The organism is Peptacetobacter sp. AB800, assembly GCF_047807365.1.
Lineage (GTDB): Bacteria > Bacillota > Clostridia > Peptostreptococcales > Peptostreptococcaceae > Peptacetobacter.
Genome location: NZ_JBLOUI010000020.1, coordinates 1 through 43,663 on the forward strand (window position 1 = coordinate 1; position 43,663 = coordinate 43,663).

Consider the following 43,663-nt stretch of genomic DNA (forward strand, 5'->3'; position numbering starts at 1 on the left):
AAAGCGACCACACATTTTTTAATTCTTGTCAACATTTTTATAAAATAAAAAGACCCCATATTATTTCTAATATTGAGGTCTTTATGTTTTTCTACTAACTTAATGACATTGGATTTTCTGGGGCATTTTTTTTTATAATTTTGAATAGTTTTTAAAATCTTAGTTCTTATTGTAAAAGTAAAGAATGAAAGTATGCCTGAAATAAAAGCGATATTAAAAATTGATTAAAATGATTTGAAAGAACGGTTAGTCTTTGAAGATTAGCCGTTTTTTGTTGTAATTTATAGAAAAAAAGGTTAGATTGATAGTTTTTTAATATAGATTTAAATAATCTGTGGTAATTTAAAATAGAAATGAATAAAAGTTAATTTTTAAATAGTCAAAGTAAAGTATTTATTAATATTGAAAATTCTAAAATCAAATGTTATACTAAAAATGAAATCGAACTGACGGTGAGGGTGTTGTTCCCAAGTTGAAAGGCGATGTTTGCACATAAAAATATCCCCATATTATTTGGATTTTGTTCCAGACTATACAGGGATTTTTATATACGATTATTGAAAATAGACAGAATTTTGATTTAAATTTATATATTAAATATATTTTTGTTGATAGTCTATTTTTTAGAATACTGAACTTTTACATTCAGTCCTTTTATCATACCAAGCTTTCCAGATAGTGAGCTAATCACATCTGCAGGAGCATCAATGATTACACTAATGATACTTACTTCCTTTTTAGGATATGGTACACCCATTCTTCCAACGATATAGGGAGCAAAGTCGTGTAGTGTCTTATTTAGTGCATCAGACGCTTTTAAATCTTCAACAATTATCCCTATAAGTGCTATTCTTGTTTCCATAAAGGCACCTCCTCAGATTTCATTAATTAGATTTTATATTTTAAAAAGTTTATAGTCAATAGCGAAAGGAATTCAAATGAAAAACCTAATAGATAAACTAGAGAAGAATCAAATTCTTTCAAAAGAAGAGTTTGTAAGGCTTTTGGCAATTTCTGAAAAAGATGATATAGATTACCTTACAGAAAGGGCAAAGTGTATCAGAGATGATATCTACGGAAAGAGAGTTTTTATAAGAGGTCTGATAGAGATTTCAAATTATTGTAAAAACGACTGTTATTACTGTGGTATTAGAAGAAGTAATAAAAATGCCCAGAGATACAGACTTTCAAAAGAGCAGATTTTAAGTTGCTGCGAAAATGGATATGAACTAGGATTCAGAACATTTGTTATGCAAGGCGGAGAAGATGCATTTTTCAAAGACGAGGTTGTATGTGATATTGTTTCTAGTATAAAAGAAAAATATCCAGATTGTGCAGTTACTCTTTCATTGGGTGAAAGAAGTACAGAGAGCTATAGAAAAATGAAGGAAGCTGGAGCAGATAGGTATCTTTTAAGACATGAAACATTTGACAACACACATTACAACAAGTTGCATCCAGTTGAACTAGATCCTGAAAATAGAAAGAGATGTTTGAGAGATTTAAAGGCTCTTGGATATCAGACAGGAACAGGGATAATGGTTGGATCTCCATATCAGACGCTTGAAAATATAGCAGAGGATTTACTCTTTATAAAGGAATTAAATCCTGAAATGATTGGAATAGGGCCATTTATACCACATAAGGATACTCCATTTAAAGACTTTGAAAGTGGAACAATGGAGATGACTTTAAGACTGATTTCTATTTTAAGATTACTATGTCCAAAAGCTCTAATACCTGCAACGACTGCACTTGGGACAATAAGTCCACAGGGTAGAGAAAAGGGAATATTAGCAGGTGCAAATGTAATAATGCCAAATCTATCTCCAAAAGAGGATAGAAAAAAATACATGCTTTACAACGATAAATTAAGTGATGGAGAAGAGGCAGCAGAAGGATTAAATAAGCTAAAGGAATCTATGAGAAAAATAGGCTACGAAATAGTAGAAGATAGAGGAGATTGCATAGCTTTAAAGGATAAAAATTAAGATTAAATAAGAAATTATAAACTACAAGAAAACGATTATTAACTGAGGATAAGAATCTTTGGTTTAATATAATAAATTAAAAAATAGGAAATTAATTTTGCAATTATAATTATGAATGGGGGACTTAAAAATGTACAAATATGATCCAAAATCACTAAAAGCAGAAGAATTTATAAACCACGAAGAAATTCTTGCAAGTATAGAATACGCAAAGGCTAACAAAGACAACAGAGAATTAATAGACTCTATAATAGAAAGAGCTAAAGACTGCAAAGGGTTAACTCATAGAGAAGCAGCACTTCTTTTAGAATGTGACCAGCAGGATTTAAATGAAAAAATGTTTGGCCTAGCAAAAGAAATAAAACAGAAAATATATGGAAACAGAATAGTAATGTTTGCTCCTTTATATTTATCTAACTACTGTGTAAATGGATGCGTATACTGTCCATATCACCTAAAAAATAAACACATAGCTAGAAAAAAATTAACTCAGGAAGAAATTAAAAAAGAAGTTATAGCGCTTCAGGATATGGGACACAAACGTTTAGCACTTGAAACAGGTGAAGATCCAGTAAACAACCCAATAGAATATGTATTAGAAAGTATAAAAACTATTTACGGAATAAAACATAAAAATGGAGATATAAGAAGAGTAAATGTAAATATAGCAGCTACAACTGTTGAAAACTACAGAAAATTAAAAGAAGCTGGTATAGGAACTTATATATTATTCCAGGAAACTTACAATAAAGCAAACTACGAACTACTTCATCCAACTGGTCCAAAACACGACTACTGCTACCACACAGAAGCAATGGATAGAGCAATGGAAGGTGGAATAGATGATGTTGGTATAGGTGTACTATTTGGACTTGAAATGTACAGATACGACTTTGTAGGTCTTTTAATGCATGCAGAACATCTTGAAGCAGCTCAGGGAGTTGGCCCACATACAATAAGTGTTCCAAGAATCTGTCCAGCAGATGACATAGACACTGATGATTTCTCAAATGCTATATCTGATGAAATATTCCACAAAATAGTTGCTGTAATAAGAATAGCTGTTCCTTACACAGGTATGATAATATCTACAAGAGAATCTCAGAAATCAAGAGAAAAAGTTCTTGAATTAGGTGTTTCTCAGATAAGTGGAGGATCTAAAACAAGTGTTGGTGGATATGCAGAGCCAGAACCAGAAGAAGATAACTCAGCTCAGTTTGATGTAAGCGATACTAGAACATTAGACCAGGTTGTTAATTGGTTATTAGATGGTGGTTTCATACCAAGTTTCTGTACTGCTTGCTATAGAGAAGGAAGAACAGGGGACAGATTTATGTCACTTGCAAAAACTGGTCAGATAGCAAACTGCTGCCAGCCAAATGCACTTCTAACTCTTAACGAATACTTAGATGACTATGCTTCAGAAGATACTAGAAAGAAAGGTAAAGCCCTTATAGAAAGAGAATTAGAAAATATAACTAATCCAAAAGCTAAAGAAACTTGTATAAAATACTTAAATGCAATAGATGAAGGAAAAAGAGATTTTAGATTTTAATAAATTTTAATTATAAAAATATGGTGTGTCGGTATTTTTCTGACACACCATTAATCTATAAAAACATATAACAAGGAGAGAAAAATGGCTGGACTTAATGAAACTCCAAGAGCAGAAAGACTACATATAGGAATATATGGAAGAAGAAATAACGGAAAATCTTCATTAATAAATGCTATAACTGGTCAAAATATATCACTGGTATCTGATTTTGCTGGAACTACTACAGATCCTGTCTACAAATCTATGGAGCTTCATGGAATAGGACCTGTTGTGTTTATAGATACAGCAGGATTTGATGATGAGGGTGAATTAGGACAGATGAGAGTAGAGAGAACTCTTGATGCTGTGAATAAGACAGATATAGCAATTGTAGTGATTTCTGATGAAAATATAATTGGTGATAAAAATAATGATGTTAAACTAGATATTGAAATTGAAAAAGAATGGATATCTAAACTTAAAAAGGCTAAAGTTCCATATTTAGTTGTAATAAATAAAATAGACAAAATATCAAATGAAAATCTTCAATCATCTGTAGAAAAAATATCAGATGAATTAAAAATAAAACCTATATTAACCAGTGCAGTTGATAAAAAAGGTGTAGCGTTAATAAGAGAAGAGTTAATAAGACTTTTACCAGAAGAATATTCTATGAGAAGTATAACAGGTAAAATTGTAAAAGATGGGGATACTGTACTGCTAGTAATGCCACAGGATATTCAAGCACCAAAAGGAAGATTAATACTTCCTCAGGTTCAGACAATAAGGGATTTACTAGATAACAAATGTCTAGTTCTTTGCTCTACTGCAGATACTATGGAGGCGATGATATCAAAACTTGTATCTCCTCCAGATTTAATCATTACAGATTCACAGATTTTTGGAGAAGTATACAATAAAAAGCCTAAAGAAAGTAGACTGACTTCATTCTCAGTGCTATTTGCAGACTTTAAAGGCGATATAGAATATTATAGAGAGAGTGTTAAAGCTATAGAAAATTTAACAGAAAACTCTAGAGTATTAATAGCAGAGGCTTGTACTCATGCTCCACTTGAAGAAGACATAGGAAGAGTGAAAATTCCAAACAGACTTAGAAAAAAAATCGGTGAAGGACTTACTTTTGATATAGTTGCAGGAAGAGATTTTCCAAAGGACTTAAGTAAATACGATTTAATAATTCACTGCGGTGGCTGTATGTTTAACAGAAAGTATGTATTATCTAGAATTGAAGCTGCAAAAGAACAAAAAATACCTATGACTAACTACGGTGTTGTTATGGCGTATTTGGCTGGTATAATAGATAAAATAGATTTCTAGTTAAAAAAAGAAAGAGATTAAAAAATATTTAAAAAATAAATTTAATTATTAAATGTTAAAATGAATATATTTTATTAAAATATATTGAAAATATTAGAGCTTTTGGTCTATAATCATAGACAAGAAGCTCTTTTTTTATTTATAAATATTAAATTTTTCTCAAATTAAAAAAATATAGGTTTAATTAAGCTTCGAAGAGTAAAATTTAGAAAATTACTCGAAATTATAATGAAGTTAAAAAGAGGAAAGTGTGATATAATATAATGGAGTATGAATTTATAAGGAGGGATAAAATGAATTCTTCTATATTAGTAATTGAAGACGATGCTAGCATACAGGATTTAATAACAGAATTCCTAAGCGCAGAGGGATATAATGTTGATGCAGCAAATGATGGAATAGAAGGTATGCAGAAATTTAAGGAAAATAACTATGACCTTATAATCTTAGATATAATGATGCCTAACCTAGATGGATATGGGGTATGTAAGATGATCAGAAAGACATCTAGTGTACCTATAATATTCCTTACAGCTCTTAATCAGGAGAGCGACCAGTTAAAAGGATTTGAAATAGAGTGTGATGACTATATAACAAAACCATTCTCATTTAACTTACTTGTTAAAAGAGTAGAGGCTATATTGAGAAGAAGTAATAAAACAATAAATGATAACTTTATAACTTTTGAAAAACTAAAATTAAACCTAGATACATATTCAACAGAAATAGATGGAGATGTAATAGAGTTAACGCTTAAAGAATTTAATATACTAAAAGAGCTTATAGAAAAATACCCACAGGTAATAACAAGAGAAAGCCTATTAGATAGCATATGGGGATACGACTACTACGGAGATACAAGAATAGTAGATGCACATATTAAAAATATAAGAAAGAAAATAACTCTTCCTTATATAAAAACTGTAAAAGGAATAGGATACACACTTGACAAGAATATATAAGCGTTGGCAAAACATGAACATCAAGTATAAGCTGTTTTCTATAACAACAGCATTACTTGTTGCTATTGCGCTTTTAATTTACGGTATGTTGTATTTTCTATTGCCTAAGTATTATCACAGATATAAGATAGAAGCCCTTCAGGATTCTGTAAAGCAAGCTGTTGCAGCTGCAGAGAATGAGGATATAAGTCGGTTTGAAGAGGATTTGTACAGAATGTCTAAGGAGCAAAATTTAGCAATACTTCTAAGAGACCAAGAAGGTAATATAATTTATGGTAAAAATGAAGTAGTCTTTCTAAAATACAGTAAATATTTAATGAATAGCCTAAACAGCGAGTATAGATTATCTACAGAGGTAAATATTAAAGAGATGGATGAAAGCTGTGTTCTGGATATAATTATGCCTTTACAGCCCATTAATGAGGCAAATAAGGTACTTAGAAATTTAGTTCCATTTACGATATTTGCCGCAATATTGATTGGTATTTTGGGTGCATATATATATTCAAATACAATTACTAAGCCACTTATAGAGATAATTGAAAAAGAGAGACGAGAGGAAGAGAATAGGCGAGAGTTTATCGCAACTATATCTCATGAGCTAAAGACTCCTATAACGATAATAAGTGGGCAGCTTGAAGGTATGATATACAATATTGGTAAATACAAGGATAGGGATAAATATCTGAAGGAATCATATACATCTACTCAAGAGCTTAAAGATCTGGTAAATGAAATGATTGAAATTTCTAAGACAGATATAATGTCTGCATCCTTTAAACCAACAACACTTAGTGTTAAAGAACTTGTAGAGGTTATCCTAAAAAGACAGGAATTTCTTATAGACGAGAAAAATTTAAAGACTAGAGTTGCAATTAGTAGTGATGCAAAAATAAATGCTGATAAGGATAAATTCTCAAAGGCATTGTATAACATCATAAATAACGCTATAAAATATACTCCAGAAGGAGAGAATATAAATATTAGATTTATAGAAAGAGGATTTAGACCTTCTATATTAGAAGTTGAAAATACTGGAATAACAATTTCTGATGAATCTCTTAAAAATATATTTAATCCATTCTTTAGAGTTGAGAAATCTCGCTCTAGAAAAACTGGAGGAAGTGGACTAGGTCTTTACTTAACAAGTCAGATTCTTGCTAAGCATGGATTTGAGTACAAAATGACAAACAGAGGAAATGCGGTATTATTCACTATAGAATTTACAAGTAGGGACTCTTAAATCGATACAAAAGGATTGTAGCTAAATAAATGCTACAATCTTTTTTTATGCTTCCAATATAAAATAAATAACAAAAGAATAATTGTATGCTTACAAAATTAATGTAATCATACAATTATAGAGATTAAAGAAATTTACACAAACATATTTCAAAATTGTATGATATAAGTTATTATATAAGCATAGAAGAAAACAGTTTATACTGTTTTAGGAATAATTGTTTTACCGAGGGGGATAAAAAAATGAGCAATGAAGAAATAAACAAAAAAACGAGATTAATTGTACTGGCAGCATTATTGGCATCATTAGTATTTTTAGCAACAGCCTATATCCTTCATATACCAGTTGGAGGAAATGGAGGATATGTACATGTAGGGGATGCGTTTATTTACTTAGCAGCAGTATTACTTCCAACACCATATGCAATGGCAGCAGCTGCAATAGGAGCAGGACTTGCTGATATAGCAACAGGGGCAGCTATATGGGCTATACCAACAATGATAATAAAACCAATATTAGTACTTTTCTTTACAAATAAAACAGACAAAATAATAAACACAAGAAACGTTGTAGCTACTTTAGTAGCTGGTATAGTAGGAACTGTGCTTTATATGTTTGCAGAAGGAATAATGATTGGTAGTATGCAGGCGGCATTTGTAATGAGTCTTGTAGGACTTGTACAGCCTTTAGGAAGTGCAATAGTATTCATAGTAGTAGGGCTTGCATTTGACAAGGCAAAAATAAAAACAAAATATCATTTATCAGCAGCATAAATGAAGAAATAAAAAACCCTGAACAAAAGTTCAGGGTAATTTTATATACTAATTAATTTGTAATTCCATATTTTTTCTTACATACTTCTAATGCTTCAAATAAACCAGAAACGATTCTCTTTAACTGATCTTCATTGAAGTCTATGTATTTAGACATATCAAATCCTTCACTCATACCTCTGTATAGATAGTACATCTTATCAGCTGAGAACTCTGGATTTGCGTAAACAGAAACGTCTAATTTTTCAGCAAGACCTTTTCTTATTTCTCTCATCTGCTGGAAATCAAAAGCAGTATTTGCAAGAAGTGTAACATCAGAACCTTCTTTTATAGCCTGTCTTATTTCGTACATCTGATGCATGTTGAACTCTGGAGTAGCATAAGGTGCAACATCAAGGTTTATTCTAAGACCTTTTCTTATTTCACACATCTGTTCTGCATCAAAATCAGTAGTTGCGTAAACAGAAACATCGCAGTTTTCCATTAAACCATGTCTTATTTCATACATCTGTTCTTTAGAGAATTTAGGTTTTGCAAATACATCTACATCAACGTGTTTTTCAAGACCTTTTACTATCTGCTCTAATCTATCTCTATCAAATTTGTAGTTTTCCCAAGCTGTAGTATCTAGTCCATCATTTTTGTAATGAGCTATTATATTAAGCTGCTGCTGAGTTACATTTTCTCCTGATGCAAGTGCATTTCCAACACATTCTCTAACTAATTTAACTCTATCTTCAAACATATTCTCATTTGAAGGGTCAGCATAAGAAGAAACATCTATACCAGCTCTAAGTCCAAGTATAACCTGCTGTAACTGATATTCTGATAAAGCATCTATATCAAATGGAGATAAATCAAGTCCTGATTTTAAAGCTCCAAATATTTCTGCCATTTTATATCCGTCGAATTTTTTCTTTGCGTAAATAGAAACATCAAAACCTTCTTTTAAACCTTTTGATATCCAGTAAAGTTCCTGAGAAGAAAATCCTTCTTCTACATATTTAGATATATCGTTTCCGTTTTCTAACGCTTCTCTTATAGTCTGCATATCTTTGCTATCAAAGCTAGGTTTTGCATAAATAGAAACGTCCAGATTAGCTTTTAACCCAAGTCTTATTTCTCTCATCTGTTCGCTGTCAAAACATTCATCTCTGTAAACAGAAACATCAAGACCTGAACTAAGACCTTTATTTATTTCTCTAATCTGGTTTGCATTGAATTTGTTAAATTTCATTGTAATCAACTCCCAAAATTATTTTACTTATACATATTTTATAAATTGTTTAAGACTTATTATAATAATTATAATATAAAAAGTAAACGATTTCTATACATTTTGAAATTTGAAAAAATAAGAAAAAGAAAAGATATTTATTTTGTATGAGTACAATCTTAATAATGAGTGTAATATTGTACTATTATCTGAATGCTTTGAAGAAGTTATAGTATAATAGAATTATAAAAAATAACTGATAAAAATTAATTCTATAATTAATAATTTTAAGATAATGAAATAGGAGTGATAAATTATGATGACAATATTCTACCCAATAGGAGAAAGTCTTTATGTGAATCTTACAAATAAATGTCCTTGTAGATGCGTGTTCTGCGTGAGAGAAGAACATGAAACAGTAGGAAACAATAACAGCTTATGGCTAGACCATGATCCATCTATGGAAGAGATAAAAGCAGACCTAGAAAGATTTAATCTAGCTGACTATAAAGAAGTAGTGTTCTGTGGATTTGGTGAACCTATGATGAGAATGGATGACCTTATAGAAACAGCAAAATATATAAAATCTAAAGCTGATATAAAAACAAGAATAAATACAAATGGACTTGGAGATCTTATTCATGAAAAAAATACAGCTGAGTGCATAAAAGATTGTATAGATTCTGTATCAATAAGTTTAAATGCTCCAGATAAGGAAAGTTATTGCAGAGTAACTAGACCTAAGTTTGGAGAACAGTCTTTTGAGGCTATGCTTAAATTTGCCGAAGAATGCAGAGATTGTGGAATAAATATAGCATTCTCTGTAGTTGATGAGATTACTCCAGAAGAAATAGAAAAATCTAGAGAATTGGCTGAATCTTTAGGAGTAAAATTAAGAGTAAGACATAAACGGTAATAAACATAGAAAGTATAATATTTTGGAGGGAATAAATTTGAGCGAACTAAAATATGTATTTGGGCCAGTACCTTCTCGCAGAATGGGACGTTCCCTAGGGATAAGTCCTATTCCTAAAAAGACATGTAATTATTCTTGTGTGTATTGCCAGCTTGGACGTACAAACAAGATGACAAATAAAAGAGAAGAGTATTTTTCATTAGAAGATATATTATCTGAATTTGATTTTCATCATAATGAGGATAGCTATGATGTTATAACAATTGTAGGTGAAGGAGAGCCTACATTGTATTCTCGTTTGGGAGAGCTTATAAAAGAGATTAAAAAAAGATCTAACAAACCAGTTGCAGTTATAACAAATGGTGCATTATTATACGATGAAAGCGTTCGTAAAGAACTTATGAATGCTGATATTGTACTACCTTCACTTGATAGCTACAATGAGGAAATGTTTAAAAAGGTTGATAGACCTTATGGAAGGATAAAGTTTGAAGAAGTATGGCAAGGACTTTTAGATTTTACTAAAGAATATAAAGGTCAAATTTATATGGAAATAATGCTTATGAATGGCATAAATGACGATGAAAAATCTTTATTTGAATTTAAAAATCTATTAAATCAGATTAGATACGATAGACTTTATATAAATACACCTGTGCGTCCACCAGCAGAGAGTTATATAGAAGAATCTAGTAAAGAAAGCATACAAAAGGCAGTTGAGATATTAAAAGGTGTTTCGATAGATATGCTTTCATCTGTTGGATTTTCAAGTGATATAGAAGATGATTATCAGGCTGTATTAAGTATAATTGGACGTCATCCTATGAATCAGTTTGAAATAAGAAGTTTTCTTGAGTCAAGAGAAAATGAAGATATAGATAAAGTTATGCAGCAACTAAATCAAGACGATAATGTTTGTAAAATGGAGTATAAAGGTTACTGCACATATCGTTTAAAATAAACAAATAAAGGAGTATTTATAATGCATAATACAGTTAAGAAAGTAGCAGCTATTCATGATTTATCTGGATATGGAAGAGCATCTCTTACTGCAATTATTCCTACATTGTCAGCAATGGGAATACAAGTATGTCCTCTTCCAACAGCGATACTATCAAATCATACAGGGGGATTTGAAACTTTTAGTTATCTTGATTTAACAGATAATATGGAGGAATATATAAAACATTGGAAGAATATAGGAATTGATTTTGATTGCATATATTCAGGATTTCTTGGCTCTGGTAGACAGATAGATATAGTATCAGTATTTATAGATGATTTTCGCAGAGAGGAAACTCTTGTTGTTATAGATCCTGTAATGGGGGATGGAGGTAAGTTATATAAATCATTTGATTGGAATTTTGTACCTCTTATGAAAGAACTTGTTGCAAAAGCCGATATTATAACTCCCAATTTTACAGAAGCTGCATTTTTACTTGGATATAAAGAATGTCCTAAAGAAATAAGTAGGGAAGAGTTAAAAGATTGGTTAAAACGTCTTAGCGAAATGGGTCCAGAAACAGTTGTAATAACAAGTGTACCTGATGCGAATAATTCTGAATATACTAATGTTGTGACATACAGCAAAAAGGATAACCACTATTGGAAGCTTAACTGCAGATACATACCAGCTTATTATCCTGGAACAGGAGATACTTTTACAAGTGTAATGATTGGAAGCTTGTTACAAGGTGAAAATTTACCTGTATCATTGGATAAAGCAATGCAGTTTATATCTCAGTGTATAAAATCAAGCTATGGTTATGACTATCCCAATAGAAATGGTGTACTGCTTGAAAGGGAGTTACCATTTTTAAGAACAAGACCGCTTATATCAGATTATGAAACGTTATAGAAAAAAAGAATCTGTAATACTACACATCTGTTTAGTATTACAGATTTTTTATGCATTTTTTTACTTATGGCATGTTACAAAATTGTAAGGTTAGATATATAAACTGTAAGGTTAATCGATTTTTCTAATAAATATTAAACAATATAATTAAATCAAAGAAAATAATAAAAGAGAGGTCGATTTTTATGAAATACATAATAAAAACTAACAACCTAGATAAAAAATATAAAAACTTTTACAGTGTAAAGGGAGCTAACCTAAACATAAAAGAAAAAAGGATTTATGGACTTATTGGTCCAAATGGAGCTGGAAAAAGTACTACTATGAAGATGTTACTAGGACTTATAAAGCCTAGTGGAGGAAGTATAGAGATTATGGGAATGGAGATGAACGAAAAAAATAGAAGTAAAATCCTGTCAAATATAGGATCTCTTATAGAAAATCCAGCATACTACGAACATCTTACAGGCATGGAAAATATGAAAATAATGCGGAATTTGATGAACGTATCAGATGAAAATATTCCAGATATTTTGAATACAGTAAATATTTACGATAGCAGAAATAAAAAAGTAAAAGATTATTCTCTTGGAATGAAGCAGCGTCTAGGAATTGCAATGGCTCTAATCTCATATCCAAGTATATTGATACTAGATGAGCCTATAAATGGGCTAGATCCAGCTGGGATAATAGAAATAAGGAACTTAATAAAGACATTACCAGAAAAATACGGAATGACAGTAATAATTTCTAGTCATATACTATCTGAAATAGAGCATATATGCGATGATATTGCAGTGATAGAAGATGGAAAGATAATATTTGAAGATGAAATATCCGTATTAAAAGAAAAGGGAAGAGAGCAGATAGGAATAGATATTTCTGATTTAGCTTTGGCAAAGAAAATATTAAACGATAGAAAAATAGCTTCAAAAATAGAAAATAATAGATTAATGTTAGAAAAATTAAGTGATGATAAAATTGCAGAGATAAATAGAATATTTGTAGAAAATGGGCTAAAGGTTTATAGAATAGAGTTAATTAAAAAGAGCTTAGAAGAAATATTCCTTGATTTAACAGGTAAGAAGGTGAGGATATAATGAAGGTCAATATATTAAAGGGGACATATCTTGAGTTTGAAAAGATGAAAAAGAAAAAGATATTTATGATAGCATTATTATTTACTTTGGTAACAGTAGTGTGGACTATGGCTGTATCAAATAACTTTTATTCAAGAGGAGAAACATCTCCTAGCGATATGTGGCTATATGGTTTAACTTCAATAGCGCAGATAAACGCACTACTTTTACCAATTTTCTTATCAATAACAGCATCTAAAGTATCTGAAATAGAGCATAGAGGAGCAACGTTGAAGATTTTACTTACTAGACAGAGTAGGGCAAATTTATACGTATCAAAATTTGTGTACTGCGAAATAGTAGCTACTTTATGTACATTAGTACAGTTTTTAGGGTTTATTGCAGCTACATATTTCTCTGACTTCTTTGAAGCTGTACCAGTTTCATTAATGATACAATCAGTATTTGCTGTGGTAGTAGTAAATACAATGCTTATAGCGATATTTTTATTAGTTTGTATTTCTATAAAAAATCAGGTATATGGTGTTGGTTCTGGATTACTTTTAGGATTATTGGGAATAATATCTATGCTATTTCCAAGAAATATAGCAGGATTTATTCCAAGCTATTATTATATGGATTTAATTCCTGCGAGAATGATTATGGGTGCTAAAAGAATAATAGGATTTGAAGTATTACCATTTGATTTGGGTACAATAGGAATTGTCATGGTATTTAGCCTATTCTTAATAGTTGTCGGATTAATGTTTTTCAATAGAAAAGAGGTGTAGAATATGCTTTTTAGATGTATAAAATCAGAAATTATAAAGTTAAAAAGAAGTGGTATAGTCCCTGTTTTGATAATAATTCCATTGATTGCTGTTTTCATGGGTACTGGAAATTATTATATGAATATAGGTGTACTTCAAAATAAATGGTACAGTCTTTGGACTCAGGTATCTTTGTTTTATAGTTACTTTTTCTTTCCGGCATCAATTGCATTAATCTGCTCTTATTTGTGTAAGTTAGAACATGAAAATTCAAATTGGAATAAAATTTTAGCAGCTCCGATAAAAAGAAGAAATATAATTATATCAAAACTTGTATCAGCGACAATTTTAATATGTTTTTCACAGATTATGGTTGCAATATTTTATATAATCGGTGGGAAAATAGTGGGATTAGATTTAAATATACCTAAAGAATTGATACAGTGGATTTCTCTTGGAGCCGTTGCTGGAATATCTGTAGCAGCGGTACAGTTATTTATATCTATGAATGTGAAGAATTTTGCAGTACCTGTTGGAATTTCAGTATGTTTATCCATATTAGGACTTAGATTTGTTATGGCAGAAAAAGCATTTACCATTCCATATTCGTTAGTAATATACAGCATGAGTGCATTGAAACCTGGTGGGTTTGGTGGAGATGTAATTGCAAAAATATTAATAACATCGATTTTATTTACTATAATATTTGTATCGATAGAAAATATTATTTTAAAAAGAAAAGATATATAGATAATAAGTAGATAGATATAAAAATATAAATAACAAAAAGTAATTAACAAATAACTAAAATTTATTAAGAACAAAATTGTAAATATTAATTATACAATAAAAAATAAAATTAAAAAATTCTGAAGGAATTTAATATAATTTATAGAATATCTTAAATACAGATATTATATAAAGGAACTTGATAGCTATGGAAAAGATAAAGGTATGGACAAAGCAAAACAAAGACGTTCTTGAGCAGCTAGAGAGAGATGGAAGATATATAGCTAGGAAAGAATATATAATAAAAGATCTTCAAGAACACGCAGATTTAGTTCTCGATGTGTATGGATGGCTTTCGAGAAGTGGTCCACTTTCAAAAGACAAGCCAAAAGATGTAAGTTATCCTATTTGGGTATCTTTCAAAAAAGATGCGACAATGATGAACGACGAAAATTCTGTGATACTAGAACTAGAGTTAGATCCGAGTACTATAACTCATGTAAATATAGAAAAATGGGGAATGATTTTAAACTATTCATATATTCCAGCAGATGAAGCTGATGCTAAAAGACATAGACAGCTTTTAGCGGACTATGGTGTAAGTGATGCACAGGCGTATATGAGTAGATTCTATCCACAGATAAAAATGGAAATTATGAGTAGTTGGTCTAGGCTATTTGACGATAATGTAAAGGCAAATAGCGATGCATGCTACGGAAATATTTGGGAGGTGAAGGAAGAATGGATTACTCAAATAATAAAATAACTTTGTATGCACTTCAGGCAGATCCTGTTATAGAAGCGATAAAGAAAGATGGTGTGTGTTTTTCTAAGAAAAAATACGTTGAAAAGAAGTATGTAGAAAGTGCAGCTGTATTTACAACTGTGTATTCTTGGTTTGTAAATGAAGCTGGCAGGTTTGCTAAAAAGCCAGAAGGAGCTGAGTATCCGTATTGGGCCTTTAAAGACCTATACAACGTAGACCAAGCAAATGGAGGAAATGTATTGAAATTAGAAGTTCCACTAGATGAGGTAGTTCTTTTCGATGTTAGAGATTGGAATAGGATTATGTGCTTGAAGTATTTGGGAAAAGATGAAAAAGAAGAAGCTACTTTTAGGGAAAAAATTGCTCCTTATGGTGTGTTAGAAACTAAGATAATGTTGACTAATTTTTATCCTGATTTAAAGAGGGAAGTAATGGATAGTTGGCAAAATCTTTTTAGAAATGAAGATAAGCTAAAAAATGGTGAGGATGTCACTAAAAACGGCATACAAGCTGGACTTTGGCAAATAAAAAAAGAATGGATAGTAGAGGGATTATAATAAAAAGGACAATAGAATAACTGCTCTGTGCTCCAGTCCTCAGCGCCCCATCCTATTATGTAACACATTTATAGGATGGGACGCTTGCGGAATTGTCGACATAGAGCAGTTATTTCTATTGTCCTTATTTTATTTACTTGTTACAAGATGTATCGGAAAATTATCTGGTACATCTTTTTTATTGGAAAAATTATATATAAATATAAGTAAAGGAAAAAAATAAACGTAAACTATGCATAAATAGAAGATATAGGTTGCATAAAATCGATTTCAAATGTGGCACTTTTATGTTTTCTTTGCCACAATGAAGGAAAAATTTTATAATTGCGGCAAATTAATGTGGTAATTATAATAAAGTTATAATAATCCTAGGAGATGAAGTAAAGTGATCACATTAAACGAAAGACAAAATAGTATTTTAAAATACTTATATAATAAAAAAGATTATACAACGATAAATGAAATATCAAAAGAATTTAAAGTTAGTGTAAGAACAATTAGATACGATTTGGATAATATAGAATATACGCTGAAGGATAATGAAAAAATTTCCTTAGTTAGAACGCCAAGATACGGTATCAAGTTGGAATTCAAAGGAAAAAGAGATATATTGACATTTTCATCGATTTTCGATTGCGTGGAAATCAATTCGCCAGAGGATAGGGTAATTTTCATAGCGATAAATCTTTTGATAGGAAATAGTAAAGTTGAAGAATTGTCAAATATGCTTTCAATAAGTAAGAATACAGTTGTATCAGATTTAAAGAAAGCTAAGAAGATATTGAATAACCTAAGAATAAATGTAATTTCTAAGGCATACGTTGGAACTTGTATAGAAGGAGATGAAGAAGATATAAGATATGCTTTCATCAATCTATACTATAAAATTTCAAACTCAGACAATTACAAACTTCTAAAAATGATTATAGATGATTTTGATTCGATAAAAGCAGATATAGAAGAAAGAATACATAAGATAGAAAGTAGACTTTCTCTTGAGTACTCAGATACATCATTTAAAGAATTAATTATCATTATAATGTACTGCTTTATGAGAATGGGAGAGTATTCAAACTTTAATTATAGTGAAGAATATATACATGAAAAAGAGCAGGAAGAAGAATTCGAGGCCATACAATACGCATTTGCTGATAAAACAGAGGATAAGAAAGAGATTTGCTACTTAATGAAGTGGTTTAAAAGTGCAAAGGTCATGAGTTTTATAAATGATAAATCTGATGTAAAAATGGATGGTAATAAATATCTAGCAATGAGAATAATCGAAGACATGGAAAAATACACCGGAATAGACTATTCAAATGATTTTGATTTTGTAAATTCGGTTGTAATGCACTTCAGTGTGGCAATGTACAGAATGCAAAACAACTTTAAGATTGAAAACCCATTAAAAGAAGATATAAAAATGAGGTTGGGGATAATTTACCAAATAACAGAAGATGTTATGAAAAAATACGAAAGTGAAATCGGGGTAGAATTTCCTGACGACGAGGTTTCTTACATGGCTATGCACTTTGGAGCAGCCTTTGAGAGAAAAACTCAAGAAATATTTGATACAAAAGCACTGATAGTTTGCAACAGTGGACTAGCTACAGCAGGACTTCTAAGTGCGAGAATGGAAGTAATGCTTCCTCAGATACAGGTTGAAGGTGTCTGTAGATTAAATAACTTAGAAGATGAGTTAAAAAACAAGGATGTTGATATTATAATTTCCACTGTTCCTATAAGAAATACAGATATTGAATATGTTGAAGTTAACCCTATGCTTAATATAGATGACGTTTTAAAGCTTAAAAAACTAGCATTTAATAACGTATACGAAAAAAGTAGTGAATATCTTGTTTCTAAGTACAAGGGAGATAAAGTATCATCAGTTGCAGAAATTATTAAAAAGAGCAATGCAGCCTTTTTATACGATGCAGATAACTGGAGAGATGCAATAGCAGAAGCGTCAAAACCACTTATAAAATCTGGAGATATAAAGGAAGAATACGTAGACGATATGATAAAGGCAATAGAAGATCTTGGTACATATATGGTATTCATACCAGAAATAGCATTTGTACATGCATCTAATAAGAATGTTGTAAACAATGCTGTATCGATGCTAACTCTAAAAAACGAGATTTATTTCGGTGACAACTCAGAGGTGAGAATTAAGTCCATAGTTGTTTTAGCAAACAAGGATGAAAATAAAAATCTAATTGAGTTAATCAATATACTAACTAAAAATAATAATGCAGATAAATTTAAAAATGCAGAAAAATATTTTGACCTAAAAATTATGGTTTAGACAATTTAGTCAGGAGATAGAAAGATGATAGTAAAGGTAATAGATGAAGTTAAAAACTATGAAGAAGCGATAAAACTATCTTGTGATGAATTAGTTAAAAATGGCTCTATAGAGGATAGATATTATGACGCAATATTAGCTAAAATAGAGGAGTTTGGGGCATATTTTTGCATAGCAGACCATATAGCAATGCCTCATGCAAGACCAGAAGATGGAGCATTAAAAACTGATTTATGTGTATTAAAGCTTAACAAAGAAGTAGATTTTTTAGGAAAACCTATAAAAATATTCTTCACAATAACAGCTGTAGATAGTTCTTCTCATATAGAAACGATAAAAAAATTAGCTGAAATATGTATGAACAAAGAAAAAGTAGAAAAAATATTAAATTCAAACAATGAAAAAGAAATTATGGAGGTAATGTAATATGAAAACAATAATGGCAGTATGTGGATCAGGATTAGGATCAAGCTTTATGGTGGAAATGAACATAACAGATATATTAAATGAATTAGGTGCTTCTTCAGAATATCAGGCATCTCACAACTCTTTAGCAGATGCTACAGCAGATCAGGCTGAAATATTCGTAACAGGAAAAGACTTAGAAGCAAGTGCTTCTCATCTTCCAAATCTTATAGTTTTAGATTCTCTTTTAGATAGAGATGAATTAAAAGCTAAAATAAAAGAAAAAATAGGGTACTAAAAAAATAAATAAAGGAATTGGTTATTAAAAGGATTGGTTATTAAAAAGTAATAAACTTTTATTAACAAAGGAGGAAAAGATGAACGGAATATTAGGCGATATAGTCGATTTTATACAGGAACCCTCAGTTCTAGTAGGTATTATAGTTTTAGTAGGTCTTTTACTTCAGAAAAAAGCATTTGAAGATATAGTAAAAGCTACTTTAAAAGCAATGGTTGGTTTCGTTGTAATATCAGCATCAGCAGACGTAATATCAGCATCATTAGCACCATTTGGTGAGATGTTCCAGTACGGATTCAATATAAATGGGGTAATACCAAACAACGAAGCAGTAGTTGCACTTGCTATACAGGACTACGGTCAGGCAACAGCACTTATAATGGCATTTGGTATGCTTGCTAATATATTAATAGCTAGATTTACAAAATTCAAAAATATATTCTTAACAGGTCACGTTACATTATACATGGCTTGTATGGTAGCAGTTATACTTTCAGTATCAGGAATGACAGGTGTACAGTTAGTATTTACAGGAGCTTTAGCACTTGGAATAATAATGGTACTTTCACCAGCAATGTGTCAGCCTTTTATGAAAGATGTAACAAAAAATGATTCAGTTGCATTAGGTCATTTCTCATCAGTTGGTTACGCTTGTGCAGGATTAATAGGTAGAGCAGTTGGTAAAAACTCTAAATCAACAGAAGAAATGAACGTACCAAAATCTTTAAGCTTCCTTAGAGATTCAGTTGTTTCTATATCAATAACAATGTTAATACTTTACATAGTAGTTGCAATAGCAGCAGGTGCAGAATATGTTGAAACAAACTTATCTGGTGGACAGAACTTCATAGTATTCTCAATGATGCAGGCATTAAAATTCGCAGCAGGATTTATACTAATCCAGAACGGTGTTAGACTTGTTCTTAATGAAATAGTTCCAGCATTCAGAGGAATAGCTACAAAACTAGTTCCAAATTCAAGACCAGCACTAGACTGTCCTATAGTTTTCCCTTATGCTCCAAATGCAGTACTTGTTGGATTCATAAGTTCATTTATAGGTGGTATAGTATCAATGTTTGCACTAGGTGCTATGGGACTTACAATAGTAATACCAGGTGTTGTTCCTCACTTCTTCTGTGGTGCAACAGCAGGGGTATTTGGTAACGCAACAGGTGGTAGAAGAGGTGCTATACTTGGAGCATTCTTCAACGGTATATTAATATCATTCTTACCAGTTGGATTATTACCAGTATTAGGTAACTTAGGTGTTGCAAACTCAACATTCTCAGATGCAGACTTCGCAGTAGTTGGTATAGTTCTTGGAAAACTACAGCAGTTCTTCGGAGGAAATGGAGTAACAATAGCTTTAGTAGGTATAGTTGCACTAATGGTTGTATACTCAATGATATCAGGAAAGAAAAAAGCTACAGAAGTAGCAGAATAATATAAATTGGGGTGTCGCAGAATTCTGTGACATCCCTTCTTTATTTTGGGAATGTTGTAATAAAGAAGAAAAGACTAGTTAAATTTTGCTCCAGGCTTCAGCGCCCCATTCTATTATGTAACACATTTATAGGATATGGGGCGCTTGCAGAATTGTTGACATAGAGCAGTTATTTCTCTTGTCCAATTTAAATTACTTGCAACACGAGATGTTCAATAGGTGAGATTATAGGAAACATTCTTGGAGCATACTTAGGTATAAATGGAATAAATAAAAAATTTTTAGATAAACTAGAAATTAGAGAAGTTATAGAAAATATGGCTAAAAGATTATATGATTAAAAAATAATATATGAAATGAAAATCCAATTTGATTTTACGATTAGTCAAGTTTTTATTTATTGTATTATTTGATATAATGTATCAAGAGGAGTTGATTATATGTTACATGTTTATTTTGGTAGAGATACTATAGAAAAAGGTTTCGTTTGGAATCCAGATAAATATTTCGATTATAATTTTGAACGAGAATGGTTTAGTAATCCGGATGTTATTCAAATGGTTAAAGATATTGATGATTCAGATGTTATTGCTGAAGGTATAATAGACAGTCCCTATTTAGGTCTAATAACTCCTAAAGATTTATCAGGAGGTGTTAAGACATTGATAATGATGCTTATGACAGATAAACATTTTAATGGAACTGCCTGTGGAAATAATTGTGCAAAATGGATACTTAAAATTGCACAAGAGAAAGAGTTATTTGTAAATTTTAGACATATTATGGATTTTGGATTTGGAGAATTTAAAATACATATTTTGAATAATGATACTTACGTTACAAATATGTTAGATTTTTTAATAGTAGCGGAAGAGTTTTTAGGTGGTGAATAATATGCTCGGTAAGGTTAAAGTGTCTATTCAAAGTGCTAAAATTGGGTATGAATTTGAGTTAGAAAGAAATATAACTATTATAACAGGAAATAGTGGAAAAGGTAAATCAGTATTAGTACAGATGGTAAGAGATTCACGTGATCCTTCTATAGGTATTAAAATTGACTGTTGTAAACCATGTAAAGCTATTAATGACGATAATATAGAAAAATTAAATGAAATAGAAGATACCATAATTTTCATTGATGAATTTGATACTAATATTACAAGTAAAAAATTTGCTGAATATGTAAAAAAGAGCAGTAATTATTTTGTTATTGTAACTAGAGAGAATTTATATCAATTACCATACAGTATAAAATCAATATATACTATAAATAATAGAAATAAATACAGCAAGACTACTAAAACATATAATGAACTTGTCCCACTATATGAAAATCATATCTCTAAAATATTAGATGATGCTAGTCTTATTATAGTAGAAGATGGTGGCGCAGGATATTCTTGTTTCTCTAAGATTTTTGGAGAAAATAAATGTGAAACAGCAAATGGTAATTCATCAGTGTTTAAAACTATATCAAAGTTTTCTAAAATTCATAAAAATATAGTTATAATTGTTGACGGAGCAGCATTTGGAGCATATATGGATGCATGTTATTATAGAGTATTATATAGTTTAAATTTAACTATATGTGCACCAGAGTCTTTTGAACATTTATTGCTATCTACTGGTAAATACGATGAACTCGTCCCAAATTTAAAAGACTATATGAGTTTACCACAGATAAGTTCAATATTAAAAGAACCATATAAATATGTTGATAGTAAGGAATTTGAAAGCTGGGAACAATTTTTCACAGCAATATTAATATCAGTATCTAAACAAATTAAGGAAGACTATAATAAAGGTGTAAATGGCGATTACTTTTCAGATAGTACTTTATTTGGAATAAGAAAAAAATTATTAGAACAAGACTTTTATAATAGAAACTTTGAGAAATAGTAACTTCATAATAAAAAAACTACTAACAATCATTATGTGAGTAGTTTTTCCTTGTACCAGAATAACAAACTGAAGATAAGAGATATATCTGCTCAAAAGCGACAATACTGCAAGCGCCCCACAACTGCTGAATGTTGTGGGGCGCTGAAGCCTGGAGCCAAGAGCAGATATACTCTTGTCCTTTTTATTTAGTTCCGAATAATCTATCTCCAGCATCTCCTAAACCTGGTAATATGTATCCATGTTCATTTAATCTTTCGTCAAGAGCTGCTACAAATATATCAACGTCTGGATGATATTTGTGAACTTCTGCTATTCCTTCTGGAGAAGCTACTAAGTTAACTAATTTAACACTTTTAGCTCCTTCTCTTTTAACAACGTCTATAGCTGCAACTGCAGAACCACCAGTAGCTAACATTGGGTCTACAACTATCATATCTCTTTCGTTTATATCCTTAGGGAATTTGCTGTAATATTCAACTGGTTTTAAAGTTTCTGGGTCTCTGTATAGACCAACATGACCAACTTTAGCAGCTGGAACTAATGAAAGTAATCCGTCTACCATTCCTAATCCCGCTCTTAATATTGGAACGATACCTAATTTTTTACCAGCTATTACTTTAGCTTTAGTCTTAACAAGTGGAGTTTCTATTTCAACTTCTTCAAGTGGAAGATCTCTTGTTATTTCGTATCCCATAAGCATAGTTATTTCTGTTAATAATTCTCTGAAATCTTTTGCTCCAGTGTTTTTATCTCTCATTAAAGTTAATTTGTGCTGAACTAATGGATGATCCATTATTACTACTTTGTTCATATAGATAAGCCTCCTAAAATTTTAATATGTTAAACAATAAAAATTGTTTTATGCGTAATCGATTATTAATATACACACACTTTTTCATATTATACCAAAAATCTTAACATTTTTCATCTGTTTTTTGTATTTTGCTTAAAAATAATAAAATTAATTCATTTTATTATTAAAAATTCAAAATAAATTCATACAAAAACACGAAAATTCTTTAATTATTTTGATTATATCTTCGTGTTTTTATATCCTCTCTCTGCTGATTAACAGCTTTATTCAAAATATCGCCCTCTAAATATTCGACCATATCCAAATAATCTAGAGATTCATTAAAATATCCTATATTTGACGCTGCTGTAGACAGAGATAAATAATATGCATTTTTAGCGTCTTTAGTACGAGGATGATTTAAAATATTTTTTAAATCACAGTATAATTGGTAATCATCTTTTGCCTCATTATACTTTTCAATAATTTTATTGTACTCCTCTGTAAATTTTTTATTCTTTCTTTTTTCACTAGAAGTTGCAAGTGCAGAAAACAATACGAAATGTACAATCCAAACAGCGACAACTATAACAGTGAAAAGCAAAGTACTTTTTATACGATTTATAAAACAGATTGGAATTAGTAGAGCCAATATTAAAGTAGAAACATAGACAAACGACGACTTTCTATTTTCCCACTTTATTCCACTGTACTTTTTGCTACTCATATCATTTAGATTTTTGGATGCAAGTACAGAAATAATATACCCTAGATTTTCTGTCTGATTTGGTAGATTATTGTTGCTTTTCTTACTTGCATATAATTGATATCTCGTTCCGCTCTTAAATTGGATAATTATCTTCATACCGAAAATACCATTTTTCAAGGCAATTCCCTGCATATCTTTAAATTTAAAGAAATGATAATCAGTCGCCTTATCGACCTTCAATTTGCTCATAAAACCAAACAAAAGCCCTTCATTATTTATAGAAATTATACAATTTTGATTAAATGATACATTATTTATCTTTTGAATAACGGCAAGGATTAAATGATTGGGAATAGAATAAATCTCTTTAGACACATTTGGCAAAACTTGCTCTGTCATAACTTTATATAAAATCTCTTCATCGTACATAAGCTTCATAGGAAAAAACTCCTTTCTATAAGGACAGAACCTCCCACGACTAAAGTCACGAGCGTTCTTGGTTAGTTTAATAAAATATTATCTATAACTATATTATAACTTATAATATAAAAAACCAAATGAAAAATCTGAGGAAAATAACACTAAAATAAAAAATCTCGCGAATTACAATTTAACAAACTGCAATAAAAAGAAGCTATTTAATTATGGTAAATAAATTTACAATGCATTGCCGAAGAATAACATGCATCAAGGATTGCTGATTTAAAATATAAAAAAAGAGAAGTAACAAATTAACAGCGACAATGCAACTTGATTGCATGGAGCGTTAATTGTTACTTCTCTTTTTTGCTATTTTACATCTACAATTCTTAATGCGTGAGATTCGCATGCCTCCACGCATGCAGGTAATAGTCCAGCTTTTACTCTATCATTACATCCATCGCATTTTACTAATTTTTCGTTTGTAAATTTAGGTATATCAAACGGACATACAAACGAACAAATCTGGCATCCTATACAATTTTCCTCATGAGTAATTACAAAACCTGTTTCTGGATCTACAGAAAGTGCACCATGAGAGCAGTTGTTAAGACAAGTTGGATCCTCGCAATGTCTACAAGCATCTGTAATAAGTCTAAAAGTATTTGTAACAGGATTTTCAATCCTTCTCATCTTTCTGCAGCTTAAACCGCCTTTATCCGAATGAACATTTGCACAAGCTGCATGACATTTGAAGCAACCATTACAAAGGTCCATATTATAAACAATCTTTTTCAAAAATAAAACCTCCCCCAAAAAAATTCTGTCACGAAAAAAATAATACGATTTAATTTTACACGAAAGAAAGAATGTTTTCAATTACATTTGAAGGATAGAGTTATACTGCGTAACTTTTAAAAAATATGGTATAATAAAACAATGAGACAAAATTTTAGACAAATGAACGATGGAAATTATTTGATAAAAAGAAAAAGAAAAAAGTAATTGATTTTAATAATAATTTGAAATGGAGGAATAAGATGGAAGTAGATAGAAAAAAACTTACGCCCATGATGAAACAGTATATGGAAACGAAAGATAGATATAAAGATTGTATACTATTTTACAGATTAGGCGACTTTTATGAAATGTTCTTTGACGATGCGATAGTCGCTTCAAAGACACTAGAAATAGCACTTACAGGAAAAGCTTGTGGATTAGAAGAAAGAGCTCCAATGTGTGGGGTACCTTTTCATTCTGCCAATTCATATATATCAAAATTAGTCGAAAACGGATACAAAGTTGCAATAGGTGAACAGCTAGAGGATCCAGCTAAAGCAAAAGGAATAGTAAAGAGAGATGTTATAAGGGTTATAACTCCGGGGACAGTTCTTGACGGATCACTTTTAGAAAACAAGAAAAACAACTACCTAATGTCTATATACAGAAACAAAAATATGATCGGGTTATCATATGTAGACATAAGTACAGGAGAATTAAATGCGACTTATCTAAACGAGGATAAAATAGTTGAAGAAATAGCAAAGGTAAATCCTTCTGAGATAATATTAAACGACCCTTCATTTATTGATAAGATAAGAGATATTGCAACAGTTGGAAATATATACATAAATGAAAGCTTTGACGATGATATGGAAGATGAGTCAATAATATTTGATTACTTCCCAAGTGAATATATAGAAACATTGGATTTAGATAACGACGGACTTATAAAGAAAAGTATAGCTATAATCCTAAACTATATATATTCTACTCAGAAGCAGATAACGTCTAATATGAGCTCTATAAACGTGTACAACTCATCAGAATATATGGTACTTGATATGTTCACAAGAACAAATCTTGAGCTTACACAGACTATAAGAGGTGGAAAGAAAAAAGGATCACTGCTTCATGTATTAGACAGAACATCTACTTCAATGGGTGGTAGACTTCTTAGAAAATACGTAGAACAACCACTTATAAACAAAGAAAAAATAGAGTACAGATTAAACATAATAGAAGAAATAAACGACAATTATATTCTAAAAGAAGACTTAATTGAAACACTAAAGAAAATTTACGATATAGAGAGAATCTGTGGGAAAATAGCATTTGAAAAAGTTACTCCTAAGGAATTAATCAACTTAAAACACTCTATAGAAAAATTACCTCTATTAAAAGATACAGTTGAAAACTCAAACTGTGTAATCCTAAAAGAGTACATAGATGGAATGGACACATTAGAGGATATTTATGAATTAATAGAGGATTCTATAAAAGAGGAGCCTGCGATTACAATAAAGGACGGAAATATAATAAAAACAGGCTATAACAAGGAGCTTGACGAGCTTAGAGATATTTCTAAAAATGGAGCAAATATAATAAAAGATATAGAAGCTAAGGAAAAAGAAAGAACTGGGGTTAAATCATTAAAAATAGGATTTAATAAAGTTTTTGGATATTATATAGAAATTACTAAAGCTAATTTATCTCAGGCAAATATTGATGAAAGTTATATAAGAAAGCAAACACTTAGCAATGCAGAGAGATTTATCACTCCAGAGCTAAAAGAAATAGAAGAAAAAATTCTAAATGCTGAAGAAAAAATAAAAGCTATAGAATATGAAATCTTTACAGAAATTAGAAGTGCTGTTTATAGAAATATAAATAGAATACAGGAAGTTGCTCATATTGTTGCAAATGTCGACGTATATGCAGCACTTGCAGAAACAGCTTCACAAAATGGATATGTAAAACCAAATATAAACAACGAAAATAGATTAGAGATAAAAAATGGTAGACATCCAGTTGTAGAAAATATCGTCGGAATAGAAAACTTTGTTCCAAATGATACGTATTTAAAAACTGGAGAAAATACTATAAACATAATCACAGGTCCAAATATGTCAGGTAAATCTACATATATGCGACAAACTGCGATAATTGCACTTATGGCTCACATAGGTTCATTTGTCCCAGCAGAATATGCTGATATTCCAATAATGGATAGAATATTTACAAGAGTTGGAGCGAGCGACGACTTATCTCAGGGACAGTCTACATTTATGGTTGAGATGAATGAAGTTTCAATGATTTTAAAAAATGCTACAGACAAGAGTTTAGTTATACTTGATGAAATAGGTCGTGGAACTAGTACTTACGACGGAATAAGTTTAGCTTGGTCTATAGTTGAGTACATTCAGAAAAATATAAAATGTAAGACATTATTTGCAACTCATTACCACGAGCTTACAGACCTTGAAGATGAGTTTGATGAAGTTAAGAACTATTCTATAGGTGTTAAAGAAGATGGGAATGATGTAATATTTCTTAGAAAAATAATTCCTCAGGCAGCAGATAAAAGTTATGGTATATATGTTGCTAAGCTGGCAAAACTTCCAGATGAGGTTATAAACAGATCTTCTGAGATACTTTCTGATTTAGAAAAGAACCACGTAAGCAATATGAGTGTATTAAATGCATTATCTTCTGATAGAGAAAACAGTAAAATTGTACAAAATGTTGTACATATAAACGATAGAGTTGCTGAAAAATCAGCTTATGATAATGAAGATTTAAAACTAGAAATAGGCAATCTGAAAACAGAAAACAGTAGTTTAAAAAATTATAACGATAACTTAAACGATAAAAACAAAAAACTTGAAAGCTCAAATATAAAATTAAACGAAGCAAGAAAAGAATTAGAATTAAAAAATAATGAGATAAACAATAGAAATAAAGAACTTGAAGAAAAGATAGATTCGCTTTCTAAACAATTAAAAGAAAAACAGTCTAAAAAGAGCAAAAAAGTGGAATACAGTACTTCAGGAGTTCAGATTTCATTTGGAAGTATGGAAAAGAGTAAATTAGAGGAAGAGGTACTATCTCTAAATCTGATGAATATGACTCCACTTGATGCTATGAACAAAATATTCGAGCTTCAGAAAATAGCTCAGGAAGAAAGCTCAAAATAAATTGTTAGGAGGATTATTATGAAAAATAGAATAAACCTGCTAGACGAAATAACTATAAACAAAATTGCAGCTGGAGAAGTTGTTGAAAGACCATCATCTATAGTGAAGGAATTGGTTGAAAACTCAATAGATGCTGGTGCTGATAGGATAATAATTGAGGTTGAAAACGGTGGAAAGTCACTTATAAAAATAACAGACAACGGATGTGGAATTCCTTCAAGTGAGGTTAAAAAGTGCTTTTTAAGACATGCAACTAGTAAAATAGACAAAATAGACGACTTGTTTAATCTATTTACGCTTGGATTTAGAGGAGAGGCACTTGCTTCTATCTGTGCAGTGTCAAAGCTTGAAATGACTACAAAATTTGAGGATGAAGCTGTTGGAACAAAAATCACTCTAGTTGGTGGAAATATAGAAGCAAAAGAAGCTGTTGGTGCAAATACTGGAACATCTATCGTGATTAAAGATTTATTCTTTAATACTCCAGCGAGAAAAAAATTCCTAAAAACAGACCATGCTGAGCTTATGAATATCACAGACATTGTGAACAAGCTTGCGATAGGATATCCAAATGTAAAATTTAGATACCTTAATGCAGGAAAACTAATGGTCAACACTCCAGGAGATGGAAAACTAGTAAGTGCTGTTAGAAGCATATATAGCAGAGAAGTTTCTGAAAACTTGATTGAAATAAACTATGATTGCAGCCTTTTCAAAATAGATGGATACATAGGAAATAACAATATATACCGCTCAAACAGAAATCTACAGCATGTATATATAAATGGAAGATTTGTAAAAAGCAAGATAATTTACGATGCGATTGCAAATGCGTATAAATCTATAATTCCTATAAATAAGCACGCAGTTTGTTTCATAAACTTGTACCTTGATCCACAGAAGGTGGATGTAAACATACACCCAGGCAAGATTGAGGTTAAGTTTGAAAAGGAAAACGAGATAAAATTAGAAATAATGGAATATATTAGGGCAAAACTGCTTAAACAAAGCCTTATTGGTAAGTATGAAACATTTGACAGAGTTCCTAAGGATAGGGCAGTAAAACAAGACTTTAGCGGTAATGCATTTAAAAATCAGGATTTTGGAAATACTACGACTAATTTTAGTGAAACAAATACAAAACTTGACGATAAAAATATTAAACCGATAGACTTATCTGATGAGGTAGATGTAAATTCATTTATTAAGTTAGATGATTTTGAGGAGAAAAAGAAAAAAGAAATAAAAAATAAATCTAATGCAACAAAGAATAGTTCATTTAAAAACTATGATAATAAAACAAATAAAAGAGAAAGCTATTCTAGTGGGTTTAGTAGTTATAACAGCGATGTGGATAACTATAAAAACAACTACAGTAGTGCTGTAAAAATAGAGGATAATGATAAAATATCTGAAACTGAATCACAGATGGCATTCACAGCAGATGGTGCAATACTTGATTCAGAAAAGAGAGACGAAATAGAGAAAAAAGAAGCTGGATTCTCTCTTAAATATTATAAAGTTGTTGGAGTAGTATTTGATACATATATAGTACTTCAAAAGGGAGAATCTATGTATCTAATGGACCAGCACGCAGCACATGAGAGAGTTCTGTTTGAAAGATATATGAACGCATTCCACAAAAGAGAAGTACACATGCAGATGTTATTAGATCCAATTGTGTTAGAGCTATCAAGCGTGGATATGCTACAAGTTGAAAAAAACTTAGATATATTTAGAAACTTTGGATTTGAAGTAGAAATATTTGGGATGAATAATATCCTGATAAGAGGTGTACCTAACCTATTTGGAACTCCGCAATCGGAAAAATTCATCTTAGAATTGATAGACAACATAGATAAAATATCAAATAACTACGATTTAAAAGATGATAGATTTGCGATAATGGCTTGTAAATCGGCGATTAAAGCAAACGATAGAATTCAAAATATAGAAATAGAATCTCTATTTAGACAACTTGAAAAATGTGAAAATCCATACACTTGCCCACATGGAAGACCTACAATGGTAGAAATTTCTAAAGTTGAAATAGAAAAGATGTTTAAAAGAATAATGTAGAAAAATAAGAAGGGAGGGGTATTATGACAACACCACTAATAATCCTTACTGGACCTACTGCAGTTGGAAAGACAGATCTTTCAATACAGCTTGCAAAGGCAGTTGATGCAGAAATCGTATCTGCAGACTCAATGCAGATATACAAATATATGGACATAGGTAGTGCAAAAGTAACTGAAGAAGAAATGCAGGGAGTGAAGCACTATCTAGTAGATGAAATAGAGCCAGATATGCCTTTTTCTGTATCTGAATACAAAAGAATGGCAGAAGAATACATAGATGAAATTTCTAGTAGAGGAAAAAATGTAATAGTCACTGGAGGAACAGGACTTTATTTAAACTCTTTAATATACGATATGGACTTTGGAAAATCTGACGCAAATCAGGAACTAAGAGAAGAATTAAACAAAGAACTTGAAGAAAATGGACCTGCGTATATGTACGAAAAACTAGTTTCATTAGATAAAGAAGCTGCTGAAAGAATTCATCCAAACAACACAAAAAGAGTTATAAGAGCAATAGAAGTTGCTATGAGTGGAGAAAAGATGAATGACTTCTCAAAAGATTTAAGATACAATAAAAAGTATAGACCAATTATAATAGTTTTAAATAGAGATAGACAGGCATTATATGATAGAATAAATCTAAGAGTTGATATAATGCTAAAAAATGGTTTAATTGAAGAAGTTAAAGGACTTCTTGAAAAAGGATACACAAAAGATATGATTTCTATGCAGGGAATCGGATACAAAGAAATTATAAAATACTTCGATGGAGAGTACACTCTTGACGAAGCTATAGAAATAATAAAAAGAGATTCTAGACGTTATGCAAAAAGACAGCTAACTTGGTTTAGAAGATACGAAGATGCAAAATGGTTTGAAATTGATAAATTTGATTCAGCCGAAGAATTAAAAGATGCAGTTGTTTCTTATGTCAAAGAAATGCTTTAGTAAGAAAAAGTTTTGATTTTAAATAAATTATTTTAGGGGGATTAGAAAATGAAAAATACAGTATTAAACTTACAGGATTTATTCTTAAATCAGGCGAGAAAAGAGAAAAAAACTGTTTTCATATATCTTGTTAATGGTGTAAAGGTCAAAGGAACTGTAAAAGGATTTGACAGCTATGTTATTCTATTAGAGGGAGAAGATAAGAAACAGAGCTTAATATACAAACACGCTGTATCTACTGTTCAGCCAGTAGATAATATAAGCATAATATACTAAGATACAAAGAAAAAGGAGCAAGAAATGTTAGATATTACAAGAGATTTTTTAAAAGAACACTACAATATAGACGATGAAATGATGAAATTCTCAGAAGAGGTTATGGAAGACATCAAATTTAAATTTGATGAGATCAAAGAAATAAGAGAATACAATCAGTATAAAGTATTAAGAGCTATGCAGGAAGCCAATTTAAGTGATAACCACTTCAACTGGACTACTGGATACGGATACAATGACCTAGGTAGAGAAAAAATAGAAGAAATATACGCAAAAGTATTCCATACAGAAGATGCACTTGTTAGACCTATAATAGTTAATGGTACTCATGCTCTATCATTAACTGTTCAGGGGTTAGTAAGACCAGGAGATGAAATACTTTCTATAACATCAGCACCATACGACACTCTTCAGGGAGTTATAGGTATAAGAGAAGAAAAAGGATGCCTAAAAGAATACGGTGTTACATACAGTCAGTTAGATTTTAGAGAAGATGGAAATATAGATATAGATGGTATAGAAGCTAAAATAAATGACAGAACTAAATTAGTTATGATACAGAGATCTAAAGGATATGAATGGAGAAAATCTTTATCAATAGAAGATATAGAAGAAGCTGTTAAAGAAGTTAGAAGAGTTAAACCAGAAGTTATAATAATGGTTGATAACTGCTACGGTGAGTTCTTAGATACTAAAGAACCAACAGATGTTGGGGTAGATATAATGGCTGGATCATTAATCAAAAACCCAGGAGGAGGACTTGCTTTAACTGGTGGATATATAGTTGGTAGACATGATTTAGTTGAACAGATATCATATAGATTAACTTGTCCTGGTATAGGTAAAGAATGTGGTCTTACATTTGGAACTACAAGAAGTGTACTTCAGGGATTCTTCATGGCTCCATATGTTGTATCTCAGGCTGTAATGGGTGCCATATTCTGCGCTAGAGCATTTGAAAAATTAGGATATAAAGTACTTCCAGCTTATGACGACTTAAGAAGTGATATAATCCAGTGTGTTCAGCTTGGAAGTCCAGAAGAAGTTGTTAGATTCTGTGAAGGTGTTCAGTATGCAGCTCCAGTTGATTCATTCGTTACACCAGTTCCATGGGCAATGCCAGGGTACGAAGATGAGGTTATAATGGCTGCAGGAGCTTTTGTTCAGGGTTCTTCAATAGAATTAAGTGCTGATGCACCAATAAGACCACCATACAATGTTTACTTCCAGGGTGGACTTACATTTGACCATTCTAAGATGGGTACATTAAAGGCTATAGAGAGAATAAAAGATCTACATAGAGAACAGGGGAAATAAGTAAAATAAGAGGTTGATGCAATTTTTTGCAAAAACCTCTTTTTTTATTTATCTAAAAAGATAGAAAGTATATTAAAAGATAAAGAAGTTGTTTAGGTTGGAGGTATGAATTTTAATGTAAGTTTTGATACACCAGTTAAGCCAGATGATAATAAACCAAATCCTGATGAACAGCAGAACCCCGATGAACAGAATCCAAGTGGAAAGAATACAGCTCCTGTATTAACATCAAGAAATAAAATATATGTTATAGATAATGGTGCTAAAATTGATTTTAATAGATATGGAGTTAAAGCTTTAGATGCAGAAGATGGTGATATAACTAATAAAGTTGTGTTCACAAATTTACCTGACACAACAGTTTAGGGTGATTACAAATTCTTTGCAAAAGTTACGGATAAAGGTGGACTTACATCTACATTAGAATTAAAAGTTAGAGTTAGAGGTGCAGTGGCTGATTATGATGTTAATTCAGCATCATACCAGAGAAGATTGAATGCTGAATTTGATAGACTTTTACAGAAACATAGAGCAAATAGAAATCCAATTTCATTAGAAAGTAGAACTAGTGAATTAGCAAGATTAAAAGCTAACCATATGGCTGATTTAGGTTATTGTGGACATACTTATGATGATAATCAGACAAAGCTTTATACGGATAGATGGAGAAAGGGCGACACTATGGGATACAAACTTTGGGTTTGGGATATCTATCCAGATGTTCAGGGTGACGGCAAAGGTTCAATATGTCCTTTAGGTGAAAATGTGTATATGAGTTCTGGATATAGATTAAAACCAGAAGATTTAGCTAATCATATCTTCACATCATGGGTAGATTCTCCTATGCACAATGATGCTTTACTTTCTGAACAGGTGGATTATTATGGATTTCATGTTACAAAAGCTAGTAATGGTAAGATTTATGCTGCTTATGATATTAGTGAGCTTGTTACTTGGAATACAATAAAATAAATATAAATTAGTGATATAATATGAAATTTAAGAAAAAGGTAGTACAGTAACATTTGTAGCGTAAATAAGGGAGCAATTGCTCCTTTTTATTTTGCAAATTATTCAAAAGAATTTAAATACTAATAATAATTGTTTTTATAGAAAAATTTTAATAAAATATTTGTTAGCAACTATTTACTAAAAAACTTAAATATGTTATTTTAAATATGGGATATTTTCCTAAAATTCTAAAAATTATTTCAAAAAAGGAGAGATATTTATGAAATTTAGAGAAAAGGCAAGTGCTTTAGTATTATGTGCAGTATTACTAGGAACTTCTATTGTTCCAGTATCTGCAGCAAATAAGGATGAAATAGTAGGGTCAAACAGATACGACACTGCTGCAAAAATTGCTGATAGAATGGGAAATTATGATACAGCAATACTTGTAAATTCAGATAAAAGCTTAGCAGATGGACTTTCTGCGTCTTCGTTAGCAGGTAAAGAAAACGCTCCAATACTATTGGTAAGACAGAATTCTATACCATCAGAAACATTATCTAGACTTCAAAATGTAAAGAAAGTTTACATAATCGGTGGTACTGCTGCAATAAGCAAAAATGTTGAAAACCAACTACAGGGTAAAGCAATTCAGAGAATAGAGGGTAAAAATAGAATTGATACTTCAGAAAAAGTTGCTGCACTTGTAGGAAACTATGATGAAGCATTTATAGTTAATGGAAACAAAGGTGAAGCAGATGCAATGTCTGTAGCAGCTGTAGCAGCTAGAGATAAAGCTCCAATACTATTAACTAATGGAAATTCAACAAATCAGCAAAAGAGATCTGGAGTTAGCTATTATGTTGTTGGAGGAGAAGCAGTTGTTTCAAGTTCATTAGTAAATAAATTTGGAGCAGTAAGATTAAGTGGTTCAAATAGATATCGGACTAACAAAGTTGTAGTAGAAAAATTCTATGCTAATTCAGATAAATTATACTTTACAAAAGGCGACAAATTAGTAGATGCTCTTACAGTATCTTCTTTAGCAAAAACTGATGGTGTAGTTTTTGTATCTAGTACTTCAGATAAGAGTATATTAAATAATAAATCTACACTAATTCAAGTAGGTGGAATGGATAAATCAATAGTTGATTCTATATTTGAAAATGAAGATAAAGTAGATAAATCATCTTTAGTAGTGGGAAATGACTATGCTGAAATAATGAGATGTGAAGATTTCCCATTTGAGCAATATAAAATAAAAGCAACTGATATAGATGGTACTGACATAACCCATAAAGTTAAATGGATAGGTACAGGTGGTCCTGATGAAAAACCTCTTCATGAAATTGATACAAGCGTAGCAGGTGGATTTCCAATAGAATTTTATGTAACATTAAAAGATGGAAGAGTTTTACATGAACCAGGATTCCTTGCTGTTGGAACAGATTTAAATGATGAAAAACCAGAAGGAAATGAACCTAGTACAAATATAAATGTAAACTCTGAAGCTTATCAGGCGGAATATAGAAAAGAATTCTATAAATTAATAAATGAGCATAGAGTTTCTAAAATAGTACAGCCTCTAACACCAGAATATGGATTAGAAAGATGGGCATATTTAAAATCTAAACACATGGCAGATAATAATTACTTTGATCATAAATATAATGGACAAATGATAGATGATATGTATCCTAATGAGGGTGGAAGTGTTATGTTATCTGGAGAAAATATATTCTACTCTTTTGGACGTAATTTAACAGCAAAAGAATTTGCAAAATATTCATTTGAAAACTGGAGAGAATCTGATGGACACAATAGAAATATGTTAAGTAGTTCATATAATCATGTAGGTGTTGCAGTTTATCAGTCAAATGATGGTAAGATTTATGCAACTACTGACTTTGGATGGTAATATATTATCAAAAGTAATTTAATTAACTAAAAAATATTAATATAACAAAATTATATTACTAAAAATAGAGAGCTTCGGCTCTCTTTTTTTGTTGATATATAAAAAATAAAACTTTTAAACATCAAATAATTAAAGTAATAAGTTTTTTATCTAACTTAATAAAATTTCTTAAAAACTAATTATACATGATATAATAAAAACTGTGAAAATAAATTAAATATTATGAAAGGAAATTAAAAATGGAAAATAAAATTAAAAATATAGTTAATGAAAATAGCAGAGAAATGATTGAATCAATCAAAGCTGCTGTAAGAATAAATAGTGTTATGGATGAAGATACAGCAACAGAATCAATGCCTTTTGGTAAGGGAGTAGACGAATCTCTTAGAAAAACTTTAGAAATAGCAGAATCTCTAGGGTTTAAGACTGTATACAAAGACGGATACTATGGATATGCAGAAATTGGAGAAGGAGAGGAGCTTATTGGAATATTAGGGCATATAGATGTTGTTCCTATAGGAGATGAATCTAAGTGGAAATTCCCTCCATTTTCAGCAACTGAAGAAGATGGATACATATACGGAAGAGGAACTCAGGACGACAAAGGACCTACAATAGCTGCAATGTACGCTGTTAAGGCTCTTTTAGATGCTGGGGTTAAGTTTGGCAAAAGAGTTAGATTTATAATCGGTGGTGACGAAGAAAATTTATGGAGATGTATTGCAAAATACACAGAAAATGGTGAAGAAATACCATCTATGGGATTTACACCAGATTCTTCATTCCCAGTGACAAATGCAGAAAAATCTCTAGTGCAGTTCTATTTAAGAGGAAAAGGATCTAAAGATTTAAGTTTAAATATATCTGGAGCATTAAATGCAGTTCCTGGAGTAGCTAATTATACTGGAGAACTTGCCGACAAATTAGCAGAAAAACTAGATGAGTTAAAATTTGAATATGAAAAAGATGGAGAAAGCATAACTGTTATTGGGAAAAGAGTACACGCTGCATCTGCTGACAAGGGAGTAAATGCAATAGAAAGACTTTGTAAAGCTCTTTATGAAATAGGTGTAAAAGATGATGTTGTAAGATTTGTTGCCGAATTATCTGACTCAGTTGGTAGCAAGATACTTCCTAATTGCGTAGATGACGTATCTGGGACACTTACTCTAAACTTAGGCGAGCTTATAATAAACGAAAAAGAATCTAAGATAGGGTTTGATTCAAGAGTACCTGTAAAATTCACTATAGAAGATTTAGAAAATGCAGTAAAAGAAAATGCTGCTAACTATGGACTTGAATTTGAAGAGTTTGATAGACTAAAATCTCTTTATGTTCCAGCAGATTCTGAGCTTATAAAGACACTTGTATCTGTTTACGAACAGGAAACAGGACTTGAAGGAACACCAAAATCATCAGGTGGAGCTACTTATGCAAAAGCTCTTGATAACTGTGTAGCTTTTGGAGCAATGTTCCCATTTGATGAAAAAACTGAGCACCAGGAAAATGAAAGAGTAAACATAAAAAATATGATAAAAGCTACTGAAATATATGCTTTATCTGTCTATAGATTACTAGAATTATAGATTTTATTAATATATTAGCTAGTATATAGAAAACTTTAAAAAACTTTAAAAAACTTTATCTTAAAAAATACTTTAAGCAGACTTTGAATAAATATAAAAAATATTTTTTTGTTAAAAAAATAGTTAAATATTCTTTATTTAATAAAGAAAAGATAGAAACAACTTTAATACAACAACAAAGTTTTTAGTCGAAAGTTCAGATAAATTTGAAAAATATCAAAAAATTAAGTTGAAAATTATAAAAAATTTTACTAACATAAAAATAAATAGTATAAAACGACAAATATATTGAATTTTAAAATGCAAGCGTTATAAAAAATGCTTGCATTTTTTTATTTTTGCTAGAAAATGAATCTAATATAAAATAATAGTGAATATAAATAGAGCGAATTAGAATTTAGTATGATTATTTCTAAGTTTAAAAAAACATACTATTTACAATGATTGAAATTTCAACAAATATACTATGATAAGGATAAAAAATAGAAGTTTTTTCATGTATAAATATTTATTGTCTAAAAAATGAAAGATTACTTTATAAAGAAGTTACAAATTGTAATTATTTGATTAATTTTCAGAAAAATGATAAAGTATATAACAATAACTAATAGATAATATAAGGAAAAGTAAAGGAAGTGTTCAGTTATGATTGAATTTAAAGATGTATCAAAATCATTTAAAGACAAAAAAGTACTGGATAATGTATCTTTCAATATTGAAGAAGGGGAATTTGTTTGTATAATCGGAGGAAGTGGATGCGGTAAAACAACTGCCTTAAAGATGATTAACAAATTAATACTCCCAACAGACGGAACTATATACGTTAATGGAAAGGATATAAGTAAGGAAAACGAAATAGAGCTTAGAAGAAATATCGGATATGTAATCCAGCAGACAGGGCTTTTCCCTCATATGACAGTTAGGGAAAATATCGAATTAATACCAAAAATAAAGAATAAAAGAAACAAGGAAAAAGAAGGAAAAAAAGAAGAAGCTGAAAAACTTCTAGAAAATGTAAGAAATGTGCTTACAATGGTTGGGCTTAATCCAGATGAATATATGGATAAATATCCAGTTCAGATGAGTGGTGGTCAGCAGCAGAGAGTTGGAGTTGCAAGAGCATTTGCAAGTAATCCGGACATAATATTAATGGACGAACCATTTAGTGCACTGGATCCAATAACAAGAAACCAGTTACAAGATGAGCTTGTAGCATTGCAGGACAAATTAAGAAAAACAATAGTCTTTGTAACTCATGACATGGGTGAAGCTATAAAACTAGCTGATAGAATTTGTATATTAAATGAAGGAAAAATTCAGCAGTTTGATACTCCAGAGCAGATATTAAAACATCCAGCAAACGACTTTGTTTTAAACTTTGTCGGAAAGAAACGTATCTGGGACTCTCCAGAGCTTATAAAAGCAGAAGATATAATGATAGAAAATCCTATAGTTTGTATATCAAGACTAAAAGCTATCAAAGCTCAAAATATAATGAGAGAGCACAGAGTCGATAGTTTAATGGTAATAGACGAAAATAGAAAATTCTTAGGTAAAGTATATGCATCTGATGCATCATTAGAAGTCAATAGAACAAAAAGAGTATTAGATATAATGGATACAAATTGCGTATCTGTATCACCTAGAGATTCTATAGTAGGTGTGTTAAATAAAGCAAAGGAATTTAATATGTACACAATTCCAGTTGTGGACAATGAAAAATTAGTAGGGCTTATAACAAAGAGTACACTTGTTACAGCACTTTCTAAGAAATACGATGAAAGTGAGGTTGAATAAAAATGAGTGGTTTTATAGAATATATGCAACAAAATTCAGGAACAGTTTTAAACTTGTGTATTGAACATATACAGTTAACTGTAATAGCAATAGCTATAGCAATACTTATAGGTGTTCCTCTTGGGATACTTATAACATACTTCAAACCAGCTAAGAAACCTATAATGGGTATGACTAATATCATACAGGCAATACCTTCAATGGCTCTTTTAGGGTTTATGATTCCTCTATTTGGGATAGGTACAAAGCCTGCAATAGTAATGGTTACTCTATACTCATTACTACCAATTATAAAAAATACAGTTGCAGGACTTAACAACATTAACCCAGATACAATAGAGGCAGCAAAAGGTATAGGACTTGATAGATTCCAGATACTATACAAGGTACAGATACCGCTAGCTGCTCCAGTTATAATGGCAGGGGTTAGAATAAGTGCCGTTGGTGCAGTTGGTCTTATGACACTTGCAGCATTCATAGGTGCTGGAGGACTTGGATACCTAGTATATGCAGGTATTCGTACAGTAAATAACGCACAGATACTAGCAGGTGCAGTGCCAGCTTGTATACTTGCATTATTGATAGACTACATATTCTCAGTACTTGAAAGAGTAGTTACTCCTAAAAATTTACAGCTTTCTGTAAATAGAAGTAAATTCGCAAAAGTTATGGATAAAGTTGTAGTTGCAGTGCTTTGTGTAGCACTTATTGGAAGTTTTGTATTTAGTGCGTTGACAAAGGTAACTTCAGACAGAGAAATTACAATAGGTAGTATGGACTTTACAGAACAGGAAATTCTAAACTACATATTAAAATATTATATAGAAGATAATAGTGATATTAAGGTAAATCAGTCGCTTTCACTTGGAGCATCTTCAATAGTGCTAGATGCTATTAAAGGTGGAGATGTAGATTTATACGTAGACTACACAGGAACAATATACGGAAGTGTTCTTGGAAAAGAGCCTAATAGCGATGTTGAAGAAGTTTATAATACAGTAAAAGATGAAATGAAATCTCAGTACAACTTAAATGTATTAAAATCATTAGGATTTAATAATACATATACATTAGCTGTTAAGAAAGAAACTGCAGAAAAATACAACCTAGAAACAATTAGCGATTTGGCTAGAGTTTCTAATAAGTTGGTATTCTCTCCAACACTTACATTTGTCGAAAGAAAAGACTGTTTAGTAGGTCTTCAGAAAGCTTATCCAGTAAACTTCAAAGATATAGTTCCAATAGATGGATCTCCAAGATATACAGCTTTAATGAGTGGCGAATGTGATGTTATAGATGCATATTCAACTGACGGACTTCTTAAAAAATTCGATTTAAAGGTACTAAAGGATGATAAACAATTCTTCCTACCTTATAATGCGATACCTATTACAAATGACAGGGTAAAAGAAGACTTTCCAGAAGTTGAAAAGCTTTTAAATGAGTTAGGTCAGTATTTGAATGAAGAAACAATGGTAGACTTAAACTACAGAGTTGATGAATTGAAACAGAAACCATCAGATGTAGCTAAGGACTTCCTACAGGAAAAAGGATTAATTAAATAAGAAATATGAGACTGTTGCAAATTTTGTAGCAGTCTTTTTTTAGTTGCGATGTATTTTTATATTTATTATAATATTAAAGTAGTAAAAATAAATTTAAAAGCAATTATATTTAATATGATTTTTTTATTATTAGTTCAAGGGGGTAAGAAAAATGGCAGAAGAGAATAAGATGGGAGTTATGCCTATAAATAAACTATTGATTACTATGTCGTTGCCTATTATGATTTCGATGCTTGTTCAGGCACTATATAATATAGTAGATAGTATGTTTGTTGCGCAGATTAATGAGGATGCGCTGACTGCGGTATCTTTAGCGTTTCCAATACAGAATCTTATGATTGCGGTTGCTACAGGTACAGGTGTTGGTATAAATGCGCTGCTTTCAAGAAGTTTAGGAGAAAAGAATAGGGAACAAGCAAGTGCAGCTGCTAATAATGGTGTATTTTTAGCAATTATGAGCTGGGTGGCATTTTTAGTAATAGGAATGTTATTTAGCCGTCCTTTCTTTATAATGCAAAATGCTGGAGAAAGGATAACTGAGTATGGAATAACTTATATGACAATATGTTGTTCGTTATCTTTTGGGATATTTTTACAGATAACATTTGAAAGAATTCTTCAGGCAACAGGTCGTACTTTCTACTCTATGATATCTCAGCTGACAGGCGCTATAGTCAATATCATATTAGATCCGATTTTTATATTTGGATTATTTGGAGCACCAAAACTAGGTGTTGCTGGTGCAGCTATTGCAACTGTTTTTGGGCAGATGTCTGCTATGACACTTGCGATGTTTTTCAATCACAAGATAAATCACGATATAGATCTTCACTTTAGAAGCTTTAGACCATCTCTAAATATAATAGGTAAAATATATAGAGTTGGTATTCCGAGTATAATAATGGCAAGTATTTCGTCAGTTATGACATTTGGTATGAACCAGATTTTACTTACTTTTACAAAGACTTCAGCAGCATTCTTTGGAGTGTATATAAAGCTACAGAGCTTTGTATTTATGCCTATATTTGGTCTAAACAATGGTTTAGTTCCAATAGTTTCATACAATTACGGTGCGCAGAATAGAAAGCGTATATTAAAATCAATTAAATTAGCTACAACTTATGCTATTGGAATAATGATTCTTGGAACAGTTTTATTTGAATGTGTTCCTAAGGTACTTTTAGGTATATTTAATCCGTCAGAGGAAATGATTAGAATAGGAGTTCCTGGGCTTAGAATTATAGCGACACACTTTATTTTGGCAGGTGCTAGTATTGTTCTAAGTACTGTATTCCAGGCACTAAACCAGAGTTCGTTCTCGCTTATTATATCAGTTGCTAGACAGTTATTTGTACTTTTACCAGTTGCGTATTTGATGTCTAGAACTGGAAATATTAATCTTGTTTGGTTATCTTATCCGATAGCTGAGATTGTTTCACTTGTGCTTTGTTTAGGATTCTTTAAGAAGATTTACGACGAAAAGATTAAGCATATACCAGATGGAACAACTTGTTAATAATAAAAGGACAAGAGTATAACTACTCTTAGCTCCAGGCTTCAGCGCCCCACACTGTTAGAGTAACATATTTAGCAGTTGTGGGGCGCTTGTAGTATTGTCGCTTTTTAGCAGTTATACTTCTTGTCCTCAGTTTATTATCTTGCAAAGCTTAATTCATTTGTTGAAGAATAGTTAAGGAGTTTTTTATGTTATCGTGATAAAATTTGGTGTTAAAAGATAAACTCTGAAAAAATATTTATTATATTCGTACAATTCTCTTTTAAATTTTTCCTATAATGTGGTAAAATTTAGTTAAAGCTAAAACAATATCTATAATATAATAGAAAAAATTGGAGGTATTTATTATGGAAAAAATATATACAACTGAACCTACTGAAATAGAACAGAAGGTGTACGATATATTAGACGAGCTTGGTGTAGACTACGGTGTTGTTGAACACGAGCCACTATACACAGCAGAAGATCTTAACAAGATAAAAGAACAGGCTCCAGGTCTTCACGCTAAGAATCTATTCCTTAGAAATGCAAAAGGAAACAAATATTATCTTATAGTTGCAGAAGACGCAAAACAAGTTAATCTTAAAGAAGTTAAAAAACTTATAGGCAGCACAAATCTTTCTTTCGCATCAGAAGATAGATTAATGAAAGTATTAAAATTAGTTCCAGGAAGTGTAAATCCATTCTCTTTAGTTAATGATGAAGAAAAAGTTGTTGAACTTTATATAGAAAAAGAACTTTTAACAGGGGAGCTTTTAAACTTCCATCCAAATGTAAACTACAAAACAGTAACTATATCTTTAGATGGTCTTAAAAAATATCTTGATTATATAGGTGTTACTTTAAACGAAATAGAATTATAGGATTTGGAGTTAAAGGATATTTTTTATGGTAGCAACATTAGTAAATTGCGGCGTTATAATAGTTGGGTGTATAGTAGGTCTTTTTATCAAAGGCGGTATACCAGAGAGATTTAATAAGATTATAATGAACGGATTGGCACTTTGTGCGATGTTTATAGGTTTTTCGGGAGCATTAGAAGGCAATAATACGATAATCACTATAGTTTCTATGGCTGTTGGTGCGTTAATCGGTGAGCTTATAAATATTGATAAATGGCTAAATAAACTTGGAGAAACAATACAGAAAAAACTTGATAAAGGTAATGGAAAAGAAAGTAGAATTGCAGAAGGTTTTGTAAATGCTAGTTTATTATTCTGTGTAGGTGCGATGTCTATAGTTGGAGCGCTTCAGGCAGGACTTGCTGGCAATTACGATACTATTTATGCAAAGACTGTACTAGATGGAGTTAGTTCTATAATATTCTCTGCTTCTATGGGGATAGGGGTTATATTTTCATCTGTGACAGTTCTTTTATATCAGGGTGGGATTACGCTATGTGCGTCGTTCTTATCTGGAATTTTAAGTCAGGCTGTTATAGCAGAGATGACTGCTGTTGGAAGTTTGATGATTGTTGGACTTGGACTTAATCTTTTAGAGGTTACTGATATAAAAATAGCGAATCTATTGCCGGGGATATTGGTGCCGGTAGTGTTGGGACTAATAGGACTAGTGTAAAAATTTAATACGAAATATATAAAAAAAGGAACCCCCCAGTAAAACTGGGGGTTCTTCATTTGACGCCTATAAGGCTCAACTTCCAGCTACGCTTCAAAGCGTATGTCGGTCCGCCACTCGCTAACTACTTCTG

General features: G+C 31.0%; 39 protein-coding genes. 34 read left to right on the forward strand and 5 right to left on the reverse strand.

Annotation, left to right across the window (positions count from 1 at the left end; translation table 11 throughout):
- Positions 1 to 616 precede the first annotated feature (616 nt).
- Positions 617 to 862, reverse strand: a complete 246-nt coding sequence (locus ACK2WN_RS07065; RefSeq protein WP_118548886.1) for a TM1266 family iron-only hydrogenase system putative regulator — start codon at positions 860 to 862, stop codon at positions 617 to 619.
- A gap of 76 nt (positions 863 to 938) precedes the next feature.
- Here ACK2WN_RS07065 and hydE point away from each other — a divergent pair, with 76 nt between their 5' ends.
- The 6 genes from hydE (at position 939) to ACK2WN_RS07095 (ending at position 7,844) form a co-directional block, all read left to right on the forward strand.
- Complete coding sequence (hydE, locus tag ACK2WN_RS07070) at positions 939 to 1,991, forward strand: [FeFe] hydrogenase H-cluster radical SAM maturase HydE (protein WP_329999518.1); 1,053 nt, start codon at positions 939 to 941, stop codon at positions 1,989 to 1,991.
- Between the two features lie 130 nt (positions 1,992 to 2,121).
- Positions 2,122 to 3,546: a [FeFe] hydrogenase H-cluster radical SAM maturase HydG gene (gene hydG, locus ACK2WN_RS07075; protein WP_416155224.1), complete on the forward strand. Its 1,425-nt coding sequence runs from the start codon at positions 2,122 to 2,124 to the stop codon at positions 3,544 to 3,546.
- 84 nt (positions 3,547 to 3,630) lie between these two features.
- On the forward strand, positions 3,631 to 4,866 hold the full coding sequence (gene hydF / locus ACK2WN_RS07080) for a [FeFe] hydrogenase H-cluster maturation GTPase HydF (protein WP_416155225.1): 1,236 nt from the start codon (positions 3,631 to 3,633) through the stop codon (positions 4,864 to 4,866).
- A 293-nt stretch (positions 4,867 to 5,159) separates the two neighbouring features.
- Positions 5,160 to 5,828, forward strand: coding sequence for a response regulator transcription factor (locus ACK2WN_RS07085; RefSeq protein ID WP_416155226.1), 669 nt, complete (start codon positions 5,160 to 5,162; stop codon positions 5,826 to 5,828).
- 13 nt (positions 5,829 to 5,841) lie between these two features.
- Complete coding sequence (locus ACK2WN_RS07090; RefSeq protein ID WP_416155227.1) at positions 5,842 to 7,071, forward strand: sensor histidine kinase; 1,230 nt, start codon at positions 5,842 to 5,844, stop codon at positions 7,069 to 7,071.
- Positions 7,072 to 7,313: 242 nt separating this feature from the next.
- Entirely contained in the window at positions 7,314 to 7,844 is a 531-nt protein-coding gene (locus ACK2WN_RS07095) for a TIGR04002 family protein (RefSeq protein ID WP_416155228.1), read from the forward strand.
- A gap of 52 nt (positions 7,845 to 7,896) precedes the next feature.
- Here ACK2WN_RS07095 and ACK2WN_RS07100 read toward each other — a convergent pair whose 3' ends face one another.
- Entirely contained in the window at positions 7,897 to 9,081 is a 1,185-nt protein-coding gene (locus tag ACK2WN_RS07100) for a hypothetical protein (RefSeq protein ID WP_416155229.1), read from the reverse strand.
- A 295-nt stretch (positions 9,082 to 9,376) separates the two neighbouring features.
- Here ACK2WN_RS07100 and ACK2WN_RS07105 point away from each other — a divergent pair, with 295 nt between their 5' ends.
- The 14 genes from ACK2WN_RS07105 to ACK2WN_RS07170 all read left to right on the forward strand — a co-directional run bounded on the left by ACK2WN_RS07105 (position 9,377) and on the right by ACK2WN_RS07170 (position 22,092).
- Positions 9,377 to 9,976 (forward strand): TIGR04100 family radical SAM protein, encoded by a 600-nt coding sequence (locus ACK2WN_RS07105; protein WP_416155230.1) that lies wholly within the window; start codon positions 9,377 to 9,379, stop codon positions 9,974 to 9,976.
- Positions 9,977 to 10,013: 37 nt separating this feature from the next.
- A complete protein-coding gene (locus ACK2WN_RS07110) occupies positions 10,014 to 10,937 on the forward strand; it encodes a radical SAM protein (protein WP_300530178.1) in 924 nt (307 codons plus the stop codon).
- A gap of 21 nt (positions 10,938 to 10,958) precedes the next feature.
- The gene (locus tag ACK2WN_RS07115; RefSeq protein ID WP_416155231.1) at positions 10,959 to 11,834 is read left to right on the forward strand and encodes a pyridoxamine kinase; all 876 of its coding nucleotides are present in this window, start codon (positions 10,959 to 10,961) and stop codon (positions 11,832 to 11,834) included.
- A gap of 185 nt (positions 11,835 to 12,019) precedes the next feature.
- Complete coding sequence (locus ACK2WN_RS07120; protein ID WP_416155232.1) at positions 12,020 to 12,934, forward strand: ABC transporter ATP-binding protein; 915 nt, start codon at positions 12,020 to 12,022, stop codon at positions 12,932 to 12,934.
- A complete protein-coding gene (locus tag ACK2WN_RS07125; protein WP_300530172.1) occupies positions 12,934 to 13,704 on the forward strand; it encodes an ABC transporter permease in 771 nt (256 codons plus the stop codon). The genes ACK2WN_RS07120 and ACK2WN_RS07125 overlap by 1 nt, the downstream gene beginning before the upstream one ends.
- Before the next feature lie 3 nt (positions 13,705 to 13,707).
- Positions 13,708 to 14,433, forward strand: coding sequence for an ABC transporter permease (locus tag ACK2WN_RS07130; RefSeq protein ID WP_416155233.1), 726 nt, complete (start codon positions 13,708 to 13,710; stop codon positions 14,431 to 14,433).
- A gap of 187 nt (positions 14,434 to 14,620) precedes the next feature.
- A complete protein-coding gene (locus ACK2WN_RS07135) occupies positions 14,621 to 15,178 on the forward strand; it encodes a DUF3841 domain-containing protein (protein ID WP_416155234.1) in 558 nt (185 codons plus the stop codon).
- Positions 15,154 to 15,735 (forward strand): DUF3841 domain-containing protein, encoded by a 582-nt coding sequence (locus ACK2WN_RS07140; RefSeq protein ID WP_416155235.1) that lies wholly within the window; start codon positions 15,154 to 15,156, stop codon positions 15,733 to 15,735. Before ACK2WN_RS07135 ends, ACK2WN_RS07140 begins: the two co-directional genes overlap by 25 nt.
- 385 nt (positions 15,736 to 16,120) lie before the next feature.
- A complete protein-coding gene (locus ACK2WN_RS07145; protein WP_416155236.1) occupies positions 16,121 to 18,046 on the forward strand; it encodes a BglG family transcription antiterminator in 1,926 nt (641 codons plus the stop codon).
- A gap of 24 nt (positions 18,047 to 18,070) precedes the next feature.
- A complete protein-coding gene (locus ACK2WN_RS07150) occupies positions 18,071 to 18,472 on the forward strand; it encodes a PTS sugar transporter subunit IIA (RefSeq protein WP_300530164.1) in 402 nt (133 codons plus the stop codon).
- 1 nt (position 18,473) lies between these two features.
- Positions 18,474 to 18,749 (forward strand): PTS sugar transporter subunit IIB, encoded by a 276-nt coding sequence (locus tag ACK2WN_RS07155; RefSeq protein WP_006439487.1) that lies wholly within the window; start codon positions 18,474 to 18,476, stop codon positions 18,747 to 18,749.
- A gap of 79 nt (positions 18,750 to 18,828) precedes the next feature.
- Entirely contained in the window at positions 18,829 to 20,193 is a 1,365-nt protein-coding gene (locus ACK2WN_RS07160) for a PTS ascorbate transporter subunit IIC (protein WP_329999588.1), read from the forward strand.
- 440 nt (positions 20,194 to 20,633) lie between these two features.
- Positions 20,634 to 21,086, forward strand: coding sequence for a DUF4869 domain-containing protein (locus tag ACK2WN_RS07165; protein ID WP_270839408.1), 453 nt, complete (start codon positions 20,634 to 20,636; stop codon positions 21,084 to 21,086).
- 1 nt (position 21,087) lies between these two features.
- A complete protein-coding gene (locus ACK2WN_RS07170) occupies positions 21,088 to 22,092 on the forward strand; it encodes a hypothetical protein (RefSeq protein WP_270839410.1) in 1,005 nt (334 codons plus the stop codon).
- Between the two features lie 184 nt (positions 22,093 to 22,276).
- Here ACK2WN_RS07170 and upp read toward each other — a convergent pair whose 3' ends face one another.
- The 3 genes from upp to ACK2WN_RS07185 form a co-directional block, all read right to left on the reverse strand.
- Entirely contained in the window at positions 22,277 to 22,906 is a 630-nt protein-coding gene (gene upp / locus ACK2WN_RS07175; protein WP_300530089.1) for a uracil phosphoribosyltransferase, read from the reverse strand.
- A gap of 208 nt (positions 22,907 to 23,114) precedes the next feature.
- Entirely contained in the window at positions 23,115 to 24,035 is a 921-nt protein-coding gene (locus tag ACK2WN_RS07180; protein WP_416155237.1) for a hypothetical protein, read from the reverse strand.
- 351 nt (positions 24,036 to 24,386) lie between these two features.
- A complete protein-coding gene (locus ACK2WN_RS07185; protein WP_300530085.1) occupies positions 24,387 to 24,815 on the reverse strand; it encodes a 4Fe-4S dicluster domain-containing protein in 429 nt (142 codons plus the stop codon).
- 242 nt (positions 24,816 to 25,057) lie between these two features.
- Here ACK2WN_RS07185 and mutS point away from each other — a divergent pair, with 242 nt between their 5' ends.
- The 14 genes from mutS (at position 25,058) to ACK2WN_RS07255 (ending at position 43,530) form a co-directional block, all read left to right on the forward strand.
- Positions 25,058 to 27,994, forward strand: a complete 2,937-nt coding sequence (gene mutS / locus ACK2WN_RS07190) for a DNA mismatch repair protein MutS (protein ID WP_416155238.1) — start codon at positions 25,058 to 25,060, stop codon at positions 27,992 to 27,994.
- An 18-nt stretch (positions 27,995 to 28,012) separates the two neighbouring features.
- Positions 28,013 to 30,073, forward strand: coding sequence for a DNA mismatch repair endonuclease MutL (mutL, locus tag ACK2WN_RS07195; RefSeq protein ID WP_416155239.1), 2,061 nt, complete (start codon positions 28,013 to 28,015; stop codon positions 30,071 to 30,073).
- Between the two features lie 23 nt (positions 30,074 to 30,096).
- Entirely contained in the window at positions 30,097 to 31,026 is a 930-nt protein-coding gene (gene miaA / locus ACK2WN_RS07200; protein ID WP_201417191.1) for a tRNA (adenosine(37)-N6)-dimethylallyltransferase MiaA, read from the forward strand.
- A gap of 48 nt (positions 31,027 to 31,074) precedes the next feature.
- Positions 31,075 to 31,302 carry an RNA chaperone Hfq gene (gene hfq, locus ACK2WN_RS07205; protein ID WP_300530078.1) on the forward strand — a complete coding sequence of 76 codons (228 nt, stop codon included), beginning with the start codon at positions 31,075 to 31,077 and terminating at the stop codon, positions 31,300 to 31,302.
- Positions 31,303 to 31,326: 24 nt separating this feature from the next.
- The gene (locus ACK2WN_RS07210) at positions 31,327 to 32,619 is read left to right on the forward strand and encodes an aminotransferase class I/II-fold pyridoxal phosphate-dependent enzyme (RefSeq protein WP_416155240.1); all 1,293 of its coding nucleotides are present in this window, start codon (positions 31,327 to 31,329) and stop codon (positions 32,617 to 32,619) included.
- A gap of 105 nt (positions 32,620 to 32,724) precedes the next feature.
- Positions 32,725 to 32,985, forward strand: coding sequence for a hypothetical protein (locus ACK2WN_RS07215; protein WP_416155241.1), 261 nt, complete (start codon positions 32,725 to 32,727; stop codon positions 32,983 to 32,985).
- Between the two features lie 84 nt (positions 32,986 to 33,069).
- Positions 33,070 to 33,591 carry a CAP domain-containing protein gene (locus ACK2WN_RS07220; RefSeq protein ID WP_416155242.1) on the forward strand — a complete coding sequence of 174 codons (522 nt, stop codon included), beginning with the start codon at positions 33,070 to 33,072 and terminating at the stop codon, positions 33,589 to 33,591.
- Positions 33,592 to 33,850: 259 nt separating this feature from the next.
- Positions 33,851 to 35,488 carry a cell wall-binding repeat-containing protein gene (locus tag ACK2WN_RS07225; protein ID WP_416155243.1) on the forward strand — a complete coding sequence of 546 codons (1,638 nt, stop codon included), beginning with the start codon at positions 33,851 to 33,853 and terminating at the stop codon, positions 35,486 to 35,488.
- 239 nt (positions 35,489 to 35,727) lie between these two features.
- Positions 35,728 to 37,074, forward strand: a complete 1,347-nt coding sequence (locus tag ACK2WN_RS07230) for a Sapep family Mn(2+)-dependent dipeptidase (protein WP_416155244.1) — start codon at positions 35,728 to 35,730, stop codon at positions 37,072 to 37,074.
- Positions 37,075 to 37,719: 645 nt separating this feature from the next.
- The gene (locus ACK2WN_RS07235) at positions 37,720 to 38,871 is read left to right on the forward strand and encodes a betaine/proline/choline family ABC transporter ATP-binding protein (protein WP_416155245.1); all 1,152 of its coding nucleotides are present in this window, start codon (positions 37,720 to 37,722) and stop codon (positions 38,869 to 38,871) included.
- Between the two features lie 2 nt (positions 38,872 to 38,873).
- Positions 38,874 to 40,436 carry a glycine betaine ABC transporter substrate-binding protein gene (locus ACK2WN_RS07240; protein ID WP_416155246.1) on the forward strand — a complete coding sequence of 521 codons (1,563 nt, stop codon included), beginning with the start codon at positions 38,874 to 38,876 and terminating at the stop codon, positions 40,434 to 40,436.
- A gap of 151 nt (positions 40,437 to 40,587) precedes the next feature.
- Positions 40,588 to 41,952, forward strand: a complete 1,365-nt coding sequence (locus tag ACK2WN_RS07245; RefSeq protein WP_416155247.1) for an MATE family efflux transporter — start codon at positions 40,588 to 40,590, stop codon at positions 41,950 to 41,952.
- 347 nt (positions 41,953 to 42,299) lie between these two features.
- A complete protein-coding gene (locus ACK2WN_RS07250) occupies positions 42,300 to 42,815 on the forward strand; it encodes a prolyl-tRNA synthetase associated domain-containing protein (RefSeq protein WP_300530369.1) in 516 nt (171 codons plus the stop codon).
- Positions 42,816 to 42,840: 25 nt separating this feature from the next.
- Positions 42,841 to 43,530, forward strand: a complete 690-nt coding sequence (locus ACK2WN_RS07255; protein ID WP_201417200.1) for a DUF554 domain-containing protein — start codon at positions 42,841 to 42,843, stop codon at positions 43,528 to 43,530.
- The last annotated feature ends 133 nt before the right edge of the window (positions 43,531 to 43,663 follow it).

What these genes read in the sequence shown, in the direction of transcription:
- ACK2WN_RS07065 (WP_118548886.1), bottom strand. Translation starts at nt 862, where the DNA reads ATGGAAACAAGAATAGCACTTATAGGGATAATTGTTGAAGATTTAAAA.
- hydE (WP_329999518.1), top strand. Translation starts at nt 939, where the DNA reads ATGAAAAACCTAATAGATAAACTAGAGAAGAATCAAATTCTTTCAAAA.
- hydG (WP_416155224.1), top strand. Translation starts at nt 2,122, where the DNA reads ATGTACAAATATGATCCAAAATCACTAAAAGCAGAAGAATTTATAAAC.
- hydF (WP_416155225.1), top strand. Translation starts at nt 3,631, where the DNA reads ATGGCTGGACTTAATGAAACTCCAAGAGCAGAAAGACTACATATAGGA.
- ACK2WN_RS07085 (WP_416155226.1), top strand. Translation starts at nt 5,160, where the DNA reads ATGAATTCTTCTATATTAGTAATTGAAGACGATGCTAGCATACAGGAT.
- ACK2WN_RS07090 (WP_416155227.1), top strand. Translation starts at nt 5,842, where the DNA reads ATGAACATCAAGTATAAGCTGTTTTCTATAACAACAGCATTACTTGTT.
- ACK2WN_RS07095 (WP_416155228.1), top strand. Translation starts at nt 7,314, where the DNA reads ATGAGCAATGAAGAAATAAACAAAAAAACGAGATTAATTGTACTGGCA.
- ACK2WN_RS07100 (WP_416155229.1), bottom strand. Translation starts at nt 9,081, where the DNA reads ATGAAATTTAACAAATTCAATGCAAACCAGATTAGAGAAATAAATAAA.
- ACK2WN_RS07105 (WP_416155230.1), top strand. Translation starts at nt 9,377, where the DNA reads ATGATGACAATATTCTACCCAATAGGAGAAAGTCTTTATGTGAATCTT.
- ACK2WN_RS07115 (WP_416155231.1), top strand. Translation starts at nt 10,959, where the DNA reads ATGCATAATACAGTTAAGAAAGTAGCAGCTATTCATGATTTATCTGGA.
- ACK2WN_RS07120 (WP_416155232.1), top strand. Translation starts at nt 12,020, where the DNA reads ATGAAATACATAATAAAAACTAACAACCTAGATAAAAAATATAAAAAC.
- ACK2WN_RS07125 (WP_300530172.1), top strand. Translation starts at nt 12,934, where the DNA reads ATGAAGGTCAATATATTAAAGGGGACATATCTTGAGTTTGAAAAGATG.
- ACK2WN_RS07130 (WP_416155233.1), top strand. Translation starts at nt 13,708, where the DNA reads ATGCTTTTTAGATGTATAAAATCAGAAATTATAAAGTTAAAAAGAAGT.
- ACK2WN_RS07135 (WP_416155234.1), top strand. Translation starts at nt 14,621, where the DNA reads ATGGAAAAGATAAAGGTATGGACAAAGCAAAACAAAGACGTTCTTGAG.
- ACK2WN_RS07140 (WP_416155235.1), top strand. Translation starts at nt 15,154, where the DNA reads ATGGATTACTCAAATAATAAAATAACTTTGTATGCACTTCAGGCAGAT.
- ACK2WN_RS07150 (WP_300530164.1), top strand. Translation starts at nt 18,071, where the DNA reads ATGATAGTAAAGGTAATAGATGAAGTTAAAAACTATGAAGAAGCGATA.
- ACK2WN_RS07155 (WP_006439487.1), top strand. Translation starts at nt 18,474, where the DNA reads ATGAAAACAATAATGGCAGTATGTGGATCAGGATTAGGATCAAGCTTT.
- ACK2WN_RS07160 (WP_329999588.1), top strand. Translation starts at nt 18,829, where the DNA reads ATGAACGGAATATTAGGCGATATAGTCGATTTTATACAGGAACCCTCA.
- ACK2WN_RS07165 (WP_270839408.1), top strand. Translation starts at nt 20,634, where the DNA reads ATGTTACATGTTTATTTTGGTAGAGATACTATAGAAAAAGGTTTCGTT.
- ACK2WN_RS07170 (WP_270839410.1), top strand. Translation starts at nt 21,088, where the DNA reads ATGCTCGGTAAGGTTAAAGTGTCTATTCAAAGTGCTAAAATTGGGTAT.
- upp (WP_300530089.1), bottom strand. Translation starts at nt 22,906, where the DNA reads ATGAACAAAGTAGTAATAATGGATCATCCATTAGTTCAGCACAAATTA.
- ACK2WN_RS07180 (WP_416155237.1), bottom strand. Translation starts at nt 24,035, where the DNA reads ATGAAGCTTATGTACGATGAAGAGATTTTATATAAAGTTATGACAGAG.
- mutS (WP_416155238.1), top strand. Translation starts at nt 25,058, where the DNA reads ATGGAAGTAGATAGAAAAAAACTTACGCCCATGATGAAACAGTATATG.
- mutL (WP_416155239.1), top strand. Translation starts at nt 28,013, where the DNA reads ATGAAAAATAGAATAAACCTGCTAGACGAAATAACTATAAACAAAATT.
- miaA (WP_201417191.1), top strand. Translation starts at nt 30,097, where the DNA reads ATGACAACACCACTAATAATCCTTACTGGACCTACTGCAGTTGGAAAG.
- hfq (WP_300530078.1), top strand. Translation starts at nt 31,075, where the DNA reads ATGAAAAATACAGTATTAAACTTACAGGATTTATTCTTAAATCAGGCG.
- ACK2WN_RS07210 (WP_416155240.1), top strand. Translation starts at nt 31,327, where the DNA reads ATGTTAGATATTACAAGAGATTTTTTAAAAGAACACTACAATATAGAC.
- ACK2WN_RS07215 (WP_416155241.1), top strand. Translation starts at nt 32,725, where the DNA reads ATGAATTTTAATGTAAGTTTTGATACACCAGTTAAGCCAGATGATAAT.
- ACK2WN_RS07225 (WP_416155243.1), top strand. Translation starts at nt 33,851, where the DNA reads ATGAAATTTAGAGAAAAGGCAAGTGCTTTAGTATTATGTGCAGTATTA.
- ACK2WN_RS07230 (WP_416155244.1), top strand. Translation starts at nt 35,728, where the DNA reads ATGGAAAATAAAATTAAAAATATAGTTAATGAAAATAGCAGAGAAATG.
- ACK2WN_RS07235 (WP_416155245.1), top strand. Translation starts at nt 37,720, where the DNA reads ATGATTGAATTTAAAGATGTATCAAAATCATTTAAAGACAAAAAAGTA.
- ACK2WN_RS07240 (WP_416155246.1), top strand. Translation starts at nt 38,874, where the DNA reads ATGAGTGGTTTTATAGAATATATGCAACAAAATTCAGGAACAGTTTTA.
- ACK2WN_RS07245 (WP_416155247.1), top strand. Translation starts at nt 40,588, where the DNA reads ATGGCAGAAGAGAATAAGATGGGAGTTATGCCTATAAATAAACTATTG.
- ACK2WN_RS07250 (WP_300530369.1), top strand. Translation starts at nt 42,300, where the DNA reads ATGGAAAAAATATATACAACTGAACCTACTGAAATAGAACAGAAGGTG.
- ACK2WN_RS07255 (WP_201417200.1), top strand. Translation starts at nt 42,841, where the DNA reads ATGGTAGCAACATTAGTAAATTGCGGCGTTATAATAGTTGGGTGTATA.